This is a genomic window from Cellulomonas endophytica, assembly GCF_004123805.1.
Taxonomy (GTDB): domain Bacteria; phylum Actinomycetota; class Actinomycetes; order Actinomycetales; family Cellulomonadaceae; genus Cellulomonas; species Cellulomonas endophytica.
Map to the genome: position 1 here is coordinate 1 of NZ_RWJX01000002.1, position 56,006 is coordinate 56,006.

At 74.3% G+C, this 56,006-nt stretch carries 58 protein-coding genes (1 of these 58 running past the window's edge); 21 read left to right on the forward strand and 37 right to left on the reverse strand.

What is annotated here, in order from left to right; all coding sequences use genetic code 11:
• Positions 1–631: 631 nt before the first annotated feature.
• From EJA20_RS00720 to EJA20_RS00735, 4 genes are all read right to left on the reverse strand, one after another.
• The gene (locus tag EJA20_RS00720; RefSeq protein WP_129336267.1) at positions 632–1,363 is read right to left on the reverse strand and encodes a glutamine amidotransferase; all 732 of its coding nucleotides are present in this window, start codon (positions 1,361–1,363) and stop codon (positions 632–634) included.
• 89 nt (positions 1,364–1,452) lie between these two features.
• Positions 1,453–2,598, reverse strand: coding sequence for an FAD-dependent oxidoreductase (locus tag EJA20_RS00725; RefSeq protein WP_240674850.1), 1,146 nt, complete (start codon positions 2,596–2,598; stop codon positions 1,453–1,455).
• Between the two features lie 22 nt (positions 2,599–2,620).
• The gene (locus tag EJA20_RS00730) at positions 2,621–3,337 is read right to left on the reverse strand and encodes a GntR family transcriptional regulator (protein ID WP_129336268.1); all 717 of its coding nucleotides are present in this window, start codon (positions 3,335–3,337) and stop codon (positions 2,621–2,623) included.
• Between the two features lie 79 nt (positions 3,338–3,416).
• Positions 3,417–3,848, reverse strand: a complete 432-nt coding sequence (locus EJA20_RS00735; RefSeq protein WP_129336269.1) for a VOC family protein — start codon at positions 3,846–3,848, stop codon at positions 3,417–3,419.
• Between the two features lie 127 nt (positions 3,849–3,975).
• Between EJA20_RS00735 and EJA20_RS00740 the strand changes: the two genes are divergently transcribed.
• Together EJA20_RS00740 and EJA20_RS00750 are read left to right on the forward strand one after the other, a co-directional pair.
• On the forward strand, positions 3,976–5,007 hold the full coding sequence (locus EJA20_RS00740) for a helix-turn-helix transcriptional regulator (RefSeq protein ID WP_129336270.1): 1,032 nt from the start codon (positions 3,976–3,978) through the stop codon (positions 5,005–5,007).
• Between the two features lie 138 nt (positions 5,008–5,145).
• Positions 5,146–6,108, forward strand: coding sequence for an exopolyphosphatase (locus EJA20_RS00750; protein WP_205687291.1), 963 nt, complete (start codon positions 5,146–5,148; stop codon positions 6,106–6,108).
• Positions 6,109–6,231: 123 nt separating this feature from the next.
• Here the strand turns inward: EJA20_RS00750 and EJA20_RS00755 are convergent, their stop codons facing one another.
• On the reverse strand, positions 6,232–6,699 hold the full coding sequence (locus EJA20_RS00755) for a hypothetical protein (protein WP_129336271.1): 468 nt from the start codon (positions 6,697–6,699) through the stop codon (positions 6,232–6,234).
• A gap of 82 nt (positions 6,700–6,781) precedes the next feature.
• Between EJA20_RS00755 and EJA20_RS00760 the strand changes: the two genes are divergently transcribed.
• The 5 genes from EJA20_RS00760 to EJA20_RS00780 are packed head-to-tail and all read left to right on the forward strand — an operon-like array spanning position 6,782 to position 11,395.
• Entirely contained in the window at positions 6,782–7,912 is a 1,131-nt protein-coding gene (locus tag EJA20_RS00760; RefSeq protein WP_129336272.1) for an alpha/beta hydrolase family protein, read from the forward strand.
• 47 nt (positions 7,913–7,959) lie between these two features.
• Positions 7,960–8,421, forward strand: a complete 462-nt coding sequence (locus tag EJA20_RS00765; protein WP_129336273.1) for an iron chaperone — start codon at positions 7,960–7,962, stop codon at positions 8,419–8,421.
• A gap of 10 nt (positions 8,422–8,431) precedes the next feature.
• Positions 8,432–9,361: an alpha/beta fold hydrolase gene (locus EJA20_RS00770; protein ID WP_129336274.1), complete on the forward strand. Its 930-nt coding sequence runs from the start codon at positions 8,432–8,434 to the stop codon at positions 9,359–9,361.
• A gap of 28 nt (positions 9,362–9,389) precedes the next feature.
• Complete coding sequence (locus EJA20_RS00775; RefSeq protein ID WP_129336275.1) at positions 9,390–10,406, forward strand: ABC transporter ATP-binding protein; 1,017 nt, start codon at positions 9,390–9,392, stop codon at positions 10,404–10,406.
• Positions 10,403–11,395 carry an ABC transporter permease subunit gene (locus EJA20_RS00780; protein WP_129336276.1) on the forward strand — a complete coding sequence of 331 codons (993 nt, stop codon included), beginning with the start codon at positions 10,403–10,405 and terminating at the stop codon, positions 11,393–11,395. The genes EJA20_RS00775 and EJA20_RS00780 overlap by 4 nt, the downstream gene beginning before the upstream one ends.
• On the opposite strand, the gene EJA20_RS00785 is transcribed toward EJA20_RS00780, so the two are convergent.
• Positions 11,396–11,908, reverse strand: coding sequence for a MarR family winged helix-turn-helix transcriptional regulator (locus tag EJA20_RS00785; RefSeq protein ID WP_129336277.1), 513 nt, complete (start codon positions 11,906–11,908; stop codon positions 11,396–11,398). It lies immediately after the preceding gene.
• A 128-nt stretch (positions 11,909–12,036) separates the two neighbouring features.
• On the opposite strand from EJA20_RS00785, the gene EJA20_RS00790 reads away from it, so the two are divergent.
• On the forward strand, positions 12,037–12,828 hold the full coding sequence (locus EJA20_RS00790) for an SDR family NAD(P)-dependent oxidoreductase (protein ID WP_129336278.1): 792 nt from the start codon (positions 12,037–12,039) through the stop codon (positions 12,826–12,828).
• Positions 12,829–12,978: 150 nt separating this feature from the next.
• The gene (locus EJA20_RS00795; RefSeq protein ID WP_129336279.1) at positions 12,979–13,815 is read left to right on the forward strand and encodes a class II aldolase/adducin family protein; all 837 of its coding nucleotides are present in this window, start codon (positions 12,979–12,981) and stop codon (positions 13,813–13,815) included.
• Between the two features lie 187 nt (positions 13,816–14,002).
• On the opposite strand, the gene EJA20_RS00800 is transcribed toward EJA20_RS00795, so the two are convergent.
• Positions 14,003–14,662 carry a dihydrofolate reductase family protein gene (locus EJA20_RS00800; protein WP_129336280.1) on the reverse strand — a complete coding sequence of 220 codons (660 nt, stop codon included), beginning with the start codon at positions 14,660–14,662 and terminating at the stop codon, positions 14,003–14,005.
• Positions 14,663–15,092: 430 nt separating this feature from the next.
• Between EJA20_RS00800 and EJA20_RS00805 the strand changes: the two genes are divergently transcribed.
• The 7 genes from EJA20_RS00805 (at position 15,093) to EJA20_RS00835 (ending at position 20,858) form a co-directional block, all read left to right on the forward strand.
• The gene (locus EJA20_RS00805) at positions 15,093–16,091 is read left to right on the forward strand and encodes a serine hydrolase domain-containing protein (RefSeq protein ID WP_129336281.1); all 999 of its coding nucleotides are present in this window, start codon (positions 15,093–15,095) and stop codon (positions 16,089–16,091) included.
• A 184-nt stretch (positions 16,092–16,275) separates the two neighbouring features.
• Positions 16,276–17,295, forward strand: a complete 1,020-nt coding sequence (locus tag EJA20_RS00810; protein WP_129336282.1) for a LacI family DNA-binding transcriptional regulator — start codon at positions 16,276–16,278, stop codon at positions 17,293–17,295.
• Entirely contained in the window at positions 17,292–18,536 is a 1,245-nt protein-coding gene (locus tag EJA20_RS00815) for an MFS transporter (protein ID WP_129336283.1), read from the forward strand. Before EJA20_RS00810 ends, EJA20_RS00815 begins: the two co-directional genes overlap by 4 nt.
• Before the next feature lie 88 nt (positions 18,537–18,624).
• Complete coding sequence (locus tag EJA20_RS00820) at positions 18,625–19,497, forward strand: PhzF family phenazine biosynthesis protein (protein WP_240674852.1); 873 nt, start codon at positions 18,625–18,627, stop codon at positions 19,495–19,497.
• Positions 19,498–19,691: 194 nt separating this feature from the next.
• Positions 19,692–19,904: an SCO4848 family membrane protein gene (locus EJA20_RS00825; RefSeq protein WP_129336285.1), complete on the forward strand. Its 213-nt coding sequence runs from the start codon at positions 19,692–19,694 to the stop codon at positions 19,902–19,904.
• Positions 19,901–20,341 (forward strand): helix-turn-helix transcriptional regulator, encoded by a 441-nt coding sequence (locus EJA20_RS00830; protein WP_129336286.1) that lies wholly within the window; start codon positions 19,901–19,903, stop codon positions 20,339–20,341. Before EJA20_RS00825 ends, EJA20_RS00830 begins: the two co-directional genes overlap by 4 nt.
• Before the next feature lie 103 nt (positions 20,342–20,444).
• On the forward strand, positions 20,445–20,858 hold the full coding sequence (locus EJA20_RS00835; protein WP_129336287.1) for a VOC family protein: 414 nt from the start codon (positions 20,445–20,447) through the stop codon (positions 20,856–20,858).
• 49 nt (positions 20,859–20,907) lie between these two features.
• Here EJA20_RS00835 and EJA20_RS00840 read toward each other — a convergent pair whose 3' ends face one another.
• From EJA20_RS00840 to EJA20_RS00885, 10 genes are all read right to left on the reverse strand, one after another.
• Positions 20,908–23,328 (reverse strand): glycosyl hydrolase family 95 catalytic domain-containing protein, encoded by a 2,421-nt coding sequence (locus EJA20_RS00840; protein WP_129336288.1) that lies wholly within the window; start codon positions 23,326–23,328, stop codon positions 20,908–20,910.
• Positions 23,329–23,684: 356 nt separating this feature from the next.
• The gene (locus tag EJA20_RS00845) at positions 23,685–24,005 is read right to left on the reverse strand and encodes a hypothetical protein (protein ID WP_129336289.1); all 321 of its coding nucleotides are present in this window, start codon (positions 24,003–24,005) and stop codon (positions 23,685–23,687) included.
• A 5-nt stretch (positions 24,006–24,010) separates the two neighbouring features.
• The gene (locus tag EJA20_RS00850; RefSeq protein ID WP_129336290.1) at positions 24,011–25,393 is read right to left on the reverse strand and encodes a hypothetical protein; all 1,383 of its coding nucleotides are present in this window, start codon (positions 25,391–25,393) and stop codon (positions 24,011–24,013) included.
• 97 nt (positions 25,394–25,490) lie between these two features.
• A complete protein-coding gene (locus tag EJA20_RS00855; protein ID WP_129336291.1) occupies positions 25,491–26,924 on the reverse strand; it encodes a hypothetical protein in 1,434 nt (477 codons plus the stop codon).
• 90 nt (positions 26,925–27,014) lie between these two features.
• Positions 27,015–27,623 carry a response regulator gene (locus EJA20_RS00860; protein ID WP_129336292.1) on the reverse strand — a complete coding sequence of 203 codons (609 nt, stop codon included), beginning with the start codon at positions 27,621–27,623 and terminating at the stop codon, positions 27,015–27,017.
• Complete coding sequence (locus tag EJA20_RS00865) at positions 27,620–28,381, reverse strand: hypothetical protein (RefSeq protein ID WP_129336293.1); 762 nt, start codon at positions 28,379–28,381, stop codon at positions 27,620–27,622. Before EJA20_RS00865 ends, EJA20_RS00860 begins: the two co-directional genes overlap by 4 nt.
• Entirely contained in the window at positions 28,381–29,004 is a 624-nt protein-coding gene (locus tag EJA20_RS00870; protein ID WP_129336294.1) for a hypothetical protein, read from the reverse strand. The genes EJA20_RS00865 and EJA20_RS00870 overlap by 1 nt, the downstream gene beginning before the upstream one ends.
• A 78-nt stretch (positions 29,005–29,082) precedes the next feature.
• The gene (locus tag EJA20_RS00875; RefSeq protein ID WP_129336295.1) at positions 29,083–30,018 is read right to left on the reverse strand and encodes a carbohydrate ABC transporter permease; all 936 of its coding nucleotides are present in this window, start codon (positions 30,016–30,018) and stop codon (positions 29,083–29,085) included.
• Entirely contained in the window at positions 30,018–30,950 is a 933-nt protein-coding gene (locus EJA20_RS00880) for a carbohydrate ABC transporter permease (RefSeq protein ID WP_129336386.1), read from the reverse strand. Before EJA20_RS00880 ends, EJA20_RS00875 begins: the two co-directional genes overlap by 1 nt.
• Positions 30,950–32,281 carry an ABC transporter substrate-binding protein gene (locus EJA20_RS00885; RefSeq protein WP_164983780.1) on the reverse strand — a complete coding sequence of 444 codons (1,332 nt, stop codon included), beginning with the start codon at positions 32,279–32,281 and terminating at the stop codon, positions 30,950–30,952. Before EJA20_RS00885 ends, EJA20_RS00880 begins: the two co-directional genes overlap by 1 nt.
• A gap of 147 nt (positions 32,282–32,428) precedes the next feature.
• Here EJA20_RS00885 and EJA20_RS00890 point away from each other — a divergent pair, with 147 nt between their 5' ends.
• Complete coding sequence (locus tag EJA20_RS00890) at positions 32,429–33,397, forward strand: acetylxylan esterase (protein ID WP_129336297.1); 969 nt, start codon at positions 32,429–32,431, stop codon at positions 33,395–33,397.
• Between the two features lie 18 nt (positions 33,398–33,415).
• Here EJA20_RS00890 and EJA20_RS00895 read toward each other — a convergent pair whose 3' ends face one another.
• The 6 genes from EJA20_RS00895 to EJA20_RS00920 form a co-directional block, all read right to left on the reverse strand.
• Positions 33,416–34,555: an ROK family transcriptional regulator gene (locus tag EJA20_RS00895; protein ID WP_129336298.1), complete on the reverse strand. Its 1,140-nt coding sequence runs from the start codon at positions 34,553–34,555 to the stop codon at positions 33,416–33,418.
• Between the two features lie 35 nt (positions 34,556–34,590).
• Positions 34,591–35,445 (reverse strand): fumarylacetoacetate hydrolase family protein, encoded by an 855-nt coding sequence (locus EJA20_RS00900; protein WP_129336299.1) that lies wholly within the window; start codon positions 35,443–35,445, stop codon positions 34,591–34,593.
• 61 nt (positions 35,446–35,506) lie between these two features.
• On the reverse strand, positions 35,507–36,454 hold the full coding sequence (locus EJA20_RS00905) for an aldo/keto reductase (protein WP_205687293.1): 948 nt from the start codon (positions 36,452–36,454) through the stop codon (positions 35,507–35,509).
• Positions 36,444–37,253 (reverse strand): SDR family NAD(P)-dependent oxidoreductase, encoded by an 810-nt coding sequence (locus EJA20_RS00910; RefSeq protein WP_129336388.1) that lies wholly within the window; start codon positions 37,251–37,253, stop codon positions 36,444–36,446. The genes EJA20_RS00905 and EJA20_RS00910 overlap by 11 nt, the downstream gene beginning before the upstream one ends.
• 47 nt (positions 37,254–37,300) lie before the next feature.
• The gene (locus EJA20_RS00915; RefSeq protein ID WP_129336300.1) at positions 37,301–38,653 is read right to left on the reverse strand and encodes an enolase C-terminal domain-like protein; all 1,353 of its coding nucleotides are present in this window, start codon (positions 38,651–38,653) and stop codon (positions 37,301–37,303) included.
• A 155-nt stretch (positions 38,654–38,808) separates the two neighbouring features.
• Positions 38,809–39,696, reverse strand: a complete 888-nt coding sequence (locus EJA20_RS00920; RefSeq protein WP_129336301.1) for an amidohydrolase family protein — start codon at positions 39,694–39,696, stop codon at positions 38,809–38,811.
• Positions 39,697–39,798: 102 nt separating this feature from the next.
• Between EJA20_RS00920 and EJA20_RS00925 the strand changes: the two genes are divergently transcribed.
• Both EJA20_RS00925 and EJA20_RS00930 read left to right on the forward strand, forming a co-directional pair.
• Positions 39,799–40,488, forward strand: a complete 690-nt coding sequence (locus EJA20_RS00925) for a FadR/GntR family transcriptional regulator (protein ID WP_129336302.1) — start codon at positions 39,799–39,801, stop codon at positions 40,486–40,488.
• Between the two features lie 148 nt (positions 40,489–40,636).
• Complete coding sequence (locus EJA20_RS00930; RefSeq protein ID WP_129336303.1) at positions 40,637–40,972, forward strand: hypothetical protein; 336 nt, start codon at positions 40,637–40,639, stop codon at positions 40,970–40,972.
• Positions 40,973–41,009: 37 nt separating this feature from the next.
• Here the strand turns inward: EJA20_RS00930 and EJA20_RS00935 are convergent, their stop codons facing one another.
• The 3 genes from EJA20_RS00935 to EJA20_RS00945 form a co-directional block, all read right to left on the reverse strand.
• Complete coding sequence (locus tag EJA20_RS00935; RefSeq protein WP_129336304.1) at positions 41,010–41,459, reverse strand: hypothetical protein; 450 nt, start codon at positions 41,457–41,459, stop codon at positions 41,010–41,012.
• 77 nt (positions 41,460–41,536) lie between these two features.
• Positions 41,537–41,923: a VOC family protein gene (locus tag EJA20_RS00940; RefSeq protein WP_129336305.1), complete on the reverse strand. Its 387-nt coding sequence runs from the start codon at positions 41,921–41,923 to the stop codon at positions 41,537–41,539.
• The gene (locus tag EJA20_RS00945; RefSeq protein ID WP_129336306.1) at positions 41,889–42,224 is read right to left on the reverse strand and encodes an ArsR/SmtB family transcription factor; all 336 of its coding nucleotides are present in this window, start codon (positions 42,222–42,224) and stop codon (positions 41,889–41,891) included. Before EJA20_RS00945 ends, EJA20_RS00940 begins: the two co-directional genes overlap by 35 nt.
• Positions 42,225–42,312: 88 nt before the next feature.
• On the opposite strand from EJA20_RS00945, the gene EJA20_RS00950 reads away from it, so the two are divergent.
• Together EJA20_RS00950 and EJA20_RS00955 are read left to right on the forward strand one after the other, a co-directional pair.
• Positions 42,313–43,455 (forward strand): hypothetical protein, encoded by a 1,143-nt coding sequence (locus EJA20_RS00950; RefSeq protein WP_129336307.1) that lies wholly within the window; start codon positions 42,313–42,315, stop codon positions 43,453–43,455.
• 68 nt (positions 43,456–43,523) lie between these two features.
• Complete coding sequence (locus EJA20_RS00955; RefSeq protein ID WP_129336308.1) at positions 43,524–43,868, forward strand: hypothetical protein; 345 nt, start codon at positions 43,524–43,526, stop codon at positions 43,866–43,868.
• A 61-nt stretch (positions 43,869–43,929) separates the two neighbouring features.
• On the opposite strand, the gene EJA20_RS00960 is transcribed toward EJA20_RS00955, so the two are convergent.
• The 11 genes from EJA20_RS00960 to EJA20_RS01010 all read right to left on the reverse strand — a co-directional run.
• Positions 43,930–45,594 (reverse strand): nuclease-related domain-containing DEAD/DEAH box helicase, encoded by a 1,665-nt coding sequence (locus tag EJA20_RS00960; protein WP_129336309.1) that lies wholly within the window; start codon positions 45,592–45,594, stop codon positions 43,930–43,932.
• A 270-nt stretch (positions 45,595–45,864) separates the two neighbouring features.
• Positions 45,865–46,218, reverse strand: coding sequence for a hypothetical protein (locus tag EJA20_RS18975; RefSeq protein ID WP_205687294.1), 354 nt, complete (start codon positions 46,216–46,218; stop codon positions 45,865–45,867).
• Positions 46,219–46,234: 16 nt separating this feature from the next.
• Positions 46,235–47,140, reverse strand: a complete 906-nt coding sequence (locus EJA20_RS00970) for a hypothetical protein (RefSeq protein WP_129336310.1) — start codon at positions 47,138–47,140, stop codon at positions 46,235–46,237.
• Entirely contained in the window at positions 47,137–47,865 is a 729-nt protein-coding gene (locus EJA20_RS00975) for a DUF6308 family protein (RefSeq protein ID WP_129336311.1), read from the reverse strand. The genes EJA20_RS00970 and EJA20_RS00975 overlap by 4 nt, the downstream gene beginning before the upstream one ends.
• A gap of 114 nt (positions 47,866–47,979) precedes the next feature.
• Positions 47,980–49,239 carry a hypothetical protein gene (locus EJA20_RS00980; protein WP_129336312.1) on the reverse strand — a complete coding sequence of 420 codons (1,260 nt, stop codon included), beginning with the start codon at positions 49,237–49,239 and terminating at the stop codon, positions 47,980–47,982.
• Positions 49,240–49,723: 484 nt separating this feature from the next.
• The gene (locus EJA20_RS00985) at positions 49,724–50,812 is read right to left on the reverse strand and encodes a hypothetical protein (protein WP_129336313.1); all 1,089 of its coding nucleotides are present in this window, start codon (positions 50,810–50,812) and stop codon (positions 49,724–49,726) included.
• Positions 50,805–51,887, reverse strand: a complete 1,083-nt coding sequence (locus EJA20_RS00990; RefSeq protein WP_129336314.1) for a hypothetical protein — start codon at positions 51,885–51,887, stop codon at positions 50,805–50,807. Before EJA20_RS00990 ends, EJA20_RS00985 begins: the two co-directional genes overlap by 8 nt.
• Positions 51,888–52,358: 471 nt before the next feature.
• Complete coding sequence (locus EJA20_RS00995) at positions 52,359–52,643, reverse strand: hypothetical protein (protein WP_129336315.1); 285 nt, start codon at positions 52,641–52,643, stop codon at positions 52,359–52,361.
• On the reverse strand, positions 52,640–53,506 hold the full coding sequence (locus EJA20_RS01000) for a hypothetical protein (RefSeq protein ID WP_129336316.1): 867 nt from the start codon (positions 53,504–53,506) through the stop codon (positions 52,640–52,642). The genes EJA20_RS00995 and EJA20_RS01000 overlap by 4 nt, the downstream gene beginning before the upstream one ends.
• A 2-nt stretch (positions 53,507–53,508) precedes the next feature.
• A complete protein-coding gene (locus EJA20_RS01005; RefSeq protein ID WP_129336317.1) occupies positions 53,509–54,567 on the reverse strand; it encodes a hypothetical protein in 1,059 nt (352 codons plus the stop codon).
• Positions 54,568–54,607: 40 nt separating this feature from the next.
• Positions 54,608–56,006, reverse strand: partial view of a Z1 domain-containing protein gene (locus EJA20_RS01010; protein ID WP_164983782.1) — the 3' end only. The gene runs 1,427 nt beyond the window's last position; the window shows 1,399 of its 2,826 coding nt (coding positions 1,428–2,826); its start codon lies off the right edge, out of view — the gene reads right to left on this strand; its stop codon occupies positions 54,608–54,610.

Consider the following 56,006-nt stretch of genomic DNA (forward strand, 5'->3'; position numbering starts at 1 on the left):
CAGACCATCTTGGCATCGACTACTTTGACACACTGTTGAGTTCTCAAGGAGCAGACGCACCCACCCCCGACCCCTGCGGGTCGAGCTCTTGGGGCTCGCTTTCCAGTCTAGGTCATCCAGGGCGGCTTTTTCGCCGCTCCGCATTTCCCTGGTCCTACCGTACCGCACCCTCTGCGGAAGATTTCCCGCTGCCGGTCCGGCTCGACCTGAGCAGTCTGGCACATTCCGAGCGATGCTCCGAACACTGCCGTCCCGCACATTCTTCCCACCATTTCGAGGGCGCACGAGGCGCCCTGCGCTCTGCTGGGGGTCTGCCGCCTGCGGGACCAGCCACCGGGGCCGTGGGCCCTGCGGTGTCCGTTCCTCCTCGCGAGGCGGCTGTATGAAGTTACGCGGTCGACCGCCCCGACGCAACTCCGCTGCTCAGGCCCTATCGGCCACCACCGGCGCCCCGTGAGGTGCCCCGGTCGTCGGACCTGCAGCAGGCGCCGCACGACCTCGTCGGTCGCGCCCTCCGTGCTGCCGATGTCTGCAACGGCGAGTGCTCCCCGAGGTGTTCCCGGTCCTCGTCGGCCGTGCGGCGCTCGGGCAGCTGCGCGGCAGGGACCCGGGGACGGCGAGGGGGCGGTCCTCAGCGCCGGTACCGCTGCACGAAGGCCGCCAGCAGGCGCGGTGGCACCTCCGCCCGTGCGAGACGGAGCCGCGCGACCAGGTCCTCGTACTCCTCGGGCGGGAAGTACCCCGACCGCCGGTACACCGTCACCCGCTCCACGATCCCGTCGACGTCGAGCTCGGGGTGGAACTGGGTGGCGTACTGGTGCTCGCCCACGCGGAAGGCCTGCACGGGGCAGTCGGGCGAGGTCGCGAGCACCGTGGCGGCCGGCGGCGGGGTGCGCAGGGCCTCCTTGTGCCCGACGAAGGCGTCGAACACGGGCGGCAGGCCGGCGAAGAGCGGGTCGGCGCGGCCCGCGTCGGTGAGCGTCACGGGCACCGTGCCGATCGGCTCGCCGTAGGTGCGGTCCACCACCCCGCCCTGGTGCACCCCGAGGGTGCCGACGCCGTAGCAGGCGCCCAGGAACGGCACGTCCTCGGCGAGCACCCGGTCGAGCAGCCCCGCGAGCTCGCGCTCCACGCGGCGCTGCACCGCCGGCTTGTCCTCCTCCGGGTCGCTGGTGCAGAACGGGCTGCCGCCCACCACCACCCCCGACAGTCCCGCGAGGTCCAGGTCGGGCAGCGGTGCCCGCTCGAGGCGGACGCGCAGCAGCTCGTCCGGTCGCAGCCCTCCGTAGCGCAGGATCGCGGCGTGCTCGGCGTCGGCCACCGCGTCGTCGGCGCGCGTGGCGAGGAGCAGGAAGGGCCGCACCTGCGGACCGTAGCCCCGCGCCGAGGGAGTCGCCGGAGGGGCCGCCCCGAAGGGCGTCCTGCACGCCGGGCGTCGGGCCCGCAGAGGCCTCAGCCGCGCGGGCGGCGGGCGAGCCCGGGCGAGAAGCGGCGCGGGGCGGGGACGCCGTCGACGAGGGACGCCAGCGTCTCCCCGACGGCCGGCACGAACTTGAAGCCGTGCCCGGAGAAGCCGGCCGCCACGACGAGCGGGCCGACGCGCTCGAGGACGAAGTCCTCCGTCGGGGTGCTCGTGTACGTGCAGCTGATCGGCGCCGGGCGGTCGGCGTCGAGGCCGGGGAACCACCGGCGCACGTGCTCCTGGAGCGCCGCGAGCCGGCCCGGGTCCACCGGCGGGCGGCGGTCGGGGTCGACGACCGGGCCCGTGCCGTGCAGGCCGACCTTGAGGCCCTCGCCCGGCGTGAGCATCCCGTAGACGGGGGCGGGCAGGTCGGTGCCGGCCGCCGGGTCCGGCCAGTGGTTGAGGCTCGGCCACGCGGCACGCTCGGCCACCGGGTCGGCGGAGGGGTCGCGCAGGGGGAAGTGGGCGGGCTGCTCCTGGGTGACGACGAGCCGCGGCAGGGTCACGAGGCCGCCGAGCAGGTCCGCCGTCCAGGCACCCGCGGCGACGACGGCCGTCCGGGCCCGCAGGGTTCCCGTGTCCGTCACGACGAGCACCTCGTCGTCGGCCAGGACCCGCAGCTGGCGGACCGAGGTCCCCCACGACAGGTGCGCGCCGTGGGCCTGCACGGCCGTGGCGAGCGCCGCGAGCGCGTCGGCGGCGCGGACCCGCCCGCTGCCGGGCACGTGCAGCAGCGTCCCGGGCAGGCGCAGCCCCGGCCAGCGCTCGGCCGCCGCCTCGGGCGCCACCCATGCGCTCGCGACCCCGTACCGCTGCCCCGCGGCGCGGATCGCCTCGAGCCGGTCGCGCGGACCGGCGTTGACGAGGCCGACCGGGTCGAGCAGCACGGTGCCGGTCTCGTCGGCGAGCCGGTCCCACAGCGTGCGGGCCGTGCGGACCAGGGCGAGGTAGTCGTCCTCGTCGTAGGCCTCGTTGAAGTTGCGGGTGGCGCCGTGCGAGGCGCCGTGCGCGTGCCCGGGGGCGTACCGCTCGAGCAGGTGGACGTCCCGCCCGCGGGCGGCGATCCGCCACGCGGCGGCCAGGCCCATGGCCCCGCCCCCGACGACGACGACGTCGACCCGCTCCGGCGTGCTCACGGGCGCGCCCGCACCGTCGGCGTCACCGCCACACGGCCACGGCGCGGCGCACCGGCGCCCCGGGCTCCTCGGCAGCGAACAGGTCCGGCCGCTGGCGGCGGACGCGCTCGATGTCGTCGATGACCGCGCGCAGGTGGCTCCGCAGGAGCCGGCAGGCCTCGTCGTGCGCGCCGGGCGCCAGGACCGCGTCGAGCACCGCCTCGTGCTGGCCGATGAAGACGCCGGGGGGCGAGACCTCGTGCAGCCCGAGGCGGCGGGCCCGGTCCAGGTGGCCCTTCGCCGCGGCGACGGGCGCCCACGTGCCGCCGTGCCCCGACAGGTGCAGCAGGCCCTGGTGGAACTCCTCGTCGAGCCGGAAGAACCCCTCGAGGTCGCCCTCGGCCTCCCGCTGCCGGACGAGGTTCTCCCGCAGCGCGGCCACGGCCGCCGGGTCGGGGTCCGCGGGGACGTCCGCGAGCGCGGCGAGCTCCACCGCCTCCCGCAGGAACTGCGCGTCCGCGACGCGACGCGGGTCGACGCGTGCCACGACGGTGCCGATCTTCGGGAAGACCTGCACGAGCCCCTCCTGCACGAGGAGGATGAGGCTCTCGCGCACCGGGGTGCGCGAGACGCCCAGCTCCGCCGCGAGCTCGTTCTCCGACAGCAGCGCCCCCGGCGCCAGCTCCAGGCGCAGGATCCGGCCGCGGATCGCCTCGTAGACGGAGCGGCGGCGCGGGGTCGGGACCGCGGCGGCAGGCATGCGGCGATCGTATCGACCGCGCCCGGCCGCCCCGTGGGCCGCCCGTCGAGGGCCGCCGGCCGGGGCGACGGATTGCGCGTCAGGACGCCGTGGTCACGGGCGGCACGGGCGCGCCGTCGTGGCGCCTCTTCCAGTGCGGGTTCTCCATGACGCCGAGGAGGTTGCCGAAGGGGTCGACGACGGAGGCGGTCCGGAAGCCGTGACCCCGCTCGCGCACGGGCTCGTGCGGCGTGGCGCCGCGGGCGAGGAGGTCGGCGAGGGCCGCCGCCACGTCGTCGACGTGCCAGTGGACGACGGCACCGCCCGGTGCCGTCGCGTCGTCGGGGGCGCGGTAGCGGGCGTCGATGATGCCGAGCTCGTCCTCGTCGTCGCCGACCCGCCACTCCAGGTACCCGCCGGGCACGCGGAAGTACGGCGGGAGCCCGAGCAGGTCCGTGTACCAGGCGTCGGCCGCCTCGAGGTCGTGGGCGTAGAGGTTGAGGGTCGCCATGCCGCGCAGGGGGGTGCTCATCTCGGGTCCTCCGGGGTCGGGTGCGGTTGCGGGTACGGGTGCGGTGCCGGGTGGTGCGGTCGGTCGGGACCAGCGTGCGTCGCAGAAGTGCTCACCCTCTGCGCACTTCCGGCGGCAGGATGAGACCGTGCGCGCCGACCGCCTCGTGGCCACCCTCCTGGTGCTGCAGCGCCGCGGCCGCGTCACGGCCGGGGAGCTCGCCGCGGAGCTCGAGGTGTCCGTCGCGACCGCCCGCCGGGACCTGGAGGCGCTGTCCACGGCCGGCCTGCCCGTCTACGCCGTCCAGGGACGCGGGGGCGGCTGGGCGCTGCTCGGCGGCGGGCGCACGGACCTGTCGGGGCTGTCGGCCCCCGAGGTGCGGGCGCTGTTCCTGCTGCTCGGCCCGGCGGCCCGGGCGGACCCCGGGGTGCGGTCGGCCCTGCGCAAGCTCGTGCGGGCGCTGCCCGAGGCGTTCCGCGCGGAGGCGGAGGCGGCGGGGCGGGCGCTCGTCGTCGACGCGGCCCGGTGGGGCGCCGGACCGGCCCGGCCCGGGGGGCCGTCGGAGCCGCGGGCGGAGGAGCCGGCGGAGGAGCGGGCGGAGGCCGGGGCCGCGGCCGGCCCGGCGCCCGGCGGCGGCACCGGGGTGGTCGCCGCCCTGCAGGAGGCGCTCGCCCGCGAGCGCGCGGTGACGTTCGGCTACACGGACGCCCGCGGCCGCACCGGACGCCGGTCGGCCGACCCCTGGGCGCTGGTGGACAAGGCGGGCACCCCCTACCTGCTCGCGGGGACCACGCGCGGGCGGCGGCTGCTCCGCGTCGACCGGGTGCGGGACGTCGTCGTGACGGACGCCCCGTCCCGGCGCCCGCCCGACGCCGAGGTCCGGGCGGCGTGGGCGGAGGCCGCCGCCGAGGTCGAGGCGCTGCGGTCGCGGGTGGTGGCGCAGGTGCGGGTCGACCCGGCCGCGCTCGGCCCGCTCGGCGACGTCCTGGGGCGCCAGCACGTCGTGCCCGGGGAGGCGCTGCCCGACGGACGGCGTGCCGCAGCCGTCTCCGCCGACACCGTCCCGATGCTGGCGCGCCAGCTCGCCGGCTGGTGGGACGTCGTCGAGGTCGTCGGCCCGCCGGAGGTCCGGGCGGCGCTCGCGGCGATCGGCGCCGCCCTGGTGGAGCGGAACGGGTGAGCCCGGCACGGTCGTCGTCGGGCTCCCCGCGCGACCCGGGACCGGACCCGGCACCGGACCCGGTCCCGATCCCGGTCCCGGTCCCGGTCCCGGTCCCGGTCCCTCACGACCGTGCCCCCGCTGCCGATGACGTGGGGCGTGACCGAGACCCTCGTGCAGGACCCCCCGCAGCTCGCCGGCGGACCGTTCCGCCTCGTGACGCGCAGCGACTTCGACGGGCTGGTGTGCGCGGTGCTGCTGCGCCAGGCCGGTCTCATCGACGACATCCTCTTCGTCCACCCCAAGGACGTGCAGGACGGCACGGTGGCGGTCACGGGCCGCGACGTGCTGACGAACCTGCCGTTCGACCCGCGCGCGCACCTCGTCGTGGACCACCACCGCTCCGAGACGGTGCGCAACGGCGCGGACCCCCGCCACGTCATCGACCCCGACGCCCCCTCGGCGGCCCGCGTGGTGCACACGCTCCTCGGGGGCGCCGCGCGCTTCCCGGACGTGTCCGACGACCTCATGCGCGCGGTCGACCAGGCCGACTCGGCGCAGTACTCGCTCGAGGACGTGCTCGAGCCGTCGGGCTGGACGCTGCTGAACTTCCTCATGGACAGCCGGACGGGCCTGGGCCGGTTCCGGGAGTTCCGCATCTCGAACTACGCGCTGATGATGCAGCTCATCGAGCACTGCATCCGGTACCAGGACGTCACCGAGATCCTCGCGCTGCCGGACGTGGCGGAGCGGGTGGACCTCTACCGCGCGCAGGCCGACCTCTTCCGCGCCCAGCTCGAGCGCGTCACGACGCTGCACGGCGACGTCGCGGTCGTCGACCTGCGCGACGAGGACGTCATCCACGCCGGCAACCGGTTCCTCGTCTACGCCCTCTTCCCGCAGGCGCGGGTCTCCGTGCACGTGATGTGGGGCCGCGACCGGCAGAACACGGTGCTCGCGTGCGGCCGGTCCATCCTCGACCGCACCTCGACCGCCGACATCGGGGCCGTCTGCCTCGCCCACGGCGGCGGCGGCCACGCGGCGGCCGGCACGTGCCAGGTCGCGCACGAGGCGGCCGAGGCGGCGCTCGTCCAGGTCGTCACGGCGCTGCGCGGCCGCTGAGCCGACGCCCCCCGGAGCACCGACCTCCGGTCGTCACGACGAGAAGCCGTTCCCGGTCGCGACGACGTGCCGGCGGACGGCCGGGACCGGCACCTCGTCGGGGGGTGGGGGCGACCCCGGCGGCTAGCGTCCGCCGGCGCGCGGCGCGCGGGCGCGCACGTAGGCGGCCGCCCCGCCGGGCGACTCGTGCACCCGCACCACGTGCGCCACGGCCCGCGCGAGCGCGCCGAGCACCGTGGACGGGTCGACCACCAGCACGAGCCGCAGCCGGTCGGCCGCGTCCGCCCGCGCGCCCCGCACCTCGGCGGCCAGCACGCCGTACGCCAGCCCCTGGGCCCAGGTCAGCCCGCCGTCCTCCCGCGCCTCGGGCTCGCGCGGGGCCCCGGCGACGAGGAGCGCGCGCACCGCGTCGAGCAGCTCGTCCGGCCGGTCCGCGGCGCGCAGGATGGTCGCCGCCTCGTCGCGCAGCCGCAGGCCCACGGCCAGGGCCGCGGCGTCGTCGAGGGGCGGCGGCGTCACGGGTCGGCCCTCGACGGCCGCCAGCAGCAGGTCGTGCGCCACCCGGGCGTCGGCCGGGGCGTCGGGCTGCATGCGGCGACAGTAGGCACGCCCGCGTCGCCGGGCACCCCCGGGCCGGGCCGCGGGCCGACCGGCGCGCTGGCATGCTCGGCCCGTGGACGACGGGCCGGGGGCACCGGTGCACCCCGACGGCACGGACGGGCGCGGCCGAGGCGGCACGGGCGCGCGCCGGCTCGCGGTGGTCGTCGGCGCGGGGGTCGACGTCGACCGCATGACCCTCGCGGCGACCCTGCGGCGGCTCGGCGACCGGCGCGGCTGGGCCGTCGACGGCGCAGCGCCCCCGGACCCGGCCGCTCCCGCCGACGCGGTCCTCCACCTCGTCGGCCCCGGCGACCCGGTGCCGCCCTGGGGGCCGGGCGCCCCGGCCCTCGTCGTGCCGATGACGGGGCCCGACGCGCACGGGCTGGCCGCGCTCCCCCTCGTGCTCGACGGGCTGCTCGCCGGCGTCGAGACGCCGCCGGACCGCACGGTCGCGCTCGACGACCCCGCGCGCCCCGCCGCGCCCGACGAGGAGCGCCGCCTCGCCGTGCACGCGCCGGCGGGGCCCCCGGCCGGCGTCGCCCTGCTCGTCCACGGCGGCTACTGGCGCAGCCGCTGGACGCCCGCCCTCATGACGCGCCTGGCCGCGGACCTCGCCGGCCGCGGGTGGTGCGCGGCGGTCCTGGGCTACCGGCGGCCCGACCGGCACGGGTGGGACGCGACGGTCGACGACGTGCGCGCGGGGGTCGTCGCGGCCGCCGCGCTGGCGCCGGGCCGGCCGCTCGTGCTCGTCGGCCACTCCGCCGGCGGGCAGCTCGCGCTGCAGGCCGCCGAGTCCGTCCCCGGCGTGGCGCTGGCCGTGTCGCTGGCGGGGGTCGTCGACCTCGACGCCGCGGCGCACCGCCGCCTCAGCGAGGGGGCGGCCCGCGCGGCGCTGGGCGACCCCGCCGAGCACCTGGCCCGCTACGACGCCGCCTCCCCCGCGCGCTTCCCCCGGCGCGGCGTGCCGTGGCTGCTGGTGCAGGGCACGGACGACGACCCGGACCTCGTCGAGATGAACCGCCGCCTCGCGGCCCGGGAGGACCTCGGCCGTCCCGCGCTCGTCGAGGGGCCCGGGGACCACTTCGCGGTCGTCGACCCGGCGTCCGGCCTCTGGCGGGCGGCGGCGGCGCGGCTGGCGGAGCTCGTCGAGCCGGGTGCGGACCGGTCAGGAACGGAGAAGCCCCGGCGGCGAGGCCGTCCCTAGGCTGGCGGCGGACCACGGGCGGCACACCCACCAGCAGGAGGACGGCGATGACCACCACGCAGGACGAGCGCGGCACGGAGGGGGCGGGCTTCACCGCCGAGGAGCGCGCCGCGATGAAGGAGCGTGCCCAGGAGGCCAAGGCGGCCCGGCGCGGCGGCTCGAAGGCCGCGAAGGCCGCGGAGGACGCCGCGGCGGTGCTCGCCGCGATCGCCGCGATGCCGGAGGAGGACCGCGTCCTGGCCGAGCGCGTCCACGCGATCGTCACCACGACGGCGCCGCAGCTGGCGCCGAAGACCTGGTACGGGATGCCCGCCTACGCCCTCGACGGCACGGTGCTGTGCTTCTTCCAGGCGGCCGCGAAGTTCAAGGCGCGCTACGCCACGCTCGGGTTCCAGGACGTGGCCCGGCTCGACGAGGGGACGCTCTGGCCGACGTCCTTCGCCCTCACCGGCCTCACGGACGCCGACGAGGAGCGGGTCGCCGCGCTCGTCCGGCGCGCGGTGGGCTGACACCGGCGGCATGGACGCCCTCGAGCACGACGGCCTGCGGTTCGACGTCCGCGACCACGCCCCGGCGGGCAGCGCGCCCGACAGCACGCCCGGCAGCACGCCCGGCAGCACGCCCGGCAGCACGCCCGGCACCGCGCCCGGCACCGCGCCCGTCGCCGTCCTCCTGCACGGCTTCCCGCAGGACGGGTCGGCGTACGACGCCGTGGTGCCGCCCCTCGTCGCGGCGGGCGTGCGCGTGCTCGTGCCGGACCAGCGCGGGTACTCGCCCGGCGCCCGCCCGCCCGGGCGCGCCGCGTACGCGCTGCCCCGGCTCGTCGAGGACGTGCGCGCGCTGCTCGACGCGGCCGGCGTCGGCGCGGCGCACGTCGTCGGGCACGACTGGGGCGGTTCCGTCGCCTGGGCCTTCGCCGGGCGCCACCCGGGCCGGACGGCCTCGCTGACCGCGCTCGCGACCCCGCACCCCGCGGCGCTGCGCCTCGGCCTGCGGCACGGCGACCAGGCACGGCGGTCCCTGTACGTCGCCGCGTTCCAGGTGCCGGGACTCCCCGAGCGGGCGCTCCTGGCCGGCGGCGCGGCGCGGCTGCGGGAGGCGCTCGTCGGCTCCGGCCTCGAGGCGGACCTCGCGGAGCCGTACGTCCGGCGGATGCAGGAGCCGGGCGCCCTCACCGCCGCCCTCGGCTGGTACCGCGCGCTGCCGCTGGCGCGGATGCGGACGGGCCCGACCCGCGTGCCGACGACCTACCTCAGCGCCCGGCAGGACCCGTTCTTCGCGCGGGCGTCGGTGGACGCGACCGCCGCGTGCGTGGACGCGCCCGTCCGGCACCTCGACCTGGACGCCGACCACTGGCTGCCCGAGCACCGGCCGCTCGACGTGGCCGCGGCGGTGCTGTCGCACGTCCGCCGCGCGAGCCCGCCGCCTGACGCCGGCACGCTGCCCTAGGTTGTGGCCACGCGACTGAGGGGGACGCATGGCCGCGCCGGAGGAGTTCGCGATCACCACCCGCGGGCTGCGCAAGACGTACCGCACGCGCCGGGGCCGGCACGTGGCCGTCGACGACCTCAGCCTCCGGGTGCCCGTCGGCGGCGTCCACGGGTTCCTCGGGCCGAACGGGTCGGGCAAGACGACGACGATCCGGATGCTGCTCGGGCTCGTGCGCGCCGACTCCGGGCACATGCGGCTCTTCGGCCGGACGGTCCCCGACGCGCTGCCGGAGGTCATCGGCCGCGTCGGGGCCATCGTCGAGTCGCCGACCTTCTTCCCGGCGTTCTCCGGCCGCCTCAACCTCGAGCTCCTCGCGGGCGCGATCGGGGCACCCCGGACGCGGGTCGACGAGGTGCTGGAGGAGGTGGGCCTCCGCGAGCGCGGCGGCGACCGCTACAGCGGCTACTCCCTCGGCATGAAGCAGCGCCTGGCGATCGCGGCCACGCTGCTCAAGCAGCCCGACCTGCTCATCTTCGACGAGCCGACGAACGGGCTGGACCCCGCCGGGATCCACGAGATCCGCGGCACCATGCGCGCCCTGGCCGACGGCGGCCGCACGGTGCTGGTGAGCTCCCACATCCTCGGCGAGGTGGAGCAGGTCGCCGACACGGTCTCCATCGTCGCCCACGGCCGCCTGCTGGCCACGGGGACGCTCGCGGACGTCGTCGGGAAGCGCACGGCCGCGGCACGGGTCGTCGTGCCCGACACGGCGGCCGCGCGGGCCGTGCTCGTCGCCGCGGGCATGACCGTGGAGGACGACGGTGACGCGCTGCGCGTGCTCGGCGAGGCGGACCCCGGGCGGATCACCTGGGCGCTGGCGCAGGGCGGGATCTTCCTGCGCGAGCTCGTGCCGCTGCGGGCGGGGCTGGAGGCGGCCTTCCTCGAGCTCACCGGGGAGGCGCCGGCGCCCGACGGCGGCGGTCCTCCGGCCGCGTCCGCCGCCACCGGCACCGCCACCGCCACCGGCACCACCGGTACCGGCACGCCGGGGGTGACCGTGTGAGCCGGCTCCTGCGGGTCGAGCTGCGCCGCCTGCGCCACCGGCGGCTCGTGCTCGTCGCCCACCTGGCGGTGCTCGTCGTCGCCGGGCTCGCCCTGTTCGCCGCCTGGGACGGGCTCCAGCCGCTGTCCCCCGCCGAGAGCGCGGACGCCGAGCGGTTCTACGCCGAGGCGGTGCAGGAGTGGGAGGAGAACGGCGCGGAGCAGGTCGCCGAGTGCGAGGAGCAGGAGGCCGAGGAGCGCGAGCGCACCGGGGACGACACGCTCGACTTCGCCTGCGAGGCCCAGGAGCCGCAGCGGGAGTGGTTCTTCCCGGTGGTGCCGCCGCTGGGCCAGCTGCTGCCCGAGCTGCTCGGCGCGGCCGCGCTCGTGCTCACCCTCGCCGGCCTCGGCATCGGCGGCACCTCCACCGCCGCCGAGCTCAGCACCCGGTCCATGAGCACGTGGCTGACGTTCGAGCCGCGCCGGCTGCGGGTCTACGCCAGCAAGGTCGGCGCGGCGGCGCTCGGCGTGGTGCCGATGGCGGTCGTCACCCTCGCGCTGCTGGCCGGCGGGACCGCGGCGCTGTACGCGGTGGAGGGCGCCTCGACGGCCCTGACGGGACCGGGGTCGGGCGGCCTGGTGCTGCGGGCGCTGCGGGTCGTGGTGCTGACCGTCGCCGCGGCCACCGCCGGCGCGGCCCTGGGCATCCTCCTGCGGCACACCGCGGCGGTGCTCGGCGCGGTGCTCGGCTGGCTCGTCGTCGTCGAGGCGATCCTCGTGACGCAGGTGCCGGTGCTGTCGCTGGTGTCGGTCCGCGTCAACGCGCTGGGGTGGGTCGAGGGCGGGACGAGCTACTACACCCAGACCTGCTCGCCGGGGCCGCAGGGCACCGTCTGCGACGGGGTCGAGCACGTCATCGAGATCGGCCACAGCGCGGCGGTGCTCGGGGTCGGCCTCGTCGTGCTCGTCGCGCTGGCGGCCGCGGTGTTCCGCCGACGCGACGAGGGCTGATCAGGCCGCCGGCCCCGGTCCGGCTGCGGTGGGCGGCTGCCACCCCTCCTCGTCGCGGACGGCCCGCAGGATCCGGCGGCTGATCTCCTGCAGCTGCCGCCGCTGCGGCCCGGTCAGCGCGTCGAGGACGAGCCGGCGCACCGTGCGGACGTGCCCGGGTGTGGCCCGGTCGACCGCGCCGACGCCGAGGTCGGTGAGGACGGCGAGGGTGTAGCGCCCGTCCGTGGGGTCCGGGGTGCGCCGCAGCCACCCCTTCTGCTCCAGCCGCGTCGCCGCGCGGGACAGCCGGGACAGCGAGCTGTTCGCGTAGCCGGCCAGGACGCTCATCCGCAGCGTCCGGTCGGGCGCCGCCGCGAGCGCGTAGAGGACGCCGTACTCGAAGTGCGTGAGCCCCGCGTCCTGCTGCAGCTGGGCGTCGAGCGCCGGGGGCAGCCACTCGAGGACGGTGGCGAGGGCGGACCAGGTCGTGAGGTCCTCGTCGGCCAGCCGTGCGGAGGGGCGGAGGTCCGGCATGGCGTCAGCGTAGAGGCGCCGGGACGTCACGCGAGCCCGCTTCGCTTGACTGGACAAGTCATACCGACCTACGTTGGCTTGCCCAGGCAAGTGATCTGGCGTGCGCGCCGACGAGGACGAGGAGAGGCATGGACCTGGGGCTGGCCGGGAAGAGGGCGTTCGTGAGCGGCTCGACGCAGGGCATCGGGTACGCCGTCGCCGAGGCGCTCCTGCGCGAGGGCGCCGCCGTGGTCGTCAACGGGCGCGACGAGGAGCGGGTCGCGGCCGCCGCGGAGCGGCTGCGGGCGGTCGTCCCCGGGGCGGAGGTGACCGGCCTCGCCGCCGACCTGGCGGACGCCGGGCAGACGCAGCGCCTCCTCGAGCGGCTGGGCGACGTCGACGTCCTCGTGAACAACGTCGGCACCTTCGAGGTCAAGGAGCTCGCCGACCTCACCGACGAGGACTGGCAGCGCCACGTCGACCTCAACCTCATGAGCGGGGTCCGGCTCTCCCGGCACCTGCTCCCCCGGATGCTGGCGGCGGGCTGGGGGCGGGTCCTCTTCGTCGGGACGGAGTCGGCCGTGGACGTCCCCGCCGGGATGCTGCACTACGGCGCGACGAAGGCGGCGGCCCTGGCGCTGGCGAACGGCCTCGCCAAGCTCACGCGCGGCACCGGGGTCACCGTGAACACCGTCCTCGGCGGGCCCACCTACTCCGACGGCGTGGCGGGCACGGTCCGGCACCTCGCGGAGCAGCAGGGGGTCCCCGAGGAGGCGCTGAAGGCCGCGATCATCGGCGCGAACCGGACAACCCTCCTCGAGCGGTTCCTCGAGCCGGCGGAGGTCGCGCACCTGGTGGTGTACCTGGCGAGCCCGCTCGCGTCGGCGACGAACGGCACGGCGCTCCGGGCCGACGGCGGCGTGCTGACGACGACCGTGTGAGCCCTCCGGCCCTTCGGGCAGAGGGGCGCCGCACGCGCCAGGGGCGGGGCGCGCTCCGGCCAGGACCTAGGGCCTGCGCGACCCTCGTCGCCCCGCGGTTCGATGGGTGAAACGGTTCAGACCGTCTCCCCACGACCCGAGGACCTCGCCATGACCGACGCCAGCACCACACCGCCCCGACCCGAGCTCGACGAGCTGCTGCGCTCCATGGGGGTCGCCGGCGCCCGCATCAGCGAGATCGACGCCTCCGAGGCCGGCGCGGGCAACATCTCCGTGCTCGTCGGCTGGGAGATGGAGGTGCGGCGCCGGTTCCCCCTCGCGGAGCCGATCGCCCTCCCCGTCCCGGCGCCCGCCCTCGCCGGCCGGACCGTGCTCGTCACCGGCTCCGGCCGTCGGCTGCGTCAGATCCACGAGGACCCCGAGGCCAACGTCGGCGCCGTCCGCGTCCACGAGGACGGGGTGACGGGCACCCTCTTCACCTCGCCACGCCGCCTCTTCGAGCGCCTGACCAGCGAGTTCAACTCCCACCTGGCGGTGCACCAGGACCAGGTCGCCCGCCGCGGCGTCTCGTTCCAGGCCGTCGTCCACGCCCAGCCCGTGCACCTGACGTACCTGTCGCACGTGCCCGCCTACCGCGGCACGAAGGCGATGAACGCGCGCATCCTGCGGTGGGAGCCCGAGTCCATCGTGTCGCTCTCGGCCGGGATCGGGGTGCTCGACTTCATGATCCCCGGGTCGTCCGAGCTCATGTCGGCGAACGTCGAGGGGCTGCGCGAGTTCGAGATCGTCCTGTGGTCCAAGCACGGCGTCATGGCGCGCTCCGACGTGTCCGTGACGCGGGCGGTCGACCGCATCGAGTACGCCGAGACGGGGGCGAGGTACGAGTACATGGACCTCGTCGCCGGCGGCCGGGCCGAGGGCCTGACGGACCAGGAGATCAGCGCCGTCGCGCACGAGTTCGGCGTCGACTCCCCCTGGGTGCACTGAGCCCGGGCCGGGTCGGCGCGCCGGCGACGCCCTCGGCGCGTCGAGCAGGCCGGCCGCGCCCCGGCGGCGGCCCTCCGCGTCGCCGGGCTCACCGAGGCGCACGCCGTGCCCCGTGCGGGTCGGGCGGGTCCCGCCACGAAGGGGCGCCCGGCGTGGACGAGGGCGCGGGGGCGGCCGGTGCCGCCCGTCACCGCGCACCGTAGCGGCGGCGGAAGGAGACGTGCACCGTGCCGCTCTCCGCGACGACCGACTCGACGTCGCGCCCGTCCTCGAGCCCGCGCAGCCCCTCCCAGAAGGGCGTGCCGCTGCCGAGGACGATCGGCGCGATCGCGACGTGCACGTCGTCGACGAGCCCCGCCGCCAGGAACGGGCGGACGGTCGTCGGGCCGCCGCCGACGCGGACGTCGGCTCCCCCGGCCGCCGCCGTCGCGCGCTCGAGCGCCTCCTGCGGCGAGGCGCTGAGGAAGTGGAACGTGGTGCCGCCGTCCATCTCCAGCGTCGGGCGCGGCGACGAGGTCAGCACGAACACCGGGCAGCCGAACGGCGGGGTCTCGCCCCACCACCCCCGCCAGTCCGGGTCGTCGGGGTGGGCGTGCAGGCCGAACATGCCCGCGCCCATGATCTCGGCGCCGATCCCCTCGAAGTAGCGGGTGGCGAACGCGTCGTCGACGCCCGTCGTCCCGGCGCCGGAGGTGTCGCCCAGGACGCGGGCGCGGAACGTGCGGGTGGCGGCGTAGGCGGCCGTGAGCCGCTGCCAGTCCTGGCCGAAGGGGTCCTCCGGCGTCTGGTCGGTCGTCGTCGCACGGCCGTCGAGGGAGATGTTGAGGTCGACGCGGACTCGGGTCATGACGGGCCTCTCCGGGGTGCTGCTGGGGCTGCTGCCTGGGGGTCCTGCTGCGGGCTGAGGTGGGCGCCGAGCTCCTCGCCCCGGTACGGCACGCGCCTCACGGTCGAGGTCGCGCCGGCCGCCGTCAAGGCCGTCCCGGCACCCGCCCGCTCCCCGTGAGCGGGCGACTCCCAGGCAGTCCCCAGGCGGACGGGGGACGTCTCCCAGGCGTTCGTCCGACGATGGACCGGCAACGATGCCGACACGCGAGGAGCGCCGACGATGACCCTGACCGCGACCCGACCGCGGCCGCCGCGCCTGAGCCAGACCCCGATCTACGCGGCGCTCGTCGCCGAGCGCGGCACGCCCTCCACCGCAGGGCGGACCCTGCAGCGCTGATCTCCGCCGCGGGACGGGTCCGCGGCGGCGGCGGGGACGCCACGATCCTCCCGTGCCCGCCACCGACCCGTCCGCCGCCACCCCTCTCACCGAGCGCGTCCGTACGCTCCTCGGGCCCCGTCCTCGCGTCGTCGCCGTCGCGACCGTGCGCGCGGGGGTGGTCGACAGCGCGACGCTCGGTGCCGACCCCGGGTCCGACCTGGAGCTCGGCTCGGTCTCCAAGGGCGTGACCGGCCTGCTCTACGTCGACGCCCTCGAGCGCGGGGAGGTGTCGGCCGCGACGACGCTGGGCGACCTCCTCGACGTCGCCGGGACGCCGGTCGCGGCGGTGCGGCTGGCCGACCTGGCCACGCACCGCTCGGGTCTGCCCCGCCTGCCGACGTCGACGCCCGTGCTGCGCGCCACCCTCGACCTGTGGCGCCACGGCACCAACCCCTACGGCGAGACGCTGCCCGAGCTGCTCGAGCAGGCGCGGCGCACGGTCCCCGGGCCGCCGCGGCCGCGCTACTCCAACCTCGGGTTCGAGCTCCTCGGGCACGCGGTCGCCGCCGCGGCCGGGACGTCCTACGCCGACCTGCTGCAGAGGCGGGTGGCCGGGCCGCTCGGGCTCGACCCGTTCTACGCGCCGTCCGAGCCGTCGGGGCTGCGGCCGGGCGCGGTCGTCGGACGCGACCGGCGCGGTCGGGAGCGCGCGCCGTGGACGGGAGAGGCCATGGCACCCGCCGGCGGCATCCGGGCGTCGGCCGAGGCCGCCGGGCTCCTCGTCGCGGCGCTCCTCGACGGGACCGCGCCCGGCGTGGCGGCGCTGGACCCCGTCGCGCCGCTCGCCCGCGGGCTGCGCGTCGGCGCCGCCTGGATGACGCTCGCGGGACGCGGCCGTGGCCTCACCTTCCACAACGGCGGCACCGGCGGCTTCCGCTCCTGGCTGGGGCTCGACCGGGCCGCCGGCACGGGCGCCGTCGTCGTCTCCGCCACGACCGCGTCCGTGGACCGCGCCGGCTTCGCGCTGCTGAAGGAGCCGGGTCCCGCCGCCGGGCGCCAGGGGCGCTGAGCCCGGGCGGGTCGGGCCGCCCGACCTGTCAGGCGGGCTCCCGGTGCCGGCCCCCGGGGGCCGACCCGGCGACGGCCGCCGCACGCGCCGCTGCGCCTCCCGACCGCGTCGCCTACCCTTCTGGTAGCGCTACCAGAAGCGGTCCGGACGGGTCTCCGTCCGGTCGACGACGAGAGGGACCTCCGTGCACCCGCCGGATCGCGGCACCACCCGCCCGCCGACGCTCGAGGACGTCGCCCGGCTCGCCGGGGTCTCCCTCATGACGGCGTCGCGCGCGGTCAACGGCGCTCCGTACGTCAGCGAGCGGTCGCGGCAGAAGGTCCACGAGGCGCAGGAGGCGCTCGGGTTCGTCGCGCACCGGGGCGCCCGGCACCTCGTGACGCGCCGGACCGACGCCGTCGCCCTGGTGGTTCCGGTCGCCGAGCGGGACCTCCTGCGGGACACGAACGTCGCCGCGATCACCTCGGGCGCCGGGCGCACGCTCGCGGGCACCGGGCGGCAGCTCGTCACGCTCCTCGCCAGCACCGAGAGGGAGCGGCAGCAGGTCCTCGCCGACGTCAAGGGGCGCAGCGTCGACGCCGTGCTGGTCGTCGCCCCCGAGCTGCTCGACGACCTGCCGCGGCGCATGGAGGCGACGGGGATGCCGGTGGTGGCGACCGGCGACCCCGCCACGGTGCGGGCGCTCGGCCGTGGCGTCGTCGTCGACGTCGAGGCCTCGGTCGCCGCCCTGGTGGCGGTGCTCGTCGAGGGCGGTGCGCGGCGGCCGGCCCTCGTCGCCGGTCCGGAGGAGAGCTCGCTGACCGCCACCCAGGTCGCCGCGTTCGCCGCCGCCGTCGCGCCCCTGGGCGTCCCCGTCCGCGTCGTGCACGGCGACTGGTCGAGCGCCGGCGGGGAGGTGGCGACGGCCGCCCTGCTGGCCGAGGACGACCGCGTCGACGGGCTCGCGGTGCTGTCGGACACGATGGCCGCCGGAGCCCTGCGCGCGCTGCGGCGCCACGGCCTGCGGGTGCCGCAGGACGTGCGCGTCGTGGGGCACGACGACTCCGCCGCCGCCCTGCACACGGACCCCGTCCTCACGACTCTGCGCGTGCCGTTCGTCGAGATCGGCGCGCGCCTGGCCGAGCTCGCCGTCGCGGCGCTGGACGGCGCACCCCCGCGCGTGGACGTCCTCGCCACCGCGATCGTCCGGCGGGGGTCGGCATGAGCGGCGCCCCCGTCCCCCTGCTGCGCCGGCGTGCGGTGCGGCTGTACCTGTCGGCGCAGCTGCTCGGTAGCAGCGGGCTGTGGATGCTCCGGATGGCCACGGACTGGCTGGTGCTGGAGCTGACGGGCTCGCCCGCCGCGGTGGGCGTGCTCGTCGCGCTGCAGTTCCTGCCCCTGCTCGTCATCGGGCCGTACGGCGGGGTGGTGGCGGACCGGCACGACAAGCGGCGGCTCGTCCTCGTCACGCAGGCCGCCTCCGCCGGTGTCGCGGCCGCGCTCGCAGCGCTGACCCTCGCCGACGCCGTCGTCGTGTGGCACCTCTACGCCGCGTCCCTGGTGCTGGGGCTCATCACGGCCGTCGAGATGCCGGCGCGGCAGGCCCTCGTCAGCGAGGTCGCCGGCCAGAGCTCGCTCCAGGCGACGATCAGCACGAACAACGCGCTGCACCAGGGCGGCGGGCTCGTCGGGCCCGCGCTCGCCGGGATCGTCATCTCGGGCGTCGACCAGGGCCTGGCGTACGGCATCAACGCCCTCGTGTGCCTGTCCGTCGTCGCGCTCCTCGGCGCGATCCGGCCGTCCGAGCTCGAGCGCGCGCCCGTGGTGCCGCGGGCGCGCGGCCAGCTGCGGGAGGGCGTCCGCTTCGTCACCGACCGCCCGCGGCTGGCCGCCGTCATGGTCCTCGCGGGCTTCATGGGGGCGCTCGGGCTCAACGGGCCGGTGGTGTTCGCGGCGTTCGCCGACGGGGTCTGGGACTCCGGCGCCCAGGGACTCGGGCTCTACAACTCGCTGTCGGCGGTGGGCGCGCTCGGCGGGGCGCTGGTCGCCGCGCGGCTGCGGCACGTCGGCCCGCGCGTCGTCCTGCTGGGGTCCGGGCTGTTCGCCGTGACGGAGACCGCCGCCGCGTACATGCCGACGCACGCCTCGTTCGTCGTCGCGCTCGTGGCGGTCGGCGCGGCGACGCTGTTCTTCCTCACCTGCGCCGCGACCTTCGTCCAGCTCGCGGCGGCGCCGTCGCTGCGCGGTCGCGTGCTCGGGCTGTACTCGCCGCTCCTCATGGGCGGGCACGCGTGCGGCGCCCTGCTGCAGGGCTGGCTGGCCGAGCACCTCGGGGTGCGGCACGGGCTGGCCGTGACCGGCGGCCTGGCGGCGCTGGCGACCGTCGGCGTCGCCATCGCCCTGGTCCGGGTGCGGCGGCGCGCCGACGTGGAGGCGCTGCCCGAGCCCGTGGCGCAGGCCCGCTGACGGTCCGCGCCGGACCCGGGTCGCGCCGGGCCACCCGGGTGCAGGTGGCCCTGGCGCCGCACCGCCCCGGCTCCCGAGGATGTCGCCCGTGACCACGACGACCGACCTCGACGAGGTCCTGCGCCTCGCCGCCTTCACGACCGACCCCGCCGGCGGCAACCCGGCCGGTGTCGTCCTCGACGCCACGGGGTGGGGCGAGGCCCGCATGCAGGAGGTCGCGACGGCGGTCGACTACGCCGAGACGGCCTTCGTCGTGCGGCCGCCGCAGACGGTCGACGGCGAGCGTCGGCTGGCGATCCGCTACTTCTCCCCCGTCGCCGAGGTGCCGTTCTGCGGTCACGCCACGGTGGCGACCGCCGTCGCCCTCGCCGAGCGCGACGGCACCGGCCCGCTCCTGTTCGAGACCCCGGTGGGACCCGTGCGGCTGGAGACGGAGGCCTCTCCGGACGGGGTGGTCGCGTCCTTCACGAGCGTCGAGCCGCGGGTCGACGAGGTGCCCGCCGCGGCCCTCGACGCGGTGCTGCAGGTCCTGAGCCTGAGCCACGAGGACCTCGACCCGGCCCTCCCGCCGCGCCTGGCCTTCGCGGGCAACACGCACCCGGTCCTGGCACTGGCGGACGCCGCGGTGTTCGACGGGTTCGTCGTCGACCCCGCCCCGCTGCGCGCGCTCATGGACGAGCAGGGGTGGCGCGGCACGGTGACGGTCGTCCATCGGACGGGCCCGACGACCTTCGAGGCGCGCAACCCCTTCCCCGTCGGCCGCATCGTCGAGGACCCGGCGACGGGCTCGGCCGCCGCCGCGCTCGGCGCGTACCTGCGCGCGGAGGGCCTCGTCGAGCCGCCGGCCCGGGTGACCGTCCACCAGGGCCGCCACGTCGGCCGCCCGGGTCTCCTCACGGTCGACATCCCGCCGACCGGCGGCATCGTCGTCCGCGGCACCGCCCGTCCGATCGTCCCCTGAAGCCCGCGACGACGCCCCCGACCCGCCCCGCTCCTCGGCCTGCCCTCCCCTTCCCGACGAGATGCCGGTTCTCGTCGCACCGCACGGCCTCGGAGGAACCGGAACCGGCATCTCGTCGCGGGGGGGAGGCGGCGACGGTGCACGGCTCGAGGCCCCGCCCCTCCCGCCCGGCGCCGCGTGCCTAGGCTCTGCGCGTGATCGCCTTCGCCGTCGTCGTCCTGCTCCTCGGGGCCGTGTTCAACGTCGTGGCCTGGCCGCGCTTCCTGCAGCGGGTGTCCGCCGATGCGCGCGCCCGCGACGCCCAGGGGCGCCGGACCGCCTTCTACCGCGCGCACCTCGTGCTCACGGTCATCGCCCTCACCATCGCCGCCGCCTCCGTGGTCGCGGCGGTCCTGCTCCTGGCATGACCGCCGACGCCACCCGCACGCCGTTCGCCGACGCCCGCGTCGAGCGGAACCGCGCGATGCTGCGGGTGCGCGACGCCATCGACGTGCGTCACGCGGAGCCGCTCGACCTCGCGGCGCTCGCCGCGCTGGTGCACGTGACGCCCGAGCACCTCATCCGCACGTTCCGGACGGTCTTCGGCGAGACGCCCTACCGCTACCTGCAGCGGCGCCGCGTCGAGCGGGCGATGACGCTGCTCGACACGACTGACCTGCCGGTGACGGAGGTCTGCCTCGCGGTCGGGTTCACCAGCCTCGGCTCCTTCTCCCGGACCTTCGCGCGGGTCGTCGGCGTCCCGCCGACGGAGCACCGGGCGCGCCCGCGACGCCCGCCCGCTGCGGTGCCCGGGTGCGTGGTGCGCTCCTGGTCCCGGCCGAGCGAGCACGCCCGGGGAGCCTGAGGCGCTCGGCCCCGGCGGGCGCGAGCAGCGCGCCCGCCGTGCCGCCCGCGGGACGCCGGTTCTGGAGAAGCACCGCGCCGGGCCGTCGCCCTACCGTCGAGCCATGGCCCTCACCCGGAACAACCTGTCCTCGATCTTCGTCCTCGACCACGACGAGGCGCTCGCCTTCTACGTCGGCGTCCTCGGCCTGGAGGTCGGCGCCGACCACGACCTCGGCTTCATGCGGTGGCTCACGGTCCGCGTCCCCGGCGACGCGAAGGAGATCCTGCTCGAGAAGCCCGGCCCGCCCTCGCACGACCCGGCCACCGCCTCCGAGGTGTCGGCGCTCGTGAGCAAGGGCGCGGGGGGCGGCTGGCTCGCCTTCGCGACGGACGGCGACGTCGACGCGCTGCACGCGGAGCTCGTCGCGCAGGGCGTGACGATCACCGACCCGCCGCAGGACCGCGGCTACGCGCGGGACTTCGGCCTGCGCGACCCCTTCGGCAACCCGATCCGCATCGGCCGCCTGGCCTCCTGACCTCACGGGCTCCTGACCCGCGACCACCGGCCCGACCGACCGCGCGGCCTCAGCCGGCCCGGCGACCGCCGTCCCGAGCACCGGCGGCGGCGCCGGCGGTGAAGGCCTCCGCGGTGAGGACCAGGCCGTCCGCCGGGAGGGTGCACCGGAGCTCGCGCTCCCGCCAGCGCACGAGGACCTCGACGGGCTCGTCCGCGGTCACCGTCCGCTGCCGGGAAGAACCCGCCGCGGCCTCCCGCCGGCGCAGCGCGGCTCGGACCAGCTCCCCGTCGGCCCACTCGAGGTCGACGAGCAGCCCCGGCCGCGCGACGAGCCCCGTCGCGGTGCCCGTCCCCAGGGCGTCCGGGACCGCGGGCAGCAGCTCGACGACGCCGGCGTGGCTCTGCACGAGGCACTCGGCCAGCGCGGCCGCCACGCCGAGGTTGCCGTCGACCTGGAACGGCGGGTGCGCGGCGAACAGGTTGCGGTAGAGACCGCCGGCGAACTCGCCCTCGACGGCCGCCGCGTCCCGGAACACCAGCTCCAGCAGCGCCGCGACGCGGTCGGGGCGGTGCAGGCGGGCCCACAGCGCGATCTTCCAGGCCAACGACCAGCCCGAGGAGTCGTCGCGGCGGTGCTTGAGGGTCGCCGTGACGGCGTCGCGCTCGTCGGCCGTGAGGACCTCGTCGCCGGGGAAGAGCGGGAAGAGGTGGCTCACGTGGCGGTGGTGCCGGTCGACCTCCGGGCGCGGCCGGTCCCACTCGACGACCCGCCCCGCGTCGTCGACGAGCACGGCCGGCACCTCGGCCAGCACGGCACGCGCCCTCTCGACGAGGTCGTCGGCCCCGTCGGCACCGGCCCCCAGCCGCGGCGCCAGCTCGACGACGGCGCGCAGCACGTCCCGGACGAGCGCGCGGTCCAGGCCGCTGGAGGTGGCGACGGAGACGGTCCGCCCCTCGTCGTCGAGGAAGGTGTTCTCCGGCGACGTGGAGGGCGCGCTGACCCACGCGCCGTCCGCCCCCCGCAGCGGCCAGGTCAGCGCGAACTCCGCCGCGCCCCGCAGCACGGGCCAGGTGACCGTGCGCAGGTGGTCGTCGTCAACCGAGCCGAACCGCACCCGCTCGACGAGGTGCCGCACCAGCCACAGGCCGCCCATGGGCCAGAACGCCCACGACGGGTCGCCGTGCCCCGCGCCGACGCTCCCGCTGAACGCCCAGGCGTCGCTGTTGTGGTGCGCGGCCCAGCCCTCGGCGCCGAGGCGGCGGGCCTCGTCGCGGCCGGTGTCCGCGAGCGCGAGGACGAGGTCCTCCAGCGGCTGCACGGTCTCGGGCAGCCCGAGCACCTCGGCGGACCAGAGGTTCATCTCCGTGTTGATGTTCAGCGTGAAGTTCGAGCTCCACGGCGGGCGCATGTCGTCGTTCCAGATGCCCTGGAGCGTGGCCGGCAGGCGGCAGCCGCGCGACGACGACTGGAGCAGGTAGCGGCCGTGCTCGAGCAGGACGCCCGCGAGCGCGGGGTCGGCGTCGAGCACGGGCCGGGCGTCGGCGCGCGCGGCGGTCAGCCGCTCCTCGACGGTCCCGCCCGGTGCTGCCGGTGCCCCGGTCGCACCCGTGGCGCCCGCGGGCGGCCCGAACGTCACCACGCACCGCTCCGCCAGGGCGACGTGCTCGGCCACGTGCCGCGCCAGCACCGCCTCCGGGTCCTCGGCCAGCACGCGGTCCACGCGCTCGCGCGCCCGCGGCGCCACGGCCTCCGCGCCGGCGAGCAGCGGCCGGCCCGGCCCGTCGTAGGTCGTCTCGACGGCGAGGGCCAGCACCCACCCGTCCCGGTGCCGGCGGCGCGCGACGACGACGCACGCCTGCACCGCCCTCTCGCCCCAGACGGCGGCGGGCGCGTCGGGCTCGTGCCCCGGCGCGACGTCCGAGGGGGCACGCAGCCACAGCTCGAGACGGTCGTCGGACGCCACCCGCCGCAGCTCGCGCAGGGGCGAGGTCAGGGTCAGCGGCCCCGGGGCGGCGTCCGCCCCCTCGGCCACGTGCAGGAGCACGTCGTCGACGGCGGACACGACGGTGCGCGCTCGCCCGCCCCTCGTCGTCCAGGTGTGCACGCCCGTGCGCAGGTCCAGCGACCGCCGGCCCCTGGCCTCGTCGTCGCCGGCGCCGGCCGACGGACCCGAGCCCGGCAGCGTGAGCGACCCCAGCGGCAGGTAGGCCTGCGTCCACGGCTCCTGCAGCGCCTGCAGCGGTGCCGTGGCGTCGTGCCCGCGGTCCTCCAGCGCCGCCCGGCGCGCCTCCTCCACCAGCGCCCGCGCCCGCTCGTCGGGAACGGCGGCCGGACGGGACCCTCGCGGCGCGCCGGACCAGACGCCCTCGTGGTTGAGGTCGAACCGGCCGTCGGCGCCGCCCCAGCACATCGCGCCGAGCCGCCCGTTGCCGAGCGGGAGGGCGTGCAGCCACTGCGTCGCCGGGCCGTCGTGCTCGAGGAGGGTCACGCCGTCACCCTTCCACGCCACCCACCGCCGCCGCGGAGCCGCCACTGCGTGACGAGCACCACCCCCTGGCCCCGGCCGCCCGAAGAGCCAGGGGTTCGTCCTCAGCCACCCAGGAGGACGTCAGCGGTGATGCCGAGGCCGGTGAGCGGGGCTCCAGCGCACACCTGACGCACGGAGACACTGCCCCGGTCGACGGCCTCGAGCCGGGCGAGCTTCTCGACCCGTGCTCGGCCCCCAGGGGCAGGAGGACGACCCCGAGGGCGTTCCCGGATCGACGATCGCCACCCGGAGGCATGCCGGCGCGGCGGTGCTGCGGAGAGCGCCCCCGCCGGAGACCCGCGAGCCCGGGTGGCGCGTCAGCCGGCGGCCGGCCGGCACCTCGCGAGGCAGTCGTCGTAGCGTCGCACCGCGAGGCCGTACGCATCCTTCGCCGTGTACAGCTTGTCCAGCGCGGTGTCGTTCCTGGCGACCGCGATGGCGAGGGCCGTGACGGCCGCGAGGCATGCGGCGGCGGTGAAGCCGAAGCCCCCGGCGGTGTACACCGCCGCGCCGCACGTCCCCAGCACGGCCGCATCAGCGGCGAGCGCGAGGTTCCGCGCCTCCTGCCAGTCGGCGTAGCCGTTCTGCCACGCCTGGAACTTGTCGTCCTGCCGGTTGAGCTCCACGGTGCAGGGCATGGCGATCACTCCGTTCGCACGGGAGGGGTGAAGAACATGCTCATCCCGTCGGGACGGAGCAGGACGTGAGGGCGCAGGCGCGCTGTCATGTCGTCGTACCAGCTCTGCCTCGCGAGATCGGTCAGGTCGACCCGGTCGACGTCCAGGCCCACGGGGCCCGCCCATGGCGCGGAGCGGCGCACGAAGCCGGTCAACCGGGTGAACGCGCCGTCCTGGAGGCCGTTGTTGAGCAGGCTGAACATGTGCGCCCGCACCCGGAGCGACCCGCCGGAGGCGAGGTCGACGATGTCGCAGAACGTCGAGAACTTGGGCGGCGACGGGTCGTCGTCGATCGCCAGCGCGTCGACCACGCCCTCGACCGTGACCAGGTCCCCCTCGGCGCCCGTCCCGTCGACGAGCTCCTGCACGGCCAGCGACTGCCCCGTCACGACGAGCGAGGGCTGCGTCCGTGCGTCCGTCCGGCGGCGCTCGTGGGAGTACCACCGACCGGCGTCCGGCCCCACGAGCTCGGTCCGGACGAGCCAGGAGTAGGCGTGCACGACGCGGAGCCGCTCGACCAGCTCCACGACGTCGAGCGCGGCGCGGTGCTCGGCGAGAGAGCCCTGCACGTCCGGGCGACGGCTCAGCAGAGCGAGGTAGGAGCCGACGAGCATCGCGGCGACCGGCCCGCGCGCCTCGATGCGCGCCGCGAGGGCCACGGCGAGGTCCGCGAAGCCGTCGCGGTCGTCCTCGGTGTCGAGGTGGGCGAACAAGGCCCCCACCGCGTCGTCGTGCAGCGACCTCAGACCGTCGGCCTCGTCCCGCAGGACCTGGAGATCCGCGGGCCGGTCGGGGCCCACCCCCTGGTCGCGCGTGACGTCGTACGCCTTGTGCAGCGCCGACTCACCCGCTGCCCGGTGGGAGAGCACGGCGAGCTGGACGCAGGCGGTGCCGACGACGTCGACCTCGGCGACCGCCGCAGACCTCTCCGCGGCGCGTGCCTCGAACAGCGGGTGGTTCCCCGCGAGGAGGGCGTCGAGCAGGGCCTGCGCGGCCGCCGCGTCGCCGAGCTGCGCCGTGGCCTGCGCGAGCACGGCATCACGCAACGCCGTCGCCCCGGCCGAGCGGTCTGCCGCGAGCGCCGCGAAGGCCTGGGCCAGGCCGGCGTCGCGTTCCGCCAGAGCGGGGGTCTGACGGGCGACGAGGTGCGCGCGTGCCTGGGCATGAGCCAGCAGGGCTGCGGCGTGCCCGGCGAGCGTCGCGGAGTGCGCGTGCAGGAGGTCCCAGCTGCGGGCGACGAGCAGGCTCCGGAAGGTCTCCTCGGCGGCGTTCGCCGCCGCGATCTTCACCGTCGCCGTGGACGTGAAAGGGGGGAACAGCTCGAGCGGCAGTGCAGACAAGCCCGTCATGGTCGTCCTTCTCGAAGGGTGTGTCCGACGGAGGTGAGGCGAGGTCCTCCCGTCCGGATCGCACCTGCGCTGGTCCTGCTCGGGTCGTCGCCGGGCGTCAGCCGGCCGCGAGCTGCAGCCCGACCTCGACCGCCCGCGCGAAGACCGGGGTCGTGCGGGCCTGGTAGTCCCGGATGATCGACGTCACCCGGACGGGCAGGGTGCCGCGCTCCGAGGCCCGCGTCAGTGAGCGCGCGAGCCGATCGACGATCCAGTGGTTGTGGCCGACACGGGCGAAGTTGACCTCGCGCCGCAGCTCGCCCGTCCCTGGCTCCGACAGGAGAGGGAAGGCGTGGAAGAGGGCGCCGCCCGGTGCGAGGTCGGCCGTCCTGACGTCGGTCGCCCCGGTCGCCGCGAACCAGGCGTGCCCCTGTGCGTAGTCGAAGGGGGATCGCCGCGTGAAGTCGGTGCAGAACGGGCACGGGCAGTCCCACGTGAGGGCGACCTCCCTCGCGAGCCGGTGGGCGATCTTCCGGGTGCGGAGCTTGAGGTGGGCCGGGCGATCGCTGTAGACGGTCCCGCCCTGCGTCGCGTCGAGGACCGGGCTCGTCGCGTCGAAGCTCACGTCCGGCGTCTCGCGCGCGGCGAGGGCGAGGAGAGCGATCATGATCGGGGCGCCGATGCCGAGGAAGTGGAAGCGGGCGGGGGGGTGGTGCGCGACCTCGACGTAGCCCTCCCAGAAGCCCACGGCCGCCGCGACGGTCCGCGTGTAGCGCTGCGGCAGGTTCGCACCGAGGTCGATGCGGCGGCGGTCGCGGTAGTAGTGGTCGGCGAAGTGGTCGTCGGCCATGAACGCGCCGAAGCCCATCGAGACCGCACCGAGGCCGGCGGCGGCGAACTCGCGCCCCGCGTCCTTCGCCGTGTTGAAGGACAGGGCCGACGCCACGGGCAGGACGGGCACGCCGGGGTCCGCGCGCGCCGCGGCGCGCACCGCGCGTCGAGCCACCGACCGGTTCATGCGACGGTAGTCGCGGCGCGGGCGGCGGAGGTAGGCGGGCTCGATGTCGAGCCGCAACCAGCACGCCATCGTGAGGTCCTCCACCCCGATGCGGCTCGTCGGGTCGAGCGCCTCCTGGGCCTGCGCCATGGAGGCGTCGGAGGGCACCGCGTCGAGCGCGGCACGACGCACGCGGTCGGCCAGGTCGCCGTACCGGGCGCTCAGGTCGCCCGTCAGGTCGGTCGAGGCCCTGGCCGTCCGACCGAGGGTGCGCTCGACCGCCCCGACCCCGCGGTGGAGCACCCGCGCCTCGGGCGCGAAGTGCTGCGTGACCGGACCGAGCAGCGCGAAGTTCCCGTTGTCGACGAGCAGGTCCGCCCCGAGGCGCCGGACGAAGCGCGTCAGCTCGAGCGCCTGGCCGGTGGCGTTGCCGGGCGCGACCAGGAAGCCTGCGAGGGGGCTCATCCCGCTGGCCGCGGCCTGCACGGCGTCCGGCTTGAGGTTCTTCACGAACGTGACGTTCGGCATGGCGCGCGCCTCTCCCAGGAGCACCACCGATCCGGTCAGGGTAGGCCCCGCGGTGCACCGTGACAATGGTCGCGACCCGTCACTTGCCGGCGTGGACGACAGGGCTCGCGGGGCAGCTCAGGCCCGCCGTTCGAGGGCGTCCAGCACCAGGTGCACGAGCTCGTCGGGACGGTCCGTGATGCCGAAGAGGTCGGCCGGCACACCCGGCCGCAGGTCCGTCACGTAGGCGATGACCGGCAGGTCCGGGTGCCGACGACGGACCGCGTCCGCCAGCTCCAGGCCGGCCGTGGGCGACTCCGGACGCGCCATGTCGGTGACCACGATGGTGGGGTCCTCGCGGTCGAGCAGGGCCAGCCCCTCCTGCGTCGTCGTCGCGACGAGCACCACGACGCCCGCCGACCGCAGCACCTGCCGTTCCGCCCGGTTGGCGGCGGGCTCGTCGTCGACCCACAGCAACCGGGCTCCCACGGTCCGGTCACGGGCGCGGGCGAGCCGGTGCTCCACGCCCCGGACCGCTCCCTCGTCGACGGGCGCGCCGGCCCTCGCGTCCCTGAGGGGCTCAGCGGACACCTCCAGCTCCAGCACCCCACCGATCCCGACCTTCGTGGCCCGGTCGAGCATCCGCAGCAGCCGTGGCCGCAGGAGGAGGAGCGCGACGACGACGGCGACCAGCGTGAGGAACGGCACGACCGCGTCGATGAGCGCCGCGAGCGTCACCCCGCTCACCGGTCGAGACCCCGCTCGTCGACGAGGGACGCGACCGCGCCCACCAGCGGGCGCTCCTGCGCCGCCGGCGCGGTGGCCCAGGCCACCGGCGACCCCAGCAGGGCGCGGACCGTCAGGACCACCTCGGGGTCGGTCGCCGCGATGCGGCCGGCCCCGATGCGCCAGTGCGTCTCGTCGTCCCGCTGCTGCTCCAGCGCGTCCTCGAGGGAGCCCAGGAGGACCGCGGCGACGGCCGGGGCGCTGGGCTCGGAGACGCGGCCCGGCTCGGTGGTCGTCCCGCCGCGGACGAGCGCCGCGAGCAGCCGCAGGTCGAGGCGGAACGGTGCCAGGGCGCCACGCCCCCAGCGCGAGCGGGCGGGCTCGTCCGGCCCGGGGTCCCGGTCGAACCGGCCCAGGGCCAGCATCAGCAGGTCGAACGGGTAACCCGCGACCGGCGCGGGCCCCTCCACCCGCAACCCCGGCACGTCCGCCCGCGGGAGGAACGCGTGCGCCAGAGGCCACGCCGGGTGCCCGGCGAGGGCGAGCCACCGCCCGAGGTCCGAGCCGAACCCGGCCGCCAGACCACCGTCGACGAGGGCGACCAGCCCGAGCGCGCGAAGGCCGCGCGTGGTCACGAAGTCGACGGCCTCGGGCGGCGCGCCCTCGGGGTCCACCTGTGCCAGGGCACGGCGGGACGCGAGCAGCCCGTGCCGGGCGACGTCCTCCACCACGTCCGGCACCAGGCCGAGGCGGTCGATCACGCCGTCCAGACGCGGCATCAGACGGCCGTCCGGGCCGCGGCGAGCTCGCCGGGGCTGCCGCAGCGCCCCTCCGCCTCGTTGTCGATCACCGCGCTCGGGACAGCCGGCCACCGGCCCGCCGCGAGCGCGGCGGCGACCTCGGCGTACCGGTAGAGCTCGGCCCGCAGCAGCCGCCGCGGCGGGAGCCGGACGGGCACGGCCACCTCCCCCTCCGCGCGGAAGGGCGACCAGGCGGGGTGCTGGTGCACGTCGCGGACCTCCTCCGCGAACTCGGCGTGGTGGCCCGCGGGCCGGCCGAGGAGGAACACGTAGCCGTAGAACACCCAGCCATCGGCCCGGGGCCCCAGCACCGCGAAGTCGATCGCGGTGTCCACGGCGAACGCCGACCGGGTGTGCCACCGGTCGTCGGTCACGTACGTCCCGGCGGACGTCGACACGTACGGCGACCCCTCCCGCACGACGTGGTGCTCATGGACATGCTGGTCGAGCGCCTCGGCGCCGAGCAGCACCTCGGCCTCGTCGGCGGTCGTGACGCGTCCCGTCCGCAGCGCCGCGCACAGGAGCCCGTCGCGCTCCATGATCCGGCGCGCGTCACCCGTCGTCAGCCCCGCGACGCCGCGGACCACCTCCTGCACGAGCATGGACGAGCCCCTCGTCGACGGACGGCTACGGGCCCCGATGGTCCTCGCCCGGGGCGTCGGGGTCCAGGGGTCACGCCGTCACCCGCGCACGCCGCCCGCGGTCAGCCCCGCCCGCCAGAACCGCTGAAGCGCGACGAACACCACCGCGATCGGCACCACGGACAGCATCGACCCCACCACCGTGAGGATCTGCAGCGAGGGGATGGTGATGGACGCCTGGTTCCACCCCGTCAGGCCCACGGTCAGCGGCATGAGTTCCACGTCGGTGAGCACGAGCAGCGGGAGCAGGTAGCTGTTCCAGCTGCCGAGGAACGTGAACAGCAGGATGGTCACGAGCCCGCTCGACATGAGCCGCAGGCCGATCGACACGAACGTCCGCAGCTCCCCGGCGCCGTCCAGGCGGGCGGCCTCGACGAGCTCCGTCGGCACGGCGTTCTGCGCGAAGATCCACGCCAGCAGCACGCCGAAGGGGTAGGACAGCGCCGGCAGCAGCAGGCCCCAGTAGGTGTTGTTGAGGCCGAGGTCGACGAGCAGCACGTAGGTCGGCTGCGCCAGCACGGTCCCGGGGACGAGCAGGCTGCCCAGCACCACCGCGATGAGCGCCTTGCGGCCGCGGAAGCGGTACACCGCGAGGGCGTAGCCCGTCGCGGCGCAGACCAGGGTCGTCAGGGCGGATCCCACGACGGAGTAGATGACGGAGTTCAGCGCCCAGCGCCAGAAGATGCCGCCGTCGTACGCCGACAGCGCCCGGACGTTGTCCCACAGGTGCCAGTCGCCGAACGCGAAGCCCGGGGTGGTGAACAGCTCGGAGGAGGACTTCGTCGCGGCGATGACGAGCCACACCACCGGCGCCAGGAAGTAGATCGAGGCGAGCGCGACGACGATCGTCGCCGCGGTCGTCCAGCCCCGGCTGACGCGGTCGCCGCCGGACAGCACGGTGGCGGAGCGCCGGGCGCGGAACCCGGCCGGGGCCGGGGCGGCGGACCGCTCGCGGTCCTGCACGTCGGCGGTCATCAGAGGCCTTCCCGGGAGGAGGAGTTCGTGACCCGGACCAGGACGAGGGACACGACGAGCGTCACGAGCCCGAGGAGCACGGCCATCGCGGAGCCCAGGCGGGTGTCGCCGCCGAGGGTCGAGACGGCGTAGATCGCCATGTTGGGGGTCCAGTCGCTGGCGATGTGCGGGGTGATGGACTGCAGCACCTGCGGCTCGTTGAACAGCTGCAGCGTCCCGATGACCGTGGACAGCGTGGTGAGCAGGACGGCCGGCGCGATCATCGGCAGCTTGAGGCTCAGCGCCATCCGCAGCTCCCCGGCCCCGTCGAGGCGGGCGGCCTCGAAGGTGTCCCGCGGCAGCGACTGCAGGGCGGAGAACAGGATGATCATGTTGATGCCGGCGTTCGACCAGACGCTGACGTTGGCCACCGACCACAGCACGGTCCCCGGGGCCAGCAGGTCCGCGTCGACCCCGAGCCCCTGCAGCGCCTGCACGAGCGGGCTGACGGACGGCTGGTAGAAGAAGCCCCACAGGAGCGCGGCGATGACGCCCGGCACCGCGTAGGGCAGGAAGACCGCGAACTGGAAGAACCGGCGCGCCCGCACGAGCGCGGAGTCGAACAGCAGCGCCAGCCCCGCGGCGATGAGCATCATCACGGGCACCTGCACGAGGCCGTACAGCGCGACCCGGGCGAACCCGAAGAGGAAGTCGCCGTCCCGCAGGGCGGTGGCGTAGTTCTGCAGCCCGACGAAGACCGTCTCCGCCCCGCCGAACCCCAGCCCGGAGCTGCGGCTGGAGTACATCGCGTTGCTCACCGCGATGACGATCGGCGCCACCATGAAGAGCAGGAAGACGACGACGAACGGGGCGACGAAGAGGTACGGCGCCAGGCGCCCCCCGCCGAGCGCGCGGCGGCGGCGGGGGACGACGGCGGGGGCGAGCGCGACCATCACTCGGCGACGGACAGGCCGCGCGACTCCAGGTCGGCGACGGTGGCGTCGTGGGCGTTGTCCAGCGCCTGCGCGAAGGTCTGCTGGCCGGCGACGACCTTGGCGAACTCGTCGAGCACGGCCGTCTGCGCGGTGCCCCAGTTCGGGCCCTCGCTCCACGTCGCCGGGGTGTTCTCGGCCGACTCGATGAAGACCTCGTTGATGACCTGGCCGCCGAAGAACTCCTGCTCCTCGAGCAGGGCGGGCGAGGCCAGCCCGTTGAGCGTGGACGGGAAGAGGCCGCCCTCGGTGATGAGCGCGTCCTGCGTCTCGTCGGACCCGTTGAGCCAGGACGCGAACTCGGCCGCGGCCCCGGGGTCGTCGGCGCCCTTGAGGACGACGACCGCGGCACCTCCGGAGTCGCCCTGGTTCGTCGAGCCGGGCTCGGTCGGCAGGGGGGCCACGCGCCAGAGGCCCGACGTGTCGGCCGCGTTCTCCATGAGCGCGACGGGGAACCAGGCGGCGTAGCTGATCGTGGCGATGTCGCCCGCGTTCACGCGGGACCAGTACTCCGGCGTCCACATGAGCTCGGTGGTGACGAGCCCCTCGTCGAGCAGCGTCTGCCAGCGCTCGGCGACGCGGAGGCTGGCCTCGTCGTTGATGCCGACTGTCCAGGAGTCGCCCTCGATGCCGAACCAGGAGCCCTCGGCCTGCTGCACCTCCTGCACCCATTGGCCGATCTCGCCGGGCGAGAGGTTCGCGATGTACAGCTCGGGGTCGGCGGCGTGCAGGGCGCGGGCGGCCTCGAGGTACTCGTCCCAGGTCGTGGGGACCGCGATGCCGTGCTGCTCGAGCAGGTCCGTGCGGTACATCATCCCGCTGGGGCCGATGCCCTGCGGGACGCCGTAGACCTCGCCGTCGAAGGTGACCGAGGTCCAGGAGGCCTCGGTGTAGTTGGCCTCGTCGTCGGCGACGAACTCCGTGATGGGCTGCACCCGGCCCTGGATGACGTAGTCGGGCAGGTCGTGGGAGCTGAGCTGCACGAGGTCGGGCCCGGCGCCGGCGTCCACGGCGGCCTCGACCTTCTGCCCGTCGTCGCCGGTCATCCGATGAAAGGTGACCTCGACGTCGGGGTTGGCCTCGTTGTACTGGGCGACGAGCTCCTCGAGCCCGGGCACCCAGCCCCAGAAGTCCACGGTGGTGGTGCCGCCGGCGGGGGCGTCGTCGCCCGCGGCCGCCTCGTCGGACCCGCTGGAGCAGGCCGTGACCAGGGCGAGCGAGGCCGCCAGGCCTGCGGCGACGAGCGCCGTGCGCCCCCGCCTGCCGTTCGAGAAGAGCTGCGTCGCGTCCACGGGACGGTCCTTCCGGTCGCCGGTCGGGCCCTCGTCGGCCCGCACCGAGTTTGTCGCTGCGCGCAACATACTGTCAAGCCAAAGATCGGATGTCTGTAACCTGCTTTAGCCTGCTCCTCCCCGCCCGCACCCCGTCCGGAGGTCCCCGTGCCGCTGACCGACCTGCCCCTCGAGGAGCTCGAGCGCTACGCGCCCGTGCTCGACGCCCCCGAGGACCTCGCCGAGTTCTGGGCGACGACGCTCGACGAGGCCCGGAGGTCGGAGGACCGGGCGGTCCTGCGCCCCGTCACGACGCCGGTGCGCGAGCTCGTCGTCGAGGACCTCACCTTCCCCGGCTTCGGCGGCGAGCCCGTGCGCGGGTGGGTCGTGCGGCCCCGGCGGGAGGGGCGGCTCCCCTGCGTCGTGGAGTACATCGGCTACGGCGGCGGCCGCGGCCTCCCGGCCGAGAAGCTGCAGTGGGCCGCGGCCGGCTACGTCCACGTCGTCATGGACACCCGGGGCCAGGGCAGCGGCTGGGGCAGCGGTGGCGACACCCCGGACCCGCACGGCGCGGGCCCCGCCGTCCCCGGCTTCATGACCCGCGGCATCGAGCGGCCGGAGACCTACTACTACCGGCGCGTCTTCACCGATGCCGTGCGCCTGCTCGACGCCGTGCGGGACCTGCCCTTCGTCGACCCGGCGCGGGTCGCGGTCACGGGGGCGAGCCAGGGCGGCGGGATCGCGCTGGCGGCCGCGGCCCTGGCCCCCGAGCACGTCGCCGCGTGCCTGCCCGACGTGCCCTTCCTCTGCCACTTCCGCCGGGCGGTGGCGCTGACGCCCGAGCCCCCGTTCACCGAGATCAGCCGCTACCTGGCGGTGCACCGCGGCAGCGACGAGGCCGTCTTCCGCACGCTGTCCTACGTCGACGCGGCCGTGCTGGCGCGGTGGGCGACGGCGCCGGCGCTCTTCTCCGTCGCGCTCATGGACGGGATCGTGCTGCCGTCGACCGTGTACGCGGCCTTCCACGCCTACGCGGGCGCCGAGAAGGCCATCGAGGTCTACGCGTGGAACGGCCACGAGGGCGGCCAGGTCCCCCACTGGGTCCGCCAGGCGGAGTGGCTGTCAGCCCGCTTCTAGGGCTCCTCGCCGCCGCGGCTACAGGAGGTGGCGGATCGCGGAGATGGCGGCGCCCCAGGCGTAGTCGGTGAAGGCGAAGGGGTGGACCTCCACCGGGGGCGCCTCGACGGACGGGTCCAGGCGCCGCCGCAGGGACGCGTCCAGCTGCGCGCGGGCGTAGGTCGCGACCTCGCGCGCCTCGCCCGTGACGACGACCTTCTCGGGGTCGGTGAGGTTGACGAGCTGCGCGACGACGGCGCCGAGCGCCCGGGCGGCGGCGCGGAGGGCGGCGTCGCAGCGCGCGTCGCCGGCGGCGGCCGCCTCGAGCACGGCCGGGAAGGACGCCGCCCCGGTCGCCCGGAGCACGGCGGGGACCGTCACCACGCCCGAGGCGCAGCCGGGGTGGCCGCGGTCGCAGGGCGGGCCGTCGGCGTCGACGGGGACGTGGCTCACCTTGCCCGGGCGGCCGTGCGCGCCGCGGACGAGGTCGCCGTCGACGACGAGCCCCGCGCCGATGCCCTCCCCCACCGCGACGACGGCGAACGTGGCCGCCCCCACGCCCGCGCCGAACCAGTGGTGCGCGACGGTCAGGCACTGCACGTCGTTGCTCACGGCGGTCGGCAGCCCCGTCGCCGCGACGAGGGCGGCCTCGAGCGGCACCCGGTCCCAGCCGAGGAAGTCCGACCCCGTCACCCACGCGAGCCCGTCGACGAGCCGCACGTCGCCGGCCAGGCACACGCCGACCGCCGCCACCCGCGGCACGGCGGCCCGCACCCGCGCCACCGCGGCCGCCATCTCCGCCACCACGTCGTCGAAGGCCCGGGACGCCAGCGGCACCTCCGCCGTGGACCGCACCTGCGCCGCGAGGTCGGTGACCGCCACGTAGAGCGCGTCGCCGGTGAGCTTCATCCCGACGAGGTGCGCCGCGTCCGGCACGAGCGCGACCACGTCGGACGGCCGCCCGGGGCCGGTGGCCGCCGCCGGCCCGGAGTCCGCCAGCAGCCCGTCCGCGGTGAGGTCGCGCGTGAGCCGGGACAGCGTGGTGCGCGACAGGCCCGTGCGCCGGGTCAGCTCCGCCCGCGAGCGCGGCCCGTGCACGAGCACGTCGAGCAGCACCGCGCGCCGCGCCGCGCCCAGGGGTCGCCACGCCCACGGCTCGAGGGGGGCGTCGGCGACCACCGGGCGAGCGTAGGGCGCGGCGCGCCGCCGCAGCCCTACGACGACGGCGTCGCGCGCACCCGCTGCGTCTGCCGGCCCAGGCCCTCGATGCTCAGGCTCATGACGTCGCCGTCGCGCAGGTAGGGGAAACGCCCCGACAGCGCGACGCCCTCGGGCGTGCCGGTGTTCACCACGTCCCCGGGCTCCAGCGCGAGGAACTGGCTGATGTGCCAGATCAGGAAGGGCACGTCGAAGATGAGGTCCGCGGTGGTGGAGTCCTGCCGCACGTCGCCATTGACGGTCGAGCCGAGCCGCAGCGCGCCGGGGTCGACCTCGTCCGCCGGCACGAGGTACGGGCCCAGCGGGTTGAAGGTCGGCGCGCACTTGCCCTTCGACCACTGGCCGCCGGACCGCTCGAGCTGCCACTCCCGCTCCGACACGTCGTTGGAGATCGTGTACCCGGCGATGCACGCGGCGGCCGCCTCCGGCGAGGGCAGGGCCCACGCACGGCGGCCGAGGACCACCGCGAGCTCGACCTCCCAGTCCGTGCGCGTGCTCCCGGGCGGCACGAGCACGTCGTCGTCCGGCCCGACGACCGTGTTCGGCGTCTTGAGGAACAGGATCGGCTCGACGGGCGGCACCGCCCCCGATTCCGCGGCGTGCGCGGCGTAGTTCTGCCCGACGCACACCACCGCCGAGGGGCGCGCGACGGGCGGCCCGAGGCGTCGCCCGGCGAGGCTGACGGGCGGCAGCGCCCCGTCGGCGAGCGCCGTCCGGACGCGCGCGAGGCCGTCGTCGGCGAGGAAGGCGCCGTCGAGGTCGGCCGTCAGCGGGGTGAGGTCGTACGTCCGCTCGTCGTGCAGGACGGCGGGGACCTCCTGGCCCGGGGGGCCGTGGCGGAGCAGCTTCACGGTCGTGCCTCTCGGTGGTGCGGGTCGGCGGTGGGGCCGGTGGGGTCGGTGGTGCAGGCCCTCACGGGAGCAGGGCCGGGTCGGGGACCAGCGCGTCGAGCTCGGCCCAGAGCGCGTCGGGGACGGGCACCGCGAGCTGCGCGGCGGTGTCGGCCACCATGGCCGCCCGGGCGCCGCCGGTGACGACCGCGTCCACGGCCGGGTGCCGGGTGGGGAACTGCAGCGCGGCGGCGCGCAGCGGGACGCCGTGGGCGGCGCAGGCGTCGGCCATGCGGCGGGCAGCCGCGACGAGCCCGTCCGGCGCGGGCGCGTAGTCGAAGGGCGCCCCGGGCCGCGGGTCGACGAGGAGCCCGGAGTTCAGCACGCCCGCGACCAGCACCCGCACCCCGCGCTCGGCGCAGGCGGGCAGGAGCGTGCGCTCGGCGCGCCGGTCGAGGACGGAGTACCGCCCGGCGACGAGGACGTGGTCCGCGTCGGTCGCGCGCACGAACTGCTCGGCGACGTCGGCGTGGTTCGTGCCGACGCCCCATCCGGCGATCACGCCCTCGTCGCGCAGCCCGGACAGGGCAGAGGCGGCCTCGTCGAGCGCCTGGGGCAGGTGGTCCTCGGGGTCGTGCACGAGAGCGATTTCCACCCGGTCGAGCCCGAGCCGGGACAGCGACTCCTCGATCGAGCGCCGGACGCCGTCGGCCGAGTAGTCGCGGACGCGTCGTCGGCGCGGCGTCCCGACGAACCCCTCGGCGGCGTCCGGGGCGCCGGGGTCGTCGACGAGGAGCCGTCCCACCTTCGTCGACACGGTGAAGGCCTCCCGCGGGCCCTCGCGCAGGAACCGGCCGAGCCGCTCCTCCGCGAGGCCGACGCCGTAGTGCGGCGCGGTGTCGAAGGCCCGGACCCTGCGCTCCCAGGCCGCCGCGAGACCGGCCTGCGCCTCGTCGTCGGTCATGGGTCGGTACAGGCCTCCGAGCTCGGCCGTGCCGAGGACCACGGCGGCCTGTGCGTCACCGGGCACGCGGCCGCACCCGGAGGCCCTGCATGCCGCCGTCGACCGCGAGCGCCGTCCCGGTCGTCGAGCCCGCGGCCGGGGAGGCCAGGTGCACGACGGCCGCGGCCACCTCCTCCGGGCTCACGAGGCGCCCCAGCGGCTGACGGGCCTCGAGGGCGGCGCGCTCGGCGACCGGGTCGGCGGCGGACGCGAGCAGGCGGTCCACCCAGGGCGTGTCGACGGTGCCCGGGTTCACGCAGTTGACGCGGATGCCGTCGGCGACGTGGTCGGCCGCCATCGCGAGCGTGAGGGACAGCACCGCGCCCTTCGAGGCGGAGTACAGCGCGCGCTGCGGCAGGCCGGCCGTCGCCGCGATGGAGCAGGTGTTGACGATCGCGGCGGCGGGCGAGCGGCGCAGGTGCGGCAGCGCATGGCGGGTCACCCGCACCATCCCGACGACGTTGAGGTCCAGCACCCGCGCCCACTCGGCGTCGTCGTTGTCCGCGACCGTGCCCTGCGCGCCGATGCCCGCGTTGTTGACGAGCACGTCGAGCCGGCCGAACCGGGCGACGACGGCCTCGACCGCTGCGCGGACGGCGGCGTCGTCGCGCACGTCCGCCGGGAAGCCGACGAGCGGCGCCGGCAGTCCGGCCGCCAGTGCCGGGGCGAGGTCGAGGACCGCCACGCGCGCCCCGCGCCGCGCCAGCAGCCGGGCGGTCGCCAGGCCGATCCCCGACGCGCCGCCGGTGACGACCGCGACGAGCCCGGTGAGGTCGGAGGGGTCGCGGGGCTCGACGGGGTCGGCGGCGACCGGGTCGCGGGTCAGGGCGCCGGTGGCATCGGCCACCGCGGCGCGGGCCTCCCTGCCGCCGGTCACGCCGGCACCCGGGCGACGAGCCGCGCCGCCGCGGGCTCCGGACGCCACGCGGCCCCGTCGGGGAACGCATGCTCCTCGACGGACGCCGGCCACATCCGCGCGCCCATGCCGGGAGCCGTCGGCGGCCGGTACCGCCCGCGCTCGACCCGCACCGGGTCGACGAAGTGCTCGTGCAGGTGGTCTACGTACTCCACGGCGCGGTCCTCCATGGACCCCGAGATGGCGACGAAGTCCGCCATCGCCAGGTGCTGCACCATCTCGCACAGCCCCACGCCGCCGGCGTGCGGGAACACGGGCACGCCGAACTTGCGGGCCAAGAGCAGGATCGCGAGGTTCTCGTTGACGCCACCGACGCGCGCGGCGTCGATCTGCAGCAGGTCCACGGCGCCGGCCTGGAGGAACTGCTTGAACATCGTGCGGTTCTGCGTGTGCTCGCCGGTGGAGACCGGCACCGCGACGGAGGCCCGGATGCGGGCGTGCGCGAGGATGTCATCGGGGCTCGTCGGCTCCTCGATCCACGCGAGGTCGAAGGGCTCGAGCGCGGTGAGCCACCGGACGGCGTCGTCCACGTCCCAGCGCTGGTTGGCGTCGACGGCGATGCGCACGTCCGGCCCGACCGCCGCCCGCGCCACCCCCAGACGTCGGACGTCGTCGTCGAGGGACAGGCCCACCTTGAGCTTGAGGATGCCGAACCCGTCGGCGACCGCCTCGCGGCACAGGCGGGCCAGCTTCTCGTCGGAGTAGCCGAGCCAGCCGGGGGTCGTCGTGTAGGCGGGGTAGCCGTGGCGGTCGAGCTCGGCGCGGCGGGCCGCGCGGCCGGGCGCGGCCTCCTCGAGCAGGGCGAGGGCCTCGGCGGGGGTGAGGGCGTCCGACAGGTAGCGCCAGTCGACGCACGCGACGAGCTGCGCCGGCGTCAGGTCCGACAGGTACCGCCACAGCGGCAGGCCGGCGCGGCGGGCGGCGAGGTCCCACGCGGCGTTGACCACCGCGCCGATCGCCATGTGCATGACGCCCTTCTCGGGCCCCAGCCAGCGCAGCTGCGAGTCGTCGGTCAGGCGCCGGGAGAAGGCGCCGAGGTCGGCGCACACCTCGTCGAGGTCGAGCCCGACGACGAGGTGCGCCAGCGCCTCCACCGCGACGGTCTGGACGTCGTTGCCGCGGCCGATGGTGAAGGCCAGGGCGTACCCGGCGAGGCCGTCGGGTTCGCCGTCGTCGGACGTCTCGTCCGTGCGCAGGACCACGTAGGCGGCGGAGTAGTCCGGGTCGGGGTTCATGGCGTCAGAGCCGTCGAGGTGCCGCGACGTGGGGAACCGCACGTCCCGGGTCTCCAGTGCCGTGATCGTCGCCATGGGGGGCCGCCGGTCCTCTCGTCGCCACGCCGTGCAGAGGTCCGATGTCTAGCACGGATGCGGGTGCGGCGACCAGCCCTCGTCCACCTCCGCGGTCCCGGGTGGCCGGACTGCGGTGGCGCCCGACCCCTCGTCGGGAGGAGCGTCGCTGCTGCTCAGACGCCCACCCGGTACACCCGGCGAGCCGTGCGGTGGCGCAGGTCGGCGCGCTCGTCGGGACTTAGGGCGTCGGCGATCCTGGAGAGACGTCCCATCACGGTGGCGTAGTCGGCCTGGAGGGTGCTCACCGGCCAGTCGCCGCCGAGCAGCATCCGGTCCGAGCCGAAGCACGCGAGCGCGTGCTCGACGAAGGGGCGCACGTCGTCGTCGCCGGCGGTGCTGCCGTCGGGGCGCGCCAGCTCCAGCCCGGACAGCTTCGCGACGGTCGTCGGACGTCGCGCCACCTCCGCCACCTGCCGGGCCCACAGCCGCGCGGCCTCGCTCCCCCAGCCACTGGTGACGGGCGGCTTGCCGAGGTGGTCGAGGACCACGACGAGCCCCGGGTGCCGGTCCGCGAGCACCGGCAGGACGTCGAGGAGGTCGGGACGCTCGGCGGGCACGTCGAGGACCAGCCCGGCCCGCTCGAGCACGAAGAGGCCGGCGTCGACGTCGGCGCGCAGGAGCCAGCCGGGGTCGGGCTCGTCGTGCACGAGGTGCCGCACCCCGACGAGGGCAGGCGCGTCGGAGGCGTCGAGCCGGCGGCGGCAGGCGTCGGCGTCGGCGAGGGGCAGCCACCCGACGACCGTGGCGGACAGGGGACTCGATGCCGCCACGCCCAGCAGGGCGTCCGTCTCCGTGAGGCTGTCGGCGGCCTGCACGAGGACGAGCGCGCCGACGCCTGCCGCGCGCATCGCCGGCGCGACCTCGGCGAGCGCGTGCGTCCGGTGGAGCGGCCCGGACGTCAGCCACGGGTAGGTGACCGTCGGCGGGTCGCCGTCGAGGTCCCACACGTGGACGTGGGTGTCGACGAGCGGCTCGTCGGGTGCGGGCGCGTCATCGGGCACGGCGACCTCCGGGCGGAACGGGGCGGGGCGGCACGCCCAGGATGGTAGAAAGATCCGACCTCTGCCGACGGCGCAGGGCGGGGCACGCGGGAGGGACCGGTCGTGGCGCTGACCGACGACGCGATCACGCAGATCAAGGCGATGATCACCTCTGGCGACCTCAAGCCCGGGGACCGCCTGCCGCGGGAGGCGGACCTCGCCGCGATGATCGGCGTCTCGCGCAACTCGCTGCGCGAGGCGGTGCGGGCGCTGAGCCTCGTGCGGATCCTCGACGTGCGGCAGGGCGACGGCACGTACGTGTCGAGCATGAGCACGGAGAGCCTGCTGGAGTCGCTGAGCTTCCTGCTGGAGTTCCGTCGCGACTCCGGGGTGGTCGAGTTCCTCCAGGTGCGGCAGATCCTCGAGCCGGCGGCGGCGGCCCTGGCGGCGCGGACCATGACGCCCGAGCAGGTGGCGGCGCTGCGCAGCGCGGTCGAGGACAGCCGCGCCTCGTCGGAGGTGGCCGAGCTCGTGCGGCACGACCTGGCCTTCCACACGGCGATCGCGGTCGGCACGGGCAACACCGTCCTGGCGTCGATGGTCGACTCCGTGTCGATGCCGACCGAGCGCGCCCGCTACTGGCGCGGCCTCACCGACGAGAGCGCCATCGAGCGCACCATCGAGGAGCACCGGCGGATCGTCGACGCCATCGAGGCGCACGACCCCGACCTGGCCGCGGCCCGGACGCTCGTGCACATCTCCGGGGTGCTGGAGTGGCTCCAGCGCGCAGGCGAGGCGCCGGCGGAGGACTGACCTCCCAGCGGCGTCCCCAGGTGGCGCCGGCGACCCGACCGGGGGACGGCGCGGCGCGGACGGGGGACGCGCCGGTGATGCCCTCGTCGGCAGCGGGGGCGGACCGAAGGGCAGAGGGTCCGTCCGCACCCCATCCCAGGAGCCCGCCATGACGACAGCACACGGTGCGGTCGACCAGATGCTCGCCGCCGTCGACATCCTCGCCTCGACGCTGTCCACCCTCGAGGACGACGCCCCGCTGTCGGCCCTCGAGCCGTCGGTCCGCCTGGTCGAGCGGCGCCTCCGCCGGGTCCACACCCTCCTCGCGCAGCGTGCCGACGTGCCCCTGCACGACGAGCTGCCCGCCACCTGGTTCACCCCGGAGGACACGGCCGACCGCCGCCTCATCGAGGCCGCCCTGCCCGCTCCTGCGGTCGGTGCGATCCCCAGCCAGCGAGGCGGCCGCGTCCGCCCCCTGGCGACGACGGGCCGCGGCCGCCGCTGACCCCCCGCGGGGCCGGCGCGGCCGAGGCGCAGCGTCCTCAAGTCGCCGGCCGCCCCTCGTCGAGATGCCGCTCCCACAGCTCCTCGAGGCGCTCGCACGCCGCCGGGGCCGCCTGCACGCCACTGCCCAGCAGCGCGTGCCACGGCACGAGGGGCACCTCCCGCCGGAGGAGCTCCGTGGGCAGGGGGTCGTCGAGGTCGAGCACCCTCTCCCACTCGAGCGGCACGTTATTCCGCACCCCCGCCCCGGAAAACAGCTCGCGCCGCTCGACCGTGCCGGTGGTCCAGCCGGACGCCACGATCCCGCGGGGCTGCGGGCCCTGACGCAGCAGGAAGACGCGGTCGCCGGGGTCCATGTCCCGCCGGCCGCCGGTGGACCAGCTGCCCGGCACGCGCTCGCTCGCGCCCGTCCGAGCGACCAGGGCGGCCCACTCGTCGGCCGGCATGCGCCAGCGCTGCGGGTTGTGGGTCAGGAGGAACGTCCGCATTGGCGCACCCTCTCGTGGCGCGTCGCCGTCGGCTACCCCGCCGCGGCACTGCCGACGAGGACCTTGGCCGGGGGGCGTCAGCGCATCTGGGCGATCTGGAGCAGGTTGCCGCAGGTGTCGTCGAGCACCGCGGTGATGACGGGCCCCATCTCGACCGGCGGCTGCGTGAAGCGCACGCCGAGCCCCTCGAGCCGCGCGTGCTCGGCGACGACGTCGTCGACGGCGAAGCTCGTGATGGGGATGCCGTCGGCGACGAGGGCGGCCGTGTACGCCTTGGCAGCGGGGTGGTCGTCGGGCTCGAGGACGAGCTCGACGCCGTCGGGTGCGTCCGGTGAGACGACGGTCAGCCAGCGGTGCTGCCCCAGCGGCACGTCGTTCTTGGGCAGGAAGCCGAGCACGTCGGTGTAGAACGCCAGCGCCTTCGCCTGGTCATCGACGTGGATGCTCGTCAGGTGGATCTTCATGGCTCTCCTCGGGGTGCGCGTCGTCGGGCTGCAGGAGGTCCGCCCACGGCGCGAGCGCCTGCCGCAGCGGGGTGAGGTCGATGTGGTGCACGATCGTGCGGCCGACCTTCTGTCGGTGGAGGAGGCCGGCCTCCGCCAGGACGTCGAGGTGCTGGGAGACCGCCTGCCGCGTCGACGTCAGGCCGTGGTGCTGCGCGAGCCGCGTGCACAGCTCGAACAGCGTCTGACCGTCGCGGGCGCGCAGCTCGGTCAGGAGCGCGCGCCGCGTCGGGTCCGCGAACGCCCGGAGGGGATCGGGCACGGGTTCACCATAGGGAAGCGACTGCTTGCATGTCGAGAGCCTCCTCAAAGGGCGGTCACACGAGCGATCGCGATGCCAGGATCGGCGCGTGCCCGCCACTCCGTCCAAGGACCTTCTCGTCGCCCACGTCCGGGCCCTGCTCGACGTCGAGCCACCCGTCGGCGCGTACGGCGTTCCGGACTCCGTGCCGATCGTCGCCTTCGGTGACGCCCTGCACGCCCGCGTGGCGACGGTGGGGATCAACCCCAGCGACGCCGAGTTCGCCGGCGTGCAGCCACCGATCGCGCTCACGGCCTCGGCGCTCGGGACGTCGACGGGCACCCCTGCCACCGTCGAACAAGCCGAGCGACTCCTCGCCGTGTGCTCCGGCTACTTCCAGCACCACCCCTACTGGAAGTACTTCGCTCCGCTGGAGAAGGTGCTGCAGACGGGGACGGGTGCGTCCTTCTCCGACGGCTCCGCGTGCCACCTCGACGTCGTGCCGTGGGCGACCACGCCGGTCTGGGGCCAGATCACCGAGGCGACGACCAGGAAGGAGCTGCTCGATGCCGGCGCTCCCGTGCTGGCCTCCGTGCTCGAGGCGACGTCGCTGGACCTCGTGCTGCTCAACGGCAAGCAGGTCGTCGATCAGGTGCAGCACGCCGGGTTGGCGCAGCTCGACCTCGTGGAGTCGAAGCAGATCAAGCCGGACGGTGCCCCGACGAAGCTGTACGTGGGCGAGATCGGCGGCGTCCGGGCACTCGGGTGGTCCACCAACCTCCAAGCACCGTTCGCCGGCGTCGGGGCGCAGTTCATCGAGCAGCTCAGCACGTGGGTCAGCAACACCTCTCGCGGTGGTGCACGACCGCTGCTCCCGCCTGCAGTCGGCGTCGCCCCGGCCAGTCCCGCGCCTGCGACGGAGCAGCCCCTCACCGGGATCGAGCTGGTCGCCCACCTGCACCACTGGGTCACGTCCTCGAGCTCGCCCACGCTCGCGGACGTCGGCACCTTCGGTGGTGCGGCCGCCCTCCACGCCGTGATCGGCGGTGTCCCCGTCCACGTGAACGCCGACACGTCACGATCCGCAGTCAAGGCCCTGCTTGCGGAGTCGGCGGCGGGGACGCTCGTCTGGCGCGTCGTGGCCAACACCAAGGGGAAGGTCAACAAGGTGACGTTCCAGGGCGACGGTGCGTCCACGCCGGGCTGGTACTGCTACAGCGACGAGCCCCTGCCTGTGCCGGCGATCCTGTGATGGTCAAGGGCTCCCGCCTGCCCTCGCTCGGGTCGTAGCGTGTGCGAGTGCGAGGCGACGAGGCCCGGGTGGTCGGGCAGTTCGAGCGGTGGCTGGTTGCCGAGGGGTGGCAGGTGCACCGCGAGGTCGACTACTGCGACGTCGTCGCTCATCGGGGCGAAGAACGGCTCTTCGCCGAGGCGAAAGGCCGGACCGCCTCGATCGGGCTCGATGTCGACACGCTGTACGGACAGCTCCTCCGGCGTGTCCCCACCGTCGCCGGAGCCGGCGTCCGGCTCGGGGTCGTGGTTCCCACGGAGGGACGGACGGCGGCGCTCCGCGTCGCGGGGGAGGTACGCCGCCTGCTCGGCATCACCGTCTACGTCGTCGGCGAGTCCGGTGCCGTCACGCCACTCGGCCCGGAGGACAGCTGACGAAGGGGCCGCCGCTGCCGGGTGAGGGCGAGCCGGGGCGGCCGCTCGCGACACCGGGCCGTCAGTCGTCGTCGTCCCCCTCGACGGACCACGACGACGCATGCCGCAGCCGTGACCGCACGCCGTCACCGCCGATCCGCTCCACCTCGCCCCGTGGCCCGACGAGCACCAGCAGCACCCGGGCCCGCGACAGCCCGGTGTAGAGCATCGACCGCGCCCTCCCGGAGTCGCGGAAACCGTTGGCGACGAGCACCACGACCGTGCGCTCCAACCCCTTGAACCCCAGCACGTGCCCGTAGAACACGTCCTCGCCCGCGAAGAACCGGTCCCAGTAGACCGCGTGCCCGCCCATCTCCACGGCGTTGACCTGCTCCGGGTGCCGCCGCCCCGTGGTCAGCAGCGCGATCTGGCCCGGCTGCCACCCCTCGTCCAGCAGCGCGTCGACGACCCGATCGGCCGTGGTGACCGCCCCGTCGGCCGGCACGTCCACCAGCCGTACGGGCGCTCCGGCCGCTCCGCGCGGCTTGACCGTCGAGGTCCCGAACGAGCCGAAGCACTGCGCGATCTGCTTCGTCGAGCGCAGGTTCTCGTCCAACCGCACCGGCGGCAGCGTGATCGGCGCCGACCCGTCACGGTCGAAGATGCGCTGGTCCTCGTCCATGAACACCCACAGCCCACCGGCCTCCCGGTCGCGCAGGCACCGCACCAGCGAGGGCCACCACAGCGCTGAGAAGTCCTGCGCCTCGTCGACCACGACGCAGTCGAAGCGCTCCGCCTCGTCGCGCGCGTCCGCCAGCTCGGCGAGCTGCAACGGCAGGCGGCGCTCGAAGTAGTCGGCGTCGTCGTCGCTGCCCGGCGCCGCGCCCCACTGCAGTGGCAGGTCGTGGAACAGCCCGACGAACGCCGGCCGCTGCTTGGGCGGCCACGTGGCGGTGATGCGCTCCAGGTACCGCCCCAGGCCCCTGGAATAGCAGACCAGGGCCACCCGCTCCCCCGCCGCCGCACGCCGCCGCGCCTGCTCCAGCGCCAGCCACGTCTTCCCGCTCCCCGCGCCGCCGATGATCCGCAGCCGGTCGAAGCTCCGCAGATGGTCCAACATCCGCGCCTGGTCGCGCGTCATCTGCTCGACGCGGTCCTCGATCTGTGCGGCACTGGCCAGTACCTCCACCTGCGAGGGGAACGCGCCGCCCAGGAAGTCCACGAGCGGAGCCACGTCATCGGCCGCCAAGTGCGCGTGCCCGGTGCCGTGCACGTCGATCGCGCGCTTCACGTGCGCCGCCAGCTGGTCCAGGTCCTCGCGACCCACCACCGTGCCGGCCGGCGAACCCGCCGACGCCCACCCGTGGGGCACGACCGTGTGCGGCAGCACGACGAGGTCGGCCGTCCGCGCCCTCCAGGCGTGGAGGCCGTGCTGACGCAGCAGGTCGTGCAACGTGTGCCGGGCCCGTCGCGCCTGGAAGACCGGGTCGATCTCGTACGCCCTGGTCCCGCTGCCCTGCACCCACTGCCCGTCGCGCCGGCTCACGTGCCCACCCTTGACCTCCACGACGCACAGCCCTAGGTCCGGCCAAGCGACCAGCGCGTCGATCTCCCGCTCGTCGGGCCCGTCGAGCAGCAGCAGGTTGACGAACACCACGACGTCGTCGGGGAGCTGGTCGCGCAGCGCCTCCCATACGGCGCGCTCGGCACCACCGTCGGTCGCCCCGTGGTCAGGCTCGGGCGGCATCAGGCGTCCCATCAGCGCGTCCGGCTGCAGACGTCGCAGAGGAGCCTCACCGCCCTCCGCCTGGCTTGCGGTTGGCGAAGGGACGTCGGCCATGCGCGACGACGAACTGCTCGACGAGTCGTGCCTCCACCTCGGCGGACCGCTGGCCTGGAGTGACCCGCCACGCGACCAGCACGTCTGTGCTGTCGGCGAGCTGCCAGACGAAGCGCCCGCCCCAGTGCCCTACGGGTGACCCTTCGCCGAACCTGCGGTACTCGTCCAACCGCTTGCTCAGGCCACGCCGACCCGACGCACCCGCCCCGCTTTGCCGATGTACAGCACCGCGGAATCGGTCCACGCCGCCCGCAGCATGTCGACCGGCACTGTCGGGTCCTGGCCCTTGAACCATACGGCCGGGCTGACAGCCCGGAACGATGGCGGCTCCACGGACGGCCGGACGACGACGTAGACGCCCTCCTCTGCCGGTACGTCGGCAGCCGGCAGCTCGGAGAACCGCACGAACCCGTGGAAGCCGGCGTCCCCGAGTCCGCCGCGATCCCAGCGCGAGACGACGACGTCGTCCGACGCGCTGGTCGAGGTAGCGCCGAGGTCCGCGTGGCCGAAGGTGCCGCTCTCACTGCTCATGCCCGGCGATGCCTCATCAGGCCCGTACCGCGCCATTGAGACCGTCGAGCACCTGCTGAGGTGAGATCCGCCCCGCCACGAGTTCCCTGAGCAGCGCGAGCGACGCGGGGTAAGCGCCGGCGAACGTCTTGGGTGCTGTCGAGCCTGTCGGGTGCCAGAGGTAGACCACCAGCCGCTTGCGGCCGGCGAGGTCGAGGACCGCCATGTGGTCGCGCTCTTGCCAGGCACCGGATGTGGAGAAGCCAAAGGTGGACGGCAACGACCACGCCTCCGCAGCTCGCGCCCGTGCCTTGGCCCCGAGCACGACGACGAGCGGCGCCGGGCAGTGGGCCAGCACCCGATCCAGGTGCAGCGGCGCGCAGAGGCTCGACGCGGAGGCCACGCCCTTCTCGCCCTTCGACTTGCAGTGGACCACCTCGGTCATCACGTAATCGATGACCGGCGACGCGTCCTGACCGACCAGCTCGGCCGCTCGGCGGCGCACGTTGTTCCAGAACGCGACCCTTTTCGGTGACCCTGACCCGTCGTTCCTCCGGAAGCGCCCCGACGCCGAGGCGAATCCATCCCCGGCGTCGAACGCCTGGTCCGGAACGAATCGCTCGCTCACGAACTCGACGAGGCGTGCGTCGGGCCAGCTCGCGGTCGGATACCTCTCGACGACATTTCCGCTCTGCCCGTCGCCGGCCTCGCTGATGGACGGGTTCGACGAGACGAACGCGATGCGCGCCTGCTGGAGGTTGCCGGCCCACGCCTCAGGGACCTGGAAGCGGTCGGGACTCGGGGACTGCAGCTGCACGATGGCGCGGCAGGGGTGCGACGACCTCACGCGAGCGCGGTCGATCTCAGGGCAGCGAGCGACGGCGAGCGCTGCCTGCTCGATCGTCGGGGAGCGCGTCGGGAGCACCGGCTCCACCGGGTTCATCTGCTCTCCTCCTGCGGCGGTACGAGGCCTGCTTCTCGGGCTGCGTCGGCGGAGCGGCTAGGGTGCCGGCCGTGCATCCAGAGCACGACGTCGAGCACGCGGAGCGGCGTGACAACCACCGGAAGGGCGACATCACGGCGCAAGACCTCGAGGTGCTCATGGAGGGACATGCCGGTACCGCCGTCGCCTGCGACCCTGGTGTTGAGCAGGTCCCGGACGCCTCGCCAGTGCCCCTTGCTGTCGCTCATGCCGAGGACCGACCCGACGACGCTGTCCCACACGGGGATCAGCCGCGGCCGCTTGCGGGCGAGGAGCTTGCTCGTCGTCACCGGGCCGAGCCCGTGCTCGGCCCTGAGCGTCCTCCACAGCCGTGCGGCTGGCGACGGGTCCTCGATGAGTGCATCAGGAGCCACCACGAGGTCGACATCCCACGGGATCTGTGCCAAGAGAGACGCGAAGGCGTCCTGCCGAGCCTCGAGCAGGGCGATCGCCGCTCGTGCGGACACCTCCACCGACAGCATCGACACGGCAACGAGGTCCTCGGCGGTGAAGACGTCCCGGACGGCCGGGTCCGTCCACGGTCGGCCGAAGGTCTCGAAGTGAGCGCCGGTGAAGCTGAGCGCGCCCTGCCCGAAGAAGTAGTCGCGGAGATGCCGTCGCCCCACATCGGCCCACCGTGGTTCCAGCACCCACGGCACTACCGGGTGGTCCGTCGTCTCCCCCATGTGTACATCCCCTCGTGGTCGGTCCGTCGCACCAGAGACCGGTGCCCGTGTGCAGAGCAACATGCGCAGGCCGCGGCTGGATCTGACACCGAGCCGTCAGCGACGCTGCAGTTCTCAGCTCTCGTTCCCCAGATCCGGCGCCTTGCCCTTGTCGCGCAGCCGTGTAAGCCGGGCGCCGATGCCGGACGACGCCTTGCCGCCGACCGCGCGAGCCCGCCCGAGTGCCTCAGCACCGAGGTTCTTCGCCGCGTCGAAGCCGTCCGCGCCCCGGTCGAGCGCGTCGTCGCGCATCTCGGCCGCGGCATCCCTCCACCGCCGCGCCTCGACCGACTCGCGGCCGTCCGTGATGCCGAGCGCCTCGTGGAGGGCCACGACAGAGTCGCCGATGCGGTTGCTCGTGCGGACGACGACGTGCGACTTGCCGGGGTGCAGCAGCACCTTCGCATTCGCCGTCCCTGCAGCCGCATCGATCCGGGAGAGGAGCCGCTGCGTGGTCTGCTCGATCACCGCCAACCGCTTGGCCCGGGCAGTACGCACCCCGACGCGGTGCCGTTCGAGCTCGTCGGCGGCCGACGAACCCAGGACGCGGTCGAGCTCGAGCACCGACACGGCGTCCTGGAGCTGGAAGCACCGCGCCAGGACGGCCAACCACTCCTGGACCGACGCCTCGGCGTCGCCGCCGGACTTCACGAGCTCGCCGACCTTCTCCTTCCCCTCCATCCGCTGCGCGATGCCGTCGAGCTGACGGAGCGCGTAACCCTGCGTCCGCGCGATCGTGCCCGAGGCGTCCTGGACCTTCGACCAGGTGACGTCCGAGACCCCGCCGACCGCCTCGCGGATCGCCATCGCCTCGTCGATCACCAGTTCGACACCGATCATGTCCGCCAGGACGGCGTCCTTCTGCCCGCGAAGGATGTCGTCCACCTTCTCGTCGATGGTGGCGAGGTAGTCGTTCACCTCGTCCATCGCCTGCTGCATCGCCATCTGCGTCATGAGCCCGCCGACGCTCGTCAGCGCGGCCGGATTGAGCGCGAGCGCCCCGGGCGCCTTCGCGAACTCGAGGACGTGCTTGATCTGCCCCTTGTCCGTGAGGATGGCGCGCACGACCCCGGACTCAGAACCGGACATGAGCTGGAGCTTCTTGGCGAGCTCAGCCGACTCCTTCGTGAGCTTGACCCACCGCCCCGAGTTCTCGGCCATCACACCGCCCGCCTGCGCGACGGCCCCAACGACGGCCGACGCCTTCCCCAGCCGCGACAGCCCGAGGTCCCGAGACGCCCACCCGTGGGAGTCGATGAAGGCCTCCACGGCGGCTCCATCGCCGATGACTGCTACTCCGTCGTCGTCGCGGACGAGCTGGATCTCGGCATCCATGGTGGAACTCCTGACGAAGGATCGGCGACATCCGCCGGTCGTGCATGGTCATCCTGAGCGAGGCTGCGCCCGATTGGGCCGGATAGCGCGGGTGACTTCGACGCGTGCGCTAGCTGTAGAGGCCTGCGGGCCGAACCATCCCGGCGTCGACGAGCAGCGCTCCGTCGCCGATCGCGGCCGCGAGCGCCCCTCGAGCCGCGCGCGACCCTTGGCGGCCAGCCTGCTGGCACCGAACTCCCGCGACACCTCCCGCAACAGGTCGTCGCGGCCGATCCCGTGCGCCCGACGCGCCACGACGAGCAGTGCCGCACGCAGCTCCTCGTATGGCACGTCGGTCACTCGCGCACGCCGAAGCCCGGCACGCGGTGCTCGTCCCACGTCGACGTGTCCTGCCCCGGCGCCCACGCCACCAGGTCCCCGTTCGCCGACGTCCTCAGCCGCTCCCAAGCTCTGGCTCACGCAACAACTCGAAGAGGCGTGGAGGCTAGACCAACGCACGTCGCACCCTGAGCAACTCGTCCACCAGGGACGCGGCGTCGCTCTGCAGGGTTATTTCCGAGCCGAGTCGGACAGCTCGAAGACGATCGATCAGCACCGTACTCACGTCGCTAGGCGCGTACCAATCGTCACCCGAGCCGCGGAAGTAGTGCGGTATGTAGATAACAACCTGCGGGTCGACCTTCAGGTGGAGCAACTGCCGCCACCGCATCGGCGAGGCCTCGTACTGCTTACCGTCCCACTTCTTCCCACACGCGCATTGACCGAAGTAAGCCGGTACCGCACCCGCTGAGTCGTTGAAGGCGTACCACGCAACTATGTCGAGACCGTGGTCTCCGGAGTCGGAGGGGTGGAACTCCGACCGAGTCGCCATGACCGTCGTCTCAAGTTCTCTTGCGAGCGCTTCGAGCTTATCGAAGGCACCTCCCGCGAAACGACCTTCCTCGCTGGTGCCGAAAATCTCGACGTTGAAGTTCGGAGTCAGCCTCTCCTGCACTTGCTTAGACACGCGCTCAAAGGACTTTGTCAATCGCGATCGAGTCGCCGCTGTACTATAGTTCAAAGTAGAACAAGCCAAGTAGAACAGGTACAGGCGGCCACTGGCTGAGGCTGGCTCTACGAACTTTATGCGCATGAGTTCGCGCTCAACCCGGAAGGGGTAGTCCGCGGATAACGAGCGCTCGCGACGTGCTAGGAGCGCAAAAAGGTTCCGGCACCACACGACGCGCTCCTCAGAGAGCTCCGCTTCTCTCCCGAAGTGAGGCAAGGCCTCATCATCCTCCTCGTCCTCGACTGAGCCCCTGTCGACGTCCTCCGGGGCCGCGCTCGGGAATAGATCGAGCGCGTCCGGTTCGACCACGACTCCAGAGAGTTGATCTACAACGTCCGCAAGATCTCCATCGAGCGCATCCTTTGACAGCGATCCGAAGTCGGCCGAGAATTCGAGCAAATTGCTCAAGCGATCGGCACTGAATGAGCGCTCCGGATCAGTCATGCAGAGCAGTTCGAGAAAGTCGGCAAGGTAGTACAACTCCTTCTGCGCCGGCGGCGTAGACAACGCCTCGACCTCAAGCATCTGCAATAGCCTTCCGTCGCAAGCGACGGGCCGCGATCAGTTGCATCTGCTCCACGAGGTTCAGAATTCGCTCCAGATCAGCCATGACGATATCGTCGATCTCGACCTCGTGGAGCGTCGCCTGCGCTGCGACGAGCCGCTCACCCGCTAGTTTCAGATTGCGACCTAGAACGTCTCTTGGACTGATCGCTGCAAGTGCCGCCTGCTCGACCGCCTCGCCGCGCTCGAGTGCTTGGACGCCCGACGGTTCGCTTACTGCTGCAGCGAGAAGTCGCATGTTTCGGCTGTCGCCGAGTTGGGTCCTCCCAAGAACCGGCCGCTCGACGAACAGCCACTCTGCCACGTCCTTCAGATGGCTTCGATTAACACCCCCAAAACCAACCTCGTCGAGGGTCTCAACCTCGAGATACTTCACGATCGATGCATAATTCAGAGCGAGCGTGAAGAGAGAGAAGGATACTTCTATACTCTTCAGCGAATCTATGCGACGGATCTCTTCGTGCAACGCGAGGGCGCCGAGCAACCTCCGGACGTAATCTTGCCTGCTGCCGATCAGGCGAGCGATGTACCGGTATACTTCGTCACCTCGCGCGCTCTTATGGGCATTGTACAATTCAGCGAGATAGCGCGCCTTCGCGACCGGTTCCCATTGCTTGATGCCCGTGATGTGTCTATAGCCAAGGTAATCAAGGACATCCGAGCGGTCGCCGAAGATCGCGCATGGCAGCGCGGCCAACTGCTCTCTTGAAGTCACTTCCTCTGCCATGCCTCGAACCGCCGCCTTGCGTCGAGGCGCGCGGTCGGGCTCGAGAAGCAGCATAACTGCGGCGAGCCTCCTGTTGCCCTCGAGCACAATCCAACCAGACCCTCCCTCGGCTGCGGTCACCAGAAGGGGCTCAGCAGGGAAAAATCCCTTCGCGGCTATCGAGCCCATCAACTCCACGAGGCCTGCGTCCTCGAGCATCCAATCCAACACGGCCTGATCGTCCCTAGCATCAACATGCGGAGGGATTCTCGGGTTTTCCGGATCGAATCGCAGATCATCTACGGACACCATCAAGATTTCGTTGCTCATCACCGCTCCTGTCGCCGCCGCCGTCGCCCGCACGCAGCATAGCCCTCGGCATGCCGGCGTGAGTGACTGATCCACACACCTGTATTGCAGAGAGGCTCCGTACGGCCAGAGGTAATTGTGCGACCTTGTGCTGCTTTGGGCACACTCGTGGGCGGCGGCAGACCCCGCCCTACAAGACTATGCAACGCGACCACCGTCACGTTCCGTAGACGACCATCCGCCTCGCGTGCAGGACATTCGGCCTCCAACGAACGACTGTCACCACTCGAGTCGCCGGTCGTCGCCTACTCGTTCAGCATCCTGCGCGCGGTTACTGGGTCATCGTGGAAAGGTCACCGTCTGGGTGGGTTGGTCGCCTACCGCCAGGCGCACCCTCGATTCCTTGCGTCCAGCAATGAGTGGTTGGTTGCCGTCAAAGCATCGGAACAGACGCCACGCGTATTGGCGGGACGCGGTCCTCGTGCGCGCGTATCAGGCGCTGAAGAATGACACTGCTGCCTCGATGGCTCGGAGCCCCTCCAGCGTCACCGTTCCACCGCGGCTTTCGCAAGTCGCCGACCACACCTCCCCCGTGCTCTCGACGATGGCCCTCGCGAGCTCGGGCTTGGTGAGACCGCCATCCAGGCCCAGGCCCAGGACGTCGTTGACGAGCAGGAAGATCTCCTTCGGCTCGGTCGACCCGGTAGACATCTTCGGTGCGGGGACGCCCAGGCGGTCGGCGATCTGGGACACGAGGTCCCGCTTCGTGGTCCTCACTGCACGACCATGCTCATGTGCTCCTCGAGCCGGCTCAGGACCTCGTTGTTCCAGGCTGGCGCACCGACGACCTCCTGCTGCCCGCACAGCTCGGCGAGCCGCAACCGCTCGACGACCATGCCGCGCAGCGCGAGCTGCTCCCACAGCCGATCGTCCGCGATCGTCTGCGGAACGACGAGCGCGGTCACGGGGTCGACGTCCATGGTCAGCCAGCTCGCCCAGACCCGCGGCTCGACATCAGAGGCCTTGCTGATGAGCTCGGCTTGGAGGGTGCACTGGGCAAGGACCACGGGAAAGCCGGACCGGCCGTCGGCGAACGGCCGCCAGGCGACGACGTCGACCCCGCCATCCTTCCGGATCGGCGGGCGGTACCCGGTCCCCGCCGGCACGCCGAGGAGGTCGGCAAGCCACTTGATGGCGGCCGGGAACGACTGAGGCCGACCTACCTCAGAGGGCCAGCCGAACCGGACGGCTCGTCCTACGTCGCCCCAGACACGAGCGAGGGCCTGCTCGGCGAGCTGCTCGAAGAGCACCTCCATCTCCCGGGCGGCCGTCGTCGACATGGTCGCGCGCGCGACAGACCCAGCGGACATGAGCACCAGGCTCGCGTAGACCGAGCGGCGCGCGTCAGGCCTCGCTCGCAACGCGAAGTCGTTGACCACGAACGGGTACGCCGCGCCGAGCACGTCGGCGCGGCGACGGAGTGCACGCGTTGCAAGCGCCACCTGCGCCGAGCCGGTGCCGATCTCGTCCTGCGCCAGGCGTTCCAGCTCGTCGTACGCCAGCGGCCGGGTACCGCGCACCAGGAGCGCGGTCTCGACCCAGTCGGCTACCTGCTCGCGTCCCCTGACCTCGATGTCCATCGTCAGCCGGGGGTTGCCGCGAGTTCGTCGAGGGCTGTCCGCAACGACTCCACGAGCGTCTCGAGATCGGCGACCATCGCACGGACCTCCTGGTCCGAGGCGAAGTCTGCGATGTCTGCGGTCGCCGCGGACAGGGAGCTCTTCGCGGCGCCGAGCCGCCTCTGGAGCCTGTCGCGCGGGTCCATCCCCGTCTGCTGCACCTTCTCCTTCGCCGTCTCCAGGTCGGCACCTGAACGCAGCGCCTGCAGCCCGACGTCGCTGGCGACCACGTTGCCGAGCTGGCTGATCTGCCGTGAGTCGGTGATGACGGGCTCGCTGCTCTCGTTCCCGAAGGTCCAGCTCAGCAGCTCGGCGAGGTGGTCCACCTTGTCGGCCGGCACCGGCGCCTCGTTCACATCCATGCGGGAACCCAAGGGGGCGCCTAGGTGGTCTCGCAGCTTCGTGTTGCCCATGGCGAGGGTCAAGAGCGAGAACGCCTTCTCCACCTCAGACGTCTCGATCCCGATCGTCTGGGCCTGCTGCACGACGGCGTAGTCCCGGAAGAGGTCGGCGGCCTTGCTCTTCGACACGCCGATCAGCTCGGCCACCTCGGCGAGCGACCGACCCTCTTTCACGCGCGCGTCGATGTACCGCGCCTGCATGTAAGGCGACCACGCGCGCTTGCCCACGATGTGCGCACGAGCCACCTGCCCGTGCGTCTCGTCGCGGGAAGCATGCACGACGACGGGCACCAGGGTGTCGACGTGCAGCCCGGCCTTCGCGCCAAGTGCCTCCCACGGCGCAGGCTCGGCGAACGCAGCCCGGATGCTCGGGACCGCGAGGCCGAGGAGGGCCGTCAGTCGGCGGTTGCCTTCGACGACGACGAGCGTCCCGGCCTCCTCGCCGGGCACCGCGAGGAGCGGCTCTGCCTGGAAGTAGCCGCTGTCGGCGAGCGACTGCGCGATCTGGAACGCGTCGAAACCCATCTCGAGGAGCACGGCCAGGTCCTCCTGGGAGTCCCTCCGGTGACCCTCCGGGATGCGGGGGTTGTCCCGGTCCAGACGCAGGTCCTTGATCGCCACCCACCGGGTCTCCCCTTGCCGGACGGCCGTGCTCGTCGTCTCAATCATCGCTCATCTTTCTGGTGATGGTTCGTGTGCCCAGGTGCAGGGCCAGGGTCAACAGCGAGTGCGACGGCGCCTCGCCACGCCGATAGACGTGGTGGACCTGGACCGCCACCCGGTCGGGGTCCAGCTCTATCCCCGGCGTGGCGCGGTCCCCGGCGTAGGAGGGGGTGCCTACCTGCGGCCGGGGGTCCTTGCCTTGGAAGAGGTTGACGAAGCCCACCTGCTCGTCCCAGCGCCTCGCCCGCGGGTCGCCCTTCTCGTCCATGAGGAGGACCGGCACCAGGGTCCTGGCGGGCACGTTGCGCTCCAGGTGCTGCACGAGGTCGTCACGGCGCCAACCAGGGCTGTAGCTCTCGACCACCCACGGCTTCAGGAGGCCGCTCAGCAGCTCCTCGAGGGGCACCTCGACCGTTCGGAACGCGAGCCGGCCGTACGGGACGAGCGGCGCGTCGAGGAGCCCGGTGGCTCGCACCCGCGCCTCGTTGTTCTTCTTGTCGACCTCGTCGAACGACGGTCGCCGGAGGCTGTGCCAGCCAGCGGGTTGGGTGGACAGTGCCGTGACGACAGCGTCGCGCGTCGGCTTCATGCCCTCAGGCAGGAGAAGCCCGACGTCCTGTGCCCACGTGTGGACCGATCCCCCTGCGTCGACGTGGTCCTGCAGCTGTGCGCGTAGGTCGTACTCCGTGTACACGATGTCGCGGAACGAGCGGACGGTCCTGCGAGAGGCGAAGAACTGGCAGTACGGAAGGAGCTTCGACCGGTACCCGAAGGCTCGCGCCCGCTGCTCCAGTGTGTCGACCTGCACGCTCGCCGGCCTGTTCATGTAGGTGACGGTCAGCCCCTCCACCGTGAAGCCTCGATCAAGCTTGTTGCCGCCGACGAGCACGTGGACCGGCGAGACGGTCCAGTCGACCTTCGTCAGGTCGCTCGCGGAGTTGACCAGCCACAGGTTGCACTCGCGCACCGCGACCCGCAGACGGACGAGCAGGGCGTCGTCGTCGACGGCCTCCGCGCCTGAGCCGACCAGGCGCTGTCGTTCGTCGGAGAACACGTCCGGCACGTCGGCGAAGGACGTCGCCTGTTCGACATCGGCACGCCATGCCTTCAGCTGGCGCTGCAGCAGGAAGTGGTAGCGCTGCTGGACGTCGTTGCGAGCGGTCGAGTGCACGAGCATCGAGAAGGGGGCATCGGCGGCACCGTTCTCCATCAACGTCGCGACTCCGACCAGGAAGCAGGCGAAGGCCTTCTCCAAGCTCTTCGGCAGCGCCAGCGGCGGGCTCTTGGTCGCCTGCTCCTCGAGCACCGGGACGTCGCGGACGACCCTGTCAGCGTGGTCGACGAAGAACTCCCGACCTCCCGTGTAGCCCGGACCCGGCTGCAGGAAGACGACCTTG

Coding starts and splice junctions, on each gene's coding strand:
- EJA20_RS00870 (WP_129336294.1), bottom strand. CDS start 29,004: ATGCTCGTGCAGGAGGTGGTCCGCGGCGTCGCGGGGCTGACGACGGGT.
- EJA20_RS00730 (WP_129336268.1), bottom strand. CDS start 3,337: ATGCCTGCCGCCGCGGTCCCGACCCCGCGCCGCCGCTCCGTCTACGAG.
- EJA20_RS00800 (WP_129336280.1), bottom strand. CDS start 14,662: ATGACCCGAGTCCGCGTCGACCTCAACATCTCCCTCGACGGCCGTGCG.
- EJA20_RS00790 (WP_129336278.1), top strand. CDS start 12,037: ATGGACCTGGGGCTGGCCGGGAAGAGGGCGTTCGTGAGCGGCTCGACG.
- EJA20_RS00815 (WP_129336283.1), top strand. CDS start 17,292: ATGAGCGGCGCCCCCGTCCCCCTGCTGCGCCGGCGTGCGGTGCGGCTG.
- EJA20_RS00835 (WP_129336287.1), top strand. CDS start 20,445: ATGGCCCTCACCCGGAACAACCTGTCCTCGATCTTCGTCCTCGACCAC.
- EJA20_RS01000 (WP_129336316.1), bottom strand. CDS start 53,506: ATGGACATCGAGGTCAGGGGACGCGAGCAGGTAGCCGACTGGGTCGAG.
- EJA20_RS00785 (WP_129336277.1), bottom strand. CDS start 11,908: ATGCCGGACCTCCGCCCCTCCGCACGGCTGGCCGACGAGGACCTCACG.
- EJA20_RS00795 (WP_129336279.1), top strand. CDS start 12,979: ATGACCGACGCCAGCACCACACCGCCCCGACCCGAGCTCGACGAGCTG.
- EJA20_RS00960 (WP_129336309.1), bottom strand. CDS start 45,594: ATGCCGCCCGAGCCTGACCACGGGGCGACCGACGGTGGTGCCGAGCGC.
- EJA20_RS00915 (WP_129336300.1), bottom strand. CDS start 38,653: ATGGCGACGATCACGGCACTGGAGACCCGGGACGTGCGGTTCCCCACG.
- EJA20_RS00765 (WP_129336273.1), top strand. CDS start 7,960: ATGACCACCACGCAGGACGAGCGCGGCACGGAGGGGGCGGGCTTCACC.
- EJA20_RS00875 (WP_129336295.1), bottom strand. CDS start 30,018: ATGACCGCCGACGTGCAGGACCGCGAGCGGTCCGCCGCCCCGGCCCCG.
- EJA20_RS00880 (WP_129336386.1), bottom strand. CDS start 30,950: ATGGTCGCGCTCGCCCCCGCCGTCGTCCCCCGCCGCCGCCGCGCGCTC.
- EJA20_RS00990 (WP_129336314.1), bottom strand. CDS start 51,887: ATGAGCAACGAAATCTTGATGGTGTCCGTAGATGATCTGCGATTCGAT.
- EJA20_RS00970 (WP_129336310.1), bottom strand. CDS start 47,140: ATGAACCCGGTGGAGCCGGTGCTCCCGACGCGCTCCCCGACGATCGAG.
- EJA20_RS00975 (WP_129336311.1), bottom strand. CDS start 47,865: ATGGGGGAGACGACGGACCACCCGGTAGTGCCGTGGGTGCTGGAACCA.
- EJA20_RS00755 (WP_129336271.1), bottom strand. CDS start 6,699: ATGCAGCCCGACGCCCCGGCCGACGCCCGGGTGGCGCACGACCTGCTG.
- EJA20_RS00930 (WP_129336303.1), top strand. CDS start 40,637: ATGACGACAGCACACGGTGCGGTCGACCAGATGCTCGCCGCCGTCGAC.
- EJA20_RS00770 (WP_129336274.1), top strand. CDS start 8,432: ATGGACGCCCTCGAGCACGACGGCCTGCGGTTCGACGTCCGCGACCAC.
- EJA20_RS00865 (WP_129336293.1), bottom strand. CDS start 28,381: ATGCCGCGTCTGGACGGCGTGATCGACCGCCTCGGCCTGGTGCCGGAC.
- EJA20_RS00935 (WP_129336304.1), bottom strand. CDS start 41,459: ATGCGGACGTTCCTCCTGACCCACAACCCGCAGCGCTGGCGCATGCCG.
- EJA20_RS00830 (WP_129336286.1), top strand. CDS start 19,901: ATGACCGCCGACGCCACCCGCACGCCGTTCGCCGACGCCCGCGTCGAG.
- EJA20_RS00735 (WP_129336269.1), bottom strand. CDS start 3,848: ATGAGCACCCCCCTGCGCGGCATGGCGACCCTCAACCTCTACGCCCAC.
- EJA20_RS00850 (WP_129336290.1), bottom strand. CDS start 25,393: ATGACGGGCTTGTCTGCACTGCCGCTCGAGCTGTTCCCCCCTTTCACG.
- EJA20_RS00845 (WP_129336289.1), bottom strand. CDS start 24,005: ATGCCCTGCACCGTGGAGCTCAACCGGCAGGACGACAAGTTCCAGGCG.
- EJA20_RS00940 (WP_129336305.1), bottom strand. CDS start 41,923: ATGAAGATCCACCTGACGAGCATCCACGTCGATGACCAGGCGAAGGCG.
- EJA20_RS00980 (WP_129336312.1), bottom strand. CDS start 49,239: ATGGATGCCGAGATCCAGCTCGTCCGCGACGACGACGGAGTAGCAGTC.
- EJA20_RS00985 (WP_129336313.1), bottom strand. CDS start 50,812: ATGCTTGAGGTCGAGGCGTTGTCTACGCCGCCGGCGCAGAAGGAGTTG.
- EJA20_RS00775 (WP_129336275.1), top strand. CDS start 9,390: ATGGCCGCGCCGGAGGAGTTCGCGATCACCACCCGCGGGCTGCGCAAG.
- EJA20_RS18975 (WP_205687294.1), bottom strand. CDS start 46,218: ATGAGCAGTGAGAGCGGCACCTTCGGCCACGCGGACCTCGGCGCTACC.